We start from the raw sequence: 54826 nt of genomic DNA, 5'->3' as shown, positions 1-54826 counted from the left end.
TGCGCCAGCAGGTGGTGCCGGTGAGCAATGCGGGCTGGCTGGGCTTCACCGACAAGTACTGGATGACCACGCTGATCGCCCCCACGGGCCAGCCCTTCGACGCGGTCTTCAAGTATGTCGCCCGCCCCGACGGGGCCGAGTACCGCACCGAGATGCGCCTGCCCGTGCAGGCGGTCGCGCCCGGCGCCACCGCGGCGGTGGCGACCCAGCTGTTCGCCGGCGCCAAGGAGCTCAAGACCATCGAGGCCTACGAGGCGGCGGGAATCCCGCGCTTCGTCGACGCCATCGACTGGGGCTGGTTCTTCTTCCTGACCAAGCCCTTTGCCCAGATGCTGCTGTTCTTCGAAGGCTTGATCGGCAACATGGGCTGGTCGATCATCGCCATGACCTTCTGCGTGAAGCTCGTCCTCTTCCCGCTGGCCTACAAGTCGTATGTCAGCATGTCGAAGATGAAGAAGCTCCAGCCGGAGATGGAGAAGATCAAGGAGCGCGTGGGCGACGACCGCGTGAAGATGCAGCAGGAGATGATGGCCCTCTACAAGCGGGAGAAAGCCAATCCCGCCGCGGGCTGCCTGCCGATCGTGCTGCAGATCCCGATCTTCTTCTCGCTCTACAAGGTGCTGTTCGTGACGCTCGAGATGCGCCACGCGCCGTTCATGCTGTGGATCCACGACCTCTCGGCGCCGGATCCCACCAGTTGGATGAACCTCTTCGGGGCGCTGCCCTGGGCGGCGCCGGACCACTCGTCCATGCTGGGGATCGTCTCGATCGGCGTGTTCCCGATCCTGCTGGGCATCACCATGTGGCTGCAGCAGAAGCTGAACCCGATGCCCACGGACAAGACCCAGGCGATGATCTTCGCCTGGATGCCCTGGGTGTTCATGTTCATGCTGGGCAGCTTCGCGGCCGGCCTCGTGATCTACTGGGTGGCCAACAACATCATCACCTTCACCCAGCAGTACATCATCATGCGCACGCAGGGCGTGGACGTGGACGTGCTGGGCAATGTGAAACGGTCGTTCAAGCGGAAGAAGAAGGCCGAAGGCTGACGCGCGCGGCCCGGGCCGCGCGCCGGACGGCGAGACATGACCGCGGCCGCGCGCCCCTTCCGGCGCGCGGCCGTTTCCAATCCCGGGGGATGACGCGGGCGGCGCGGCGCGCCATGCTCGGACCCCGACCCCATCCGGGCGGCCGGACGGGACTCCGCGGCGCTGCGCGCCACGGTCGCCCGCCCTGGCCGCCCTCATCACAGGAGACGAGGCGACATGCCCCGGATCAGCGCGATCCATCGCCACCCGGTGAAGGCCCTGGGCAGCGAGGCGCTGGCGCGCGTCGCGCTGGAGGCCGGGCGGACCCTGCCGGGCGACCGTGTCTGGGCGCTCGCCCACGAGAAGTCGCGCTTCGACTTCGACGCGCCCGCCTGGGCGCGGTGCTCGACCTTCCTGCGCGGGGCGACGTTCCCCTCGCTGATGGCGGTGACGGCAGAGGGCGAGGCCGTTCTCGAGGGAGGCGGGGAGATCACCTTCCGCCACCCCGACCTCCCGCCCCTGACCGTCGACCCCGCCACGCCCGAGGGCGAGGCCGCCTTCGTCGCCTGGGCCGATGCGCTGATCCCCGCCGGCGCCCCGCGCCCGGCGAGGCTCGCCCATGCGCCGGGCCGCGGGATGACCGACCAGCCCGCGCAGTGGCTCTCGGTCCTTTCGGACGCCTCGCTTGCCGCGGTCGCCGAGGCTGCGGGCCGGCCGATGGATCGGCGGCGCTTTCGCGGAAACCTGTGGATCGAGGGGCTGGCGCCCTGGGAGGAGACCTCCTGGATCGGCCGCGAGATCCGCCTGGGCGCCTGCCTGCTGCGGGTGACCGAGCCGATCGGCCGCTGCTCGGCCACCCATGCCGATCCCGAGACCGGCAAGCGGGATCTCGACATGCTGGCGCTGCTGACCGGCCTGGGTCAGGCGGAGAACTTCGGCGTCTTTGCCGAGGTGATCGAAGGGGGAGACGTCGCGCAGGGCGACCTCGTCACGATCCCGGAGGCCGCGGCATGAGCGGCACGCCCTTTGTCGTCGACCCTGATCCCGACCCCGAACTGGCCGAGGCCGGTCGGCTGCTGTTCGCGGGACCGGTCGACTTCCTGCTCTCGGCCCCGGAACTGCACCACCTGCCGCCGGCCGACCGGATCGAGGTCTGCTTCGCCGGACGCTCGAACGTGGGCAAATCCTCTCTGATCAACGCGTTGACCGGGCGCAAGAGCATGGCGCGGGCCTCGAACACGCCCGGGCGCACGCAGGCGCTGAACTTCTTCACGATGGGCGACCGGCTGCGGCTGGTCGATCTGCCGGGCTATGGCTACGCCGATGCGCCGGTGAAGCTGGTCGAGCAGTGGCAGGCCACCTTGCGCGGGTATCTGGCCGGGCGGCCGACGCTGCGCCGCGTGTTCCTGCTGATCGACGGGCGCCACGGGGCGAAGTCGGTCGATCACGAGATCATGGACCTGCTCGACCGCTCGGCCGTGCCGTTCCAGGCTGTGCTGACCAAGGCCGACAAGCCGGCCGCGGGGGCGGTGGACAAGGTGGCCGAGGCGCTGAAGGGCGATCTCGCCCGGCACGCCGCGGCCTATCCGGAGATCCTGACGACCTCCTCCCAGAAACACACGGGGCTGGAGCGGGTGCGCGCCGCGGTGGCGGGGCTGCTGGAGCTCTAGAGACCGGAACGCGGCGATGGAATTGCGCTGCCGGACGCTTGGCAGGGGGCGCGCGGCGGCGGTCCGGGATCGGCGCGGGACGAGCGCCGCGTTCGTACCCGGCGACACGGCGGACGCACGCAAGACGCCCCGGCGCGACCGCCCGAAGGGGCGCGCCAGGGCGCAGGCGACGCGGCCGCGCCAACGGAGGGAAGACGGACCGCGCCGCGCCCGGCCCCGTTCCGCAGCGGGTCCGGGATCTTCGGGGCAGGCGCCTGAGGACCGGGCTAAAGCGCCCGGTTTTCAGGCTCCCCGGCGCTCAGGCGCCTAGGCGTCGCAGCGAAGACCGCCCGGGATCGCGAAGTGCGAATCTATCTTGCGTCGCCACTCGGGATCCGACCAGCGGCGCTCGTCGGCCAGGGAATGCGGCGCGCCCTCGATATCGTCGCGGGTCACCATCGCGCGGTATCCGTCGATCGACCGGTCGTAGGCGAGGGCGTCGAACGGCAGCGGGTGCAGCCGCTCGCCAATGCCCAGCACGCCGCCATAGGCCAGAACCACATAGGCCAGCCGGCCGGCGCGCTTGTCGATGACGACGTGGTCGACGTGCCCCAGGCTGCGCCCGTCGGCGCCCTGGACCGCCACTCCCCGCATGTTTTCGGACGGCGTCAGAACCGGCGTCTCGTCAACCTGCAGGTCTCTCTCGACAATGCGTTTCAAGACTCTCTCCCGGCGCACGGGGCGCCTGCACAGAGGGTCCCCCCAACGCCGGACAACTTAGGGGCCTGAAGCGCTTCCGTCATCGGCTGTCGGGGCGAAGGCTGGTTTGCATTCGCGTGAACCCCTGGACGAAAGAGCGCCAGAGCCGACCCGAAGCGCTCCGGGCGGGGCCGCCGGGAGCGAGGCCAACCCCTTGCGCACGAAACGGTTTTTCGCGGGACTGGCGGCGCCGGGCGAGGCGGCTGACGCATGGGCGCCAGAGGGTCTGGCGGGGGGGAGCGAATTTCATACCGCAGGACGGGCCGCCACGCTCAAGGTGCTGGAATAGATGAAACTTAATGCTGGCATTCGGGGTCGTGAGGCCGGCCGCGGGACAATCGGTCGCCGGCAATGGGCGCGGCGGCGCGAGGCGCGGGTATAGGGCAGCGACGTCAGGCCGGTCCATGACGCGCGCGTCCGAGCGCCGACCGAGCGCCGACCGAGCGCCGACCGCGGGGCCGGGCCTGGAGGAGGGCCGCGATCTCCGCCAAGGCGCGGGCCTCGACCGGCCGCGGATGCCCCCCCTCGGGCGATTTCGCGGGACGCGAGCGGCGCAGGCCCCTTCCCCCGCGGGGCGCTTGGGGTTAGGAACCTTGCCGGTCGCCCGGCAGGCCTGTCTCGCCGCGGGCGCTGCTTGGGAGACTGCCGATGAAACGCGACTGGATCGCCACCGCCCGCACCCTCTCGGACGCGCTGCCCTTCCTGCAGCGATACGACGGGGCGCGCGTGGTGGTGAAGTTCGGCGGCCATGCCATGGGCGACGCCGCGGCGCTGGAGCGGTTCGCGCGCGACATCGTGCTGATGAAGCAGTGCAACGTGCATCCGATCATCGTGCACGGCGGCGGTCCGCAGATCGAGGAGATGCTCAAGCGGCTCGCGATCCGCTCGGAATTCGTCGACGGGCTGCGCGTCACCGACGAGGCCACCGTCGAGGTGGTCGAGATGGTGCTCGCCGGCCGCATCAACAAGGCGATCGTCACCGCGCTGAACCGCCAGGGCGGCAAGGCCGTGGGCCTGTCGGGCAAGGACGCCGACCTGATGATCTGCGAAAAGACGCTCAAGAAGACCCGCGACCCGGAGTCCAACATCGAGAAGGTGCTGGACCTGGGCTTCGTCGGCACGCCGGTGGAGGTGAACCCCGGGCTGCTCGAGACCTTCATCGCCTCGGACTACATCCCCGTGATCGCGCCGGTGGGCGTGGGGCGCGCGGGCGAGACCTTCAACGTCAACGGCGACACCGCCGCGGGGGCGATCGCGGGGGCGCTGAAGGCCGAGCGGCTGCTGCTGCTGACCGACGTGGCCGGCGTGAAGGGCGAGGACGGGGAGGTGATGACCGACATCACCCAGGATCGGGCCGAATCGCTGATCGCCTCGGGCGTGATCTCGGGGGGGATGATCCCCAAGTGCCGCACGGCGCTGGATGCGATCGAGGCGGGGGTGGACGCGGTGGTGATCCTCGACGGCCGCGCGCCGCACGCCTGCCTGCTGGAGCTGTTCACCTCGCACGGCGCGGGCACGCTGATCCGCCGCGCCTGAGCCGGCCTCGGCCGGGCCGCGGCGCGACGGCCTGCGCGGGTTGCAGGCCGTCGGCTCGCCGCGGCGGGCGGAGGTGGCGCGGGTTGCGGGCGGGGCCCGGTAGCTGGCCTCGGGAGCGTCGCGGGCCGTCGTCCGTGCCGGCGGCGGGCCGGGGGCGCGCCCTTTGCATGTCGCGCCAGGTGCAAGGCGGCCGCGCCTGCCGTCTCGCGGTCCGCCCCGGCGCGTGGCCGGCCTGGGCGCCCTTGGGGGCGCCGCGGCGCCGGCGGCGAGCCTCGCGGCGCCGGTCCCGGCCGGCCGCCGCCAGTCTGCTGACAGGAGGTTGACAGCGGCGGCGTGCCAGACGTCACGTGATGAGCGTCACGCCAGCCTCCAGCCCGGAAGGGAGCCCCCGTCATGACCACCGCCCCCCGCCTCGGCGCGCGGGCCGGCCGGAGCGGTCTTGCGCCCGGCCCGGAGGCCGTGCGTCGGCGCCTGCCGCGCCCTCACGCCCCCGGACCGCGATCCGCCCATGCGCCGCGCTGACCGCCTGTTCGAGCTGGTCACCCTGCTGCGCGGCCGCCGGCTGGCGGTCACCGGGCGGGCGCTGGCCGAGGCGCTGGAGGTCAGCCTGCGCACCGTCTACCGCGACATCGCCGACCTGCAGGCCCAGGGCGTGCCGATCGCGGGCGAGGCGGGGGTGGGCTATCGCCTCTCGCCCGACTTCGACCTGCCGCCGCTGATGTTCAGCCGCGCCGAGGTCATGGCCCTGCTGGTCGGCGGCCGCCTGGCGCAGGCCTTCACCGACCCCGCGCTCGCCGCCGCCGCCCGTTCGGCCGAGGCCAAGATCCGCGCCATCCTCGACGACCGCCTGCTGGCCGAGGCCGACGCGCTGCCCTATCGCGCGCCGGTGATCCCCTCGGACGCCGCCATGCGCGCGCGTCACCAGGCGATCCGCGAGGCCTGCGAGGCCCGCCGGAAGCTGCGCCTCGACTATCGCGACGCGTCCGGCGAGCCGTCCTCGCGCACCGTCTGGCCGCTGGGCCTGATCGCCTGGACCGGGCGCTGGACGCTGATGGCCTGGTGCGAGACGCGGCAGGACTACCGCAACTTCCGCTTCGACCGGATCGAGCGGATGGAGACGCTGGCCGAGGTCTTCCCCCAGCGCCCTGACCGCAGCCTGGCGCACTACCTGGCGGGTCTTGGCGCGCCCTGAGGGCGGACCGGCGGGCGGGATCGGCGGGCGCGCCTCGCGGGCCGGCGCCGCCGGCCCGAGGGGGCCGCAGGCGCACCGGCGGCGCGGCGCGGGGGCGCCGCGTTCGCCGCTCGTGTCGCGCCGCGATACGCCCTTCATTCCGCCGCCGTTCGCGCCTATAACGCCCCACCCGACGCGGAAGAACGTCGGGGAAGGAAACCCCCGGACAGCCGCGACCAGAGACCCCGCCCATGCCCAGACCCTCGGACGAGTTCCACCGCATCAAGCGCCTTCCGCCCTACGTGTTCGCCGAGGTGAACCGGCTGAAGGCCGCCTGCCGCGCAGATGGGATGGACATCATCGACTTCGGTATGGGCAATCCCGACCAGGACACGCCCGCCCATATCGTCGACAAGCTGGTCGAGACGGTGAAGCGCCCGCGCACCCACCGCTATTCCGCCTCGAAGGGCATTCCCGGCCTGCGCCGGGCGCAGGCGGCCTACTACCAGCGCCGCTTCGGCGTGACGCTCGACCCCGAGACCGAGGTGGTGGCGACGCTCGGCTCGAAGGAGGGGCTCGCCAACCTCGCCATGGCGATCACGGCGCCGGGCGACGTGGTGCTGACGCCCTCGCCGTCCTACCCGATCCATCCCTACGGCTTCATCATCGCGGGCGGGGCGCTGCGCCACATCCCCGTGGCGGGCGGGCGCTTCAACCCCGAACAATACCTGCGCGACGTCGAGAACGCCTGCATCCACACCGTGCCCGCGCCGACCGCGCTGGTGGTGAACTTCCCCTCCAACCCCACCGCGCAGGTCTGCGACCTCGATTTCTACGTCGAGCTGGTGCGGCTGGCCAGGCGCCACGACATCTGGCTGCTGTCCGATCTCGCCTATGCCGAGATCTACTTCGACGACGCGCCGCCGCCCTCGATCCTGCAGGTCCCCGGCGCGCGCGACATCGCGGTGGAGTTCACCTCGCTGTCCAAGACCTACTCGATGCCCGGCTGGCGCATGGGTTTCGCGGTCGGCAACGCCCGGCTGATCGGCGCGCTGTCGCGGATCAAGAGCTACCTCGACTACGGCGCCTTCACCCCGGTGCAGGTGGCCGCCGCCGCGGCGCTGAACGGCCCGCAGGACTGCATCGGAGAGATCCGCGCCCTCTACAAGGGGCGCCGCGACGTGCTGGTCGACGCCATGACCCGCGCGGGGTGGGAGATCCCCTCGCCCCCCGCGACCATGTTCGCCTGGGCGCCGGTGCCCGAACCGTTCCGCGCGCTGGGCTCGATGGCCTTCTCCAAGATCCTGTTGCGGGAGGCCGCGGTCGCCGTCGCTCCGGGCATCGGCTTTGGCGAGTATGGCGAGGGCTACGTGCGGCTGGGCCTCGTCGAGAACGAGCAGCGCATCCGCCAGGCCGCGCGCGGGGTGAAGAAGCTGCTCGCCGATCCCGACGCGGCGCTGGCCCGCCACCACGAAACCCTCGCCCAGGCCGCCGAGTAGGCCACGGCCGGGCCCGGACGTCCGCCCGCCCCCTGCGCGTGCGCAGGCGGGCGGGCGCTCCGACGCCGGCAAGACCTTCCCCGACCGTCCGGACTGGTCCCGCGGCCGAGCCCGGGCCCCGCTCGTCCCGGGCTCCGAATCATCGCGGCAGAGCGCTGGTTCGCCGCCCGCAACGCCGTGTCCGGCCCGCCGAGCCGGCCCTCGGCCGATCCCGAGCGCCGCTGGTCCCGGGCCCTGACGCGGCAACGCGGCGCGGGCCTGCGGCGGGTCCCGGGCGCAACGGGGTCGCGCCGCTCCCTCCCGGGACACGGGCGGCGGCGGTCAGGCGCAGGGACGGGCCCCGTTCCGACGAACCCGGGGCGCGCGGCGACGCCCGAGGACGCTTCGAAGGCCCCCGAGGTCTTCCCAACGGCGACGGGCGCGCCGACAGGGTCGGCGCGCCACGGTCAGGTCTCGGCTCGTCCGGGGGCCGGGGGTCAGCCGGCCGGGCGCAGCAGGCTGGCCGACAAGGCGGCCTCGCCGCAGCGCAGAAGGCGCTGGCCGACCGCGTGGGCCGCGGTGCGGTCCAGGCACTGGCAGCAATCCTCCAGCGCCTCGGCCTGCAGAGCCAGCGAGGTCAGGCCGATGCGCGGCGCGATCAGCGCCAGTTCACGGGCCAGGCGTCCGAGCCGGCTCCAGGATTCTTCCTCCAGCGCGCGCTCGATGGCCACCAGGCGATCGGTCGCCTCCAGCAGGCCATCGTCCACCAGCTCGGCGCACTCATCGGGGCCGAGCGCATCCTCGAGCGCCTTCAGAGCCTCGAGGTCCAGGGCCGCATCGGTCCGACGCGGGGCCAGTCGAGTCACCATGTTCATCTTGCTGCTCCCATCATCTGGCCGGGGTTCCGATCCGGCCATGTCCACTCCACCGAGGAGGGGGATAGCCCGGCGGGAGTGAAGGCGAAGTTGACGAACGCGTCCGCCAACCCACGATGATGGTTATCAAATTCCCAACCGGCCCGCCGCGGGGCAACGCTGCGGCAAGGCGGGCTCAGCCCAGGGCGGCGGCGGGGCGCACCTCTCCGACCCGCAGGCCGCGGCGGTTGCTCTGGGGCGGATTGAGGCGCGAGGCGACCTCGGGATGGCCCGCCTCGGCGACGCCCAGGCGCACCAGGATCGCGGCCATCGCGCATTCCGAGGCCCGCGTCCCGCCGTCGTCGATCTTGAGCGCCACGCCCAGGCCGAGGCCCGGCAGGATCGCGCCGAACACGCCCTCGGCCCCGGTCTTGATCGCGGCGCGCCCGGCCATGGCGCGCATCATGCCGGTGCAGGCGCGGCCCTCGCCCGCCACCAGCTCGGGGTGGGCCATCATCGCCTCGACCAGGGCGCGGGCGGCGGCCTCGCGCGCGGGGCCCAGGCCCGCAGGCCGGGCCATGCGCGCCATCGAGGTCGCAAAGCCCCTCAGCGTGGTTGCGAAATTGGGGGCCGAGCAGCCGTCGATTCCGTAGCCCAGATCCGGGTCCCCGGTCATCTCGGCCATCGCCTCGCGGGCGGCGCGCTGCACGGGGTGGTCGACCTCGACATACTCCGCCCCGCCGCCCAGGCGACGGTTCAGGGTCAGGAACCCCGCATGCTTGCCCGAGCAGTTGTTGTGGGTCTGGTCAGGGCAGGCGCAGGCGCGAATCAGATCGTCGCGCGCGGGCAGGTCGGCGGGCTCCTGCGGGCCGCAGCGCAGGTCGGCCTCCGACAGGCCCAGCCCCTCGAGCCAGGCGGCGACGCGGGTCGAGTGGATCGCGGCCCCGTTGTGCGAGGCGCAGGCGAGCGCCAGCTGCTCGGACCGCAGGCCCGCGTCCGCCGCCGCCCCGCTCTCGACCAGCGGCAGGGCCTGGAGCATCTTGCACGAGGAGCGCGGGTAGATCACCCGCTCCGGATCGCCCCAGGCCTGCACGACCTCGCCCGAGGGCGTGCAGATCGCGATCGCGCCGCGGTGGACGCTTTCGAGAAGGTCGCCGCGGATCGCCTCGACCAGCACCTCGGAAAATCCGGGCGCGGAGGGGTCGACCAGGGGGGCCGCAGGGCCGACGGGGGCGGGATCAGTCATCGTTCAGCTCCACCGAGAAGTCCTCGCCCAGCGCCTCGCGCAGCCGCGCGAAGGCGAGGCGCAGGCGGGACTTCACCGTCCCCAGCGGCGCCCCGGTCGCCTGGGCGATCTCGGCCTGGGTGAGCCCCGCGTAGAAGGTCAGGCGCACCGCTTCAAGCTGTTCCTTGCCGAGCCCGGCCAGGGCGTCGCGCACGCGGGCGTCGCGGTCGGCGGTGGCGGCGGCGCGGGCGGGATCCTCGGGCGCGTCGGGCTGGAACAGGGGATCGTTGGGGTCGGGCGCGGGGCGGGTCTGGCGGCGGATCAGGTCGATGCGCCGGTTGCGCGCGATGGCGTAGATCCAGGTCGAGACGCCGGCCTTCGCGGGATCGTAGGTCGAAGCCCGCCGCCAGACCGAGACGAAGACGTCCTGCGTCGCCTCCTCGACCACGTCGCCATGGGCGCCCCCGCGCAGCAGGAAGGCGCGGATCCGCCCGGCGTAGCGGGCGAAAAGCTCGGCGAAGGCGGCGCGGTCGTCGGCGGCGGCCAGGCGCGCCAGCAGCTCGGCGTCGGAGGGGCCCTCGTCGCCGTCCCGGGCGAGGGGCGAGGGGTGTTCCGTAGCGGCGCCCGACGGCGCCGTCCGTCCCGCTCCGCCGGGGCGGTCGTCGGGCGGGTCTTGGCGCGGGTCGTGCGGCATGGACGTGGGCAGGGTCCCTCTGGGGCGGCCCGACGCGGGCAAGGCGCGCGGGCGGTTCGCGAAAGACCCGCGTGCGGCGACGCGGGGTCGTGATGCGGGCCCGAGCGCGGCGGGGTGGCGCCGTCGCCCGATTTGCGTCTAGATTAGGCCGCAACGCGTCGGCAGGAAAGACCGGCGCGCGAACCGACGGACGAGCCCGTCGGCGACGCCTTGGGGACGACCGCGACGCGGCCGCTCCGCGACGTCGCGACAAGGGCTCGCCGGCGGGGCAGGAAGAACGACGATTGCAGGCGAATCGAGGCGAGCATGAAGGCTGAGGCGAAACGCGCGGGCATCAAGCGCATCGGTGCGCGGCTGGCTGCGGCGGCGCTGGCCCTGGCGGCGGTCCAGGGGGCGCCTGCCCAGGCGACCGCGCAGCAATCCACCAATCGGGTCGAGGCGTTCCGCGACTGGTCGGTGTTCACCGCAGACGCCGGCGGGCCGGTGTGCTGGATCGTGACCCAGCCGCAGAGCTCGGTGGCCAAACGCGCCGGCAAGCCGGTGCAGGTCCAGCGCGGCGACATCTACCTGACCGTGGCCGTGCGGCCCCGCCAGGGCGTCGACAGCGAGATCGCGATGGTTGCGGGCTATCCGTTCCGCGACGGATCGACCGTGACCGCGGAGATCGGCTCGCGCGAGTTCGAGCTGTTCACCGAGGGCGAGAACGCCTGGACCTATCCCAACGACGACGGCGAGATCCTCTCGGCGATGAAGGCGGGGGCGGCGATCGTGATGACCGGCGTCTCGGCGCGCGGGACCACGACGATCGACCGTTTCTCGCTGCTGGGCTTCACCGATGCGATGACCTCGGCCCAGAACCGCTGCAAGTAGGGCCGGGGGGCGTCCGCCTCCGGGACCGGCGCCCCTTTGGCGAGCGCGCGATTCGCGCCCTGCGCGCGCCCCCCCTTGGAGGTGGCGCGTGGAAATGCTATGTGACGCGCGACGCGCCCTCCGCTTTTCGCGGGGGGCGCTGCCATTCGTGCAGGCCGCGCAGGCGGTCTCGCGGCAAGTGATGCAGGCCGCGCTGGCGGTCGCAGTGACCGGTGCGGACCGCGAGACCTGATCCTTGCGCCGCGCCTCGCGAAGACGCCCGACCCGAGCCCCGGAGAACGCCATGACCTCGGTTCCCACCGCTGCGGCCGCGCCGCTGACGCAGGACACGCCCGGTTTCGCGCCGAAGGCGACCGCGGGGCTGCGGCCGCTGGTCGGGCTGACCCGCCCCCAGATGATCGAGGCGCTGATCGAGGCCGGAACCCCCGAGGGCCAGGCGAAGATGCGCGCGACGCAGTTGTGGTCGTGGATCTACCAGCGCGGCGCCACCGACTTCGCCGAGATGACCAGCCTGGCCAAGGGCTACCGCGCCCAGCTGGCCGAGCACTTCCGCCTCGACCGGCCCGAGATCGTCACCCGCCAGGTCTCCAACGACGGCACCCGCAAGTACCTGCTGCGCCTCTCGGGCGGACATGAGGTCGAGGCGGTCTACATCCCCGAGGAGGACCGCGGCACGCTGTGCGTCTCCTCCCAGGTGGGCTGCACGCTGACCTGCACCTTCTGCCACACCGGCACCCAGAAGCTGGTGCGCAACCTGACGCCCGAGGAGATCGTCGCGCAGATCCTGGTCTGCCGCGACGACCTGGGCGAGTGGCCCGTCGCCGGCCAGCGCCCGCCCGAGCGGCGGATGCTCAGCAACATCGTGCTGATGGGCATGGGCGAGCCGCTCTACAACTTCGAGGGCGTGCGCGACGCGATGAAGATCGCCATGGACAACGAGGGGCTGTCGATCTCGCGTCGCCGGATCACGCTGTCGACCTCGGGCGTGGTGCCCAATATCGCGCGGGCGGGGGCCGAGATCGGCTCGCTGCTGGCGATCTCGCTCCATGCCGTGCGCGACGAGCTGCGCGACGTGCTGGTACCGATCAACAGGAAGTGGAACCTCGACGCCTTGCTGAAGGCGTGTCGGGAGTATCCGCGCCTGTCGAACGCCGAGCGGATCACCTTCGAGTATGTGATGCTCAAGGACGTCAACGACTCCGACGCCGACGCCAAGCGCCTGGTGCAGCTGATCGCCGGGATCCCCGCCAAGATCAACCTGATCCCGTTCAACCCCTGGCCCGGCTCCCCCTACGAACGTTCGGACTGGGACCGGATCGAGAGCTTCGCCGAGATCGTCAACCGCGCCGGCTACGCCAGCCCGGTGCGCACGCCGCGCGGGCAGGACATCATGGCCGCCTGCGGGCAGCTTAAGTCGGCCACCGAGCGCGGGCGGCGCAAGGCCTCCGACATTGCGGCGGAAGCCGCGGCCGGCTGATCGCCGCGCGGGCGGGCAGGTTTCCCCCGCCCCGGCACGCCTCCCGCCCGCCCACCCCGGCGCGCCGGGGCGGGGGACGGCGCCATTCGGCGCCGGCGCCCGGGCTCGGGGGATGCTCCAGGCCCCCTGATCGTCGTCTGCATCGCGAGCCGTCGCCACGGCGCCGCCGAGGTCTCGCCTGCCTGTCCCCGGGACCCCCGCGGCGTTGCGTCGGCGCGCGCGCGGGGGCAGGGTGCGCGCCGTTCCAGCCTGCCGCGGAGAGCCGCCGATGACCGCCAGCCCTTTCGACAGCCCGATGCTGCGCGAGCACCTCTCGGACCCGCAGGCGGCGCGGCTGTTCTCGGACGCCTCCGAGATCCGCGCCATGCTGCTGGCCGAGGGCGCGCTGGCCAGGGCCCAGGGCGAGCTGGGGCTGATCCCCGAGACTGCCGCCCGCGCCATCCACCGCGCCGCGCGCGAGGTCGCGATCGATCCCGCCGCGCTGGCCGCCGGCGCCGCCGCCTCGGGCGTGGTCGTGCCGGCCTTCGTCGAAGCGTTCCGCGCGGCCATGGGCGCGCCTGAGCACGCGGCCTTCGTGCACCACGGCGCGACCAGCCAGGACATCCTCGACACCGCCCTGGTGCTGCGGCTGCGGCCGTTCCTGGCGCTGTGCGACGCGCGGCTCGCCGCGATCCTGGGCCATCTCGCGGACGGGGCCGAGCGCTGGGCCGAGCTGCCGATGGCCGCGCGCACCCGCGGCCAGATCGCCACGCCGACCACGCTGGGCGCGCGGCTCGCGGCCTGGGGGGCGCCGCTGCTGCGCGCGCGCGAGCGACTGGCCCAGATGCGCCCGCGGGTTCTGGCGCTGTCGCTGGCGGGCGCCTCGGGCAACTCCGCCGCGCTGGGGCCGCGGGCCGACGAGGTGGCCCGCGCGATGGCCGCCGAGCTCGACCTCGCCTGTCCCGAGCTGCCTTGGCACGCCGGCCGCGACGGGCTGGCCGAGCTCGCCGCCGCCCTCGCCATCCAGACCGCGAGTCTCGGCAAGATCGGCCTCGATCTGGTCGTCCTGTCCCAGTCCGAGGTCGGCGAGCTGCGCGCGGGGGAGGGGGGCGGCTCCTCGACCATGCCCCACAAGGCCAACCCGGTGGCGGCCGAGGCGCTGGTCTCGCTGGCCCGCCTGACCTCGCGCCTCTCGGGCGCCGCGCAGGAGGCGATGCTGGCCGGCCATGAGCGCGACGGCGCCGCCTGGACGCTGGAGTGGCTGAGCCTGCCGCAGCTGTGCGTGGCCTCCGCCGCGGCGCTGCGCCATGCCGAGGCGCAGGTCGCCTCGCTGCGCCCGGACCCGGCGCGGATGCGGGCCAACATGGACGCCACGGGCGGGCTGATGATGGCCGAGGCCGCGAGCTTCCGCCTGGCCGAGACCCTGCCGCGTCCGCAGGCCCAGGCGCTGGTCAAGACGGCCTGCGCCGAGGCCGCGCGCAGCGGCCGGCCGCTGGTCGAGGTGCTGGCCGGAACGCAGGGCGCGCAGGACATCGACTGGCCCGCCGCGCTGGACCCCGCCGCCCACCTAGGCCAGGCGCCGGCGATCGCGCGTCGCTTCGCCGCCCTGGTGCGCGCGCAGGGCTGAAGGCCGCACGGGCTCGGCGCCCGGATATGCCGGAGGCGGGCCCCGAAAGGCGCGGCCGGGCCTTGCCTCCCCTGCCGATGTGTTCCGACATCAAAGGGGCCGGGCGTCGCCGCCCGGCCCCTCCGCTCCCACGCGCGCCCAGAGGAGTGCCGTCCCCGGGCGCCGCGTTCCGGCCCCCCGAAGGAGGCCGTCTCTGGGAGCTCCCCCCCGGCGCGGTTCGCGGCCGGAGGGGGTGGCGGGCCACGGAACCGCGTGCCGCGGTTTCCCCAACGCAGACCGCGCGCGGCCCGCCTTCATCGTCTGTATGAAGGTGCGGGCGTGACGCGTGCGTGACAGGATCCCTGATCCTGGCCCTTCGGTTTCAGGCCCCGATTTCCTCCAGAAAATCATCCACTTCTGCAAAGTGGTCAGCCCAGGCGCGCGGCTGCCAGGCGGCGAGTCGGCCCAGCTGGGCGCCGCGCCGGTCGGGTCCGTCCTCGGCGGGATGGGCGTAGGCGAGAATCGCCTCCAGCCACTCGGGCAGGTCCAGCGGGTCGATGAACTCGGGCGTCTCGCCGCCGGCGGCGCGCAGGGCGGGGATGTCGGCGGCCAGCACCGGGCAGCCCAGCGTCAGCGCCTCGGCCACCGCGAGGCCAGAGCCCTCGGCGAAGCTCGGCGCCAGCAGCGCGCAGGCGACCGAGAGGCGCCCCGCGACCTGCGCGTCCGACAGCTCGCTGCGTTCGAACACGATGCGCCCGGCCATGGGCGAGCGGTCGAGGATGTCCTGCACCATCTCCGACTCCGAGGCCCGGCGGCCGAGGATGAACAGGCGCGGCGCCGCGTCGCCCAGCTCGTCCCACAGGCGCCGCCAGATCCACAGCATGGCCAAGTGGTTCCGCCGCGGCTCGATCGCGCCCAGCATCACGAAGGCGCCCTCGGCCTCGGCCGCGTCGTCGGCGTCCGCGCCCGAGGGCGTGGGCAGGGGCGTCACCCCCGGCGGAGCCAGCCGGCCCGGAGGCGGGGATTCGAGCCCCCGGGCGGCGATCTCGGCCGTCTCGCGCGAGGCGTAGATCAGCCCGTCGCACAGGCCCGCGGCGGCGAGGAAGGCGAGCAGGCGCGTGGGCTCGGTCGGTCGGGTCAGCTCCGGCCGCTCCAGCGCCACAAGGTCGTGGGCCATCGCCACCGCCCGCCGCGCGCCGCCGGCGCGCAGCGCCTTCAGTCGGGCGGCGTCGAGCTGCGCCTGGGCCATGTTGAGATAGGTCCAGCGGCCGGGCTGGGCGGCGAGCAGGGCGGTCAGATCCTCGCCCATCCCCAGCGACAGGCGCCGCGCGAGGCTGTCGGCGCGCCGCTGACGTTCGGTCTTCCAGGGGGAGAAGGCGCCGCGGAGGTCGGCGGGAGGCAGCTCCTCGCCGCTTTCGAGCGCCGCGATCAGGGTCTGGGCGCCGGCGCCGTCCAGCAGCAGATGGCGCGGGCCCGCCGAGACCAGGAACCGCGCCTCGGGGTCGGCCGAGAGGCGCGCGGCCCAGGCGCGCTCGGTCCGGTCGATGGCGCCGGGCGTCAGCCGCCCGGCGCGGGCCACGGTGCGGGTCAGGTCCAGCAGGCGCCGGGCCATGCCGCGCTCAGGCCGAGTAGCGGCCGGTCTGCCGCCAGCCCCAGGCGTCGCCGATCATCTCGGCCATCACCGAGCGTTTCGGCTCCCAGCCCAGCACCTCGCGCGCCCGCGCGCCGTCGCAGACCAGCCGCGAGGGATCGCCGGGGCGGCGCGGGCCGACGGACAGCGGGATCTCGGTCCCCACGACCTCCTTGGCCGCGTCGATCACCTGCCAGATCGAGAAGCCCGAGCCGGTGCCGAGGTTCAGCCGCTGGCTGGGCTTGCCCGCCAGCAGCCACTCGGTCCCCAGCACATGGGCGTCGACCAGGTCCATGACGTGGACATAGTCGCGGATGCAGGTGCCGTCGGGCGTGGGATAATCGTCGCCGTTCACCGTCAGCGCCTCGCGCGCGCCGGCCGCGGCGTCGAGCACGTTGGGGATCAGGTGCGTCTCGGGCACGTGATGCTCGCCGATCTGGCGGTCGGGGTCGGCGCCGGCCACGTTGAAGTAGCGGAACGCGATCGAGCGGATGCCGTGGGCCTTCTCGAAGTCGTCGAGCAGCGCCTCGACCGCCAGCTTCGAGGCGCCGTAGGCGTTGATCGGCCGCTGGGGCGCGGTCTCGGTGATCGGGTCCTGGTCGGGCTCGCCATAGGTGGCGGCCGTCGAGGAGAACACGATCGAGCCCACGCCCGCGTCGCGCATCGCGCAGAGCAGGTTGAGCGAGCCGCCGACGTTGTTGCGCCAGTAGAGCTCGGGGTTCGCCACCGACTCGCCGACGTTCGACAGCGCCGCGAAATGCATCACCGCGTCGGGCTTCACCTGCGCGAACGCGGCCTTGAGGGCGGCCTCGTCCAGCAGGTCGCCCTCGATCATCTCGCCGAACTTCACCGCCTGTTTCCAGCCGGTGCGGAAGTTGTCGAAGACCACGGGCTCATGCCCCGCTGCGCGCAGGGCCTTGCAGCCGTGCGAGCCGATGTAGCCGGCGCCGCCGGTCACCAGAACTTTCGCCATGGTCGCGTTATTCCCCCGGAGCGGGCATGTAGTTGACGGTGTCGCGCAGGAACTCCGCGAAGTCGGGGCCCAGGTCGGGACGCGCCAGGCCGAAGGCGACGGTGGCCTTCAGGAAGCCGGACTTGGAGCCGCAGTCGAAGCGCCGCCCCTCGAACCGGTAGCCGTAGACGTCGCGGCCCTCATCGATCTCGCGGGCGATGGCGTCGGTCAGCTGGATCTCGCCCCCCGCGCCCTTCTGGCCCGCGTTGAGGGTGGTGAACACGGTGGGGGGAAGGATGTAGCGCCCGATCACCGCCAGGTTCGAGGGCGGGTTCACCTTGGGCTTCTCGACCATGCCCCGCGCCTTGACCAGCCGGCCCATGTCCTCGGCCACGTCCAGCACGCCGTAGGCCGAGACCTGCTCGCGCGGGACCTCCATGGTGGCGACCATGCAGCCGCCGGTGTCGGCGTAGGAGTCCATCATCTGCTCGAGGCAGGGCGTCTCGGCCGAGATCACGTCGTCGGGCAGCAGCACCGCGACCGGCTCGTCCGGGCCGATCAGGCGGCGGGCGCACCACACGGCGTGGCCCAGGCCCAGCGCCTCGGTCTGGCGGACATAGGCGATCTGGCCGCTGTCCATGTTGGCCTTGCGCACCTCGCCCAGCAGGTCGGTCTTGCCCTTGTCCTCGAGGGCGCGCTCAAGCTCGGGGGCGAGGTCGAAATAGTCCTCCAGCGCGGATTTCCCGCGCGAGGTGACGAAGATGAACTCCCGGATGCCGGCGGCGCGGGCCTCGTCGATCGCGTACTGGATCAGCGGACGGTCGACCAGCGGCAGGACCTCCTTGGGGATCGCCTTGGTGGCCGGCAGGAAGCGCGTGCCCAGACCCGCGACCGGAAAGATCGCCTTCGTGACCTTGTTGCTCATTCTCGTCCTCGTTGCGGCCTGCGTCCGCGGCCGGAGCCGTGGCGCGCCATTCGATCCTGTTCGCCGTCGCCTCGCGCGGGCGGACCGTCGCCGATCCGACGCCCGCGCGGCGCGGGGCACTGTGGACACGACGACGTGACGCCGTCGTGACCGGAACTCGGCGTCGCGGTCGCAATTCCCGCGGCGCGTGGGCGCAGGCACCCAGCTTCAGCTGAGGCCGGCGCGGGCCATGGCGGACTCGACCCGCGGCACGTCCTGGGGGTTGTTCACCTCCCAGAACACGCGGCCGCGGGCGTCGACCTCCACGCATTTCAGCGGGGTCCCGTTCTCGAGGAACCGCAGCTGCTCGAGTCCCTCCCACCGCTCCAGCTCCCCCTCCGGCCAGCCGGCGTAGGCGGAGAGCGCGGCGGGGCGGTAGGCGTAGCAGCCCACGTGGTGGAAGACCGGCGGGGTCTCGTCGGCCGCAAAGGCGCGCCCGGTGTAGGGGATCACCTCCTTGGAGAAGTAGAGGGCGCGGCCCGCCCGGTCGAAGACCGCGGTGGTGCCCCCGACCCGGCCCGCGGCGCGATCCTCGAGGAAGGCCGCGTGGGCCTCGGCGTCGCAGCGCAGGACCGGGGTGGCGACGTCGAACTCGGGCGCCGCGGCCATGGCGTCGCGCAGCGCCTCGACGAACCAGGGCGGGGTCAGCGGCGCGTCGCCCTGAAGGTTCACCACCAGATGCGGGATTTCCTCGAGCCCCTGGACGGCCGCGGCGCAGCGCTCGGTCCCGTTGCGGCAGGACTCGGGCGTCATGATCACCGTCGCGCCAAAGCCCGCGGCGTGTTCGGCGATGCGCTCGTCGTCGGTGGCGACCGCGACCTCGGCGAAGCCGTCGGCGGCCATCGCCGCCTCCCAGCTGCGCCGGATCAGGGTCTTGGAGACGCCGTCGGCGCCCTTCAGCGCCTGCAGCGGCTTGCCGGGGAAACGGGAGCTCTTGTAGCGAGCGGGGATGATGATGGCGGCGCGCATGGTCCGCGGCCTCGTTCGTCAGCGCCCCTCGTTCACAGGGGCTTCACGTCCACGCCCGGGGCATAGCACACGAAGAACGGGTTCGCGAAGCCCGACTTGCCGTAGCGGAGGGGCCCGCCCCCCTCCATCCGGTCGACATGGCCGCCGGCCGCGCGCAGCACGGCGTCGCCCGCGGCGGTGTCCCACTCCATCGTGCGGCCGAGGCGCGGGTAGAGGTCGGCCTCCCCCGTCGCCACCAGGCAGAACTTCAGCGAGGAGCCAGCCGAGAGGAAGTCGGCGACCGAGTACTGGCCGATGTAGTCGTCGGTGGCCTTGTCCCGGTGCGACTTGGAGGCGACGACGTTCAGGCCGGTCATGTCCGGGGTCGAGACGGAGATCGGCTCGACCGCCCTGGTCTCGACGTTCATCTCCTCGGCGCCGCCGGAGGCGGTGGTGCGGAACAGCCGTCCCAGCGCCGGGGCGTAGACCACGCCGTGGGTCGGGACGCCGTCCTCGACCAGCGCGATGTTCACGGTGAACTCGCCGCGGCGGTTCACGAATTCCTTGGTGCCGTCCAGCGGGTCGACGATCAGGAAGGTCGAGACCTCCTGGGTGTGGGTCGCGGCCTGCTCCTCGGTGACCAGCGCCAGATCGGGGAAGGCGGCGCGCAGACCGGCGGAGATATGGGCGTCGGCCTTGGTGTCGGCCTCGGTCACCGGGCTGTCGTCGGACTTCGACTTCACCTCGAAGTCGGGCGAGGCGTAGACCTCCAGGATCAGGTCGCCGGCTTCGAGCGCCAGTTTCGTGAAGGTCTCGGTGATCGCCGCGTAGTCCATGGTTTCACGCCCTCTTCTTCCGCACGGGGCGCAGCATTGCCGCGGGCGGAACGGGAAGTCGAGCGCGGCGGGGACGCAGGCGGCGCCCGACGCCGCGTCGCGTCGTCGCCCTGCGGCGGCGGTCGGGCGGGGCCGGCACGCGCCGCCTCGACCGCATTGTCGCGAAACCGAGGCTTGATCGTCACGAAAGCTTCGTCAGACTGTCACGCACGCCCGCCGACCGTTTCCCGTGTCAGGAGCCTGCGCCCGTGACCTCCGCCCGCCCCCGATCCCCCGCCCTGCGCCTCATCCTTGCCGCGGCGCTGGGCCTGGGGCTGGCCGCGCCGGCCGCCGGCAAGGCCCCGAGCGACGGGGCGAGCCTGGCCGCGGCGCCCGACGCGATCGCCGACTGCGACCGGCTGGCAGCCTGGGGCGTCGACCCCGAGCGCAAGGCCGCGCCGGTGGCGGGCCGTCGCCTGCCGGCCGAGGCCGCGCGCGCCGCCTGCCTGGCCGCTGTGGCCGAGCGTCCGGACCTCGCCCGCCTGCGCTTCCAGCTCGCCCGCGCGCTGTGGCGGCTGGGCGACCAGGAGGTGGCCTACGCGTTGCTCGAGCAGGCCGCGCAGCAGGGCTCTCCGGCCGCGTGGCTGGTGCTGGGCTCGCTGTTCGAGACCGGCGGGCATGTGCGCCAGGACGACATGGTGGCGCTGCTGCACTACCTCGAGGCCGCGAGGCGCGGCGCGCCCGAGGGAATGCGCGCGGCCGCGGGGATCTGGGGAAACCCCGAGAGCCCCTCCCACGACGCGCTGCGGGCCGCGCGGGCGCCGGTCGCGCTGGATCCGGCGGTGATCGCCGACTGGTAGCGGCTTCGCTCAGGCCGCCCGCCGGCGCACGGCGAGGGTCGCCGCGCCAAGCCCCCCCAGGATCAGCGCCGCGGCGGTCCAGAAGCGCGGCGAGGGCGCCTCGCCGAGCCAGGCCATGCCGCCCGCCAGCGCGATCAGCGGCACGGCAAGCTGCGCGACCGCGGCCATCGAGGCCTCCAGCCGCGGCAGCGCCGCATACCACACCGCATAGCCGCAGCCCGAGGCGAACGCGCCCGAGGCCACGGCGAGCGCCGCCTCGCGCCCGCCCAGGCCCGGCGCGGCGTCCAGCGCCCAGGCAATGGCCCACAGGATCGCGGCCAGCGGCGCGGCCAGCGCGAAGGCCCCCGCGGTGTCGGCCAGCGGCCGCGAGGACCCGCGCCCGCGCAGCGAATACACCCCCCAGGCCGCCCCCGCCCCCGCCATCATCAGCGAGGCCATCAGCGGCGGCGCACTCGCCCCCGGCGCCGCCAGCCAGCCGAGCCCCGCCAGCCCGCAGCCCGCCCCCACCCAGCGCATCGCCGGCGGCCGCTCGCCCATCATCAGCGCGCCCGCGAACATCGAGGTCTGCACCGCCCCGAACAGGATCAGCGCTCCGATCCCCGCGTCGAGGTCGAGATAGGCGAGCGAGAACAGCCCCGCATAGGCCAGCAGCGCCAGCGCCGAGACCGGCTGCGCGCCCCGCAGCGCCGGGCCCAGCGGCGTGCGCGTCGCCAGCAGCAGCGACAGCATCGCGGCGCCCGAGATCAGCCGCACGGCGGTGAAGGCGGCCGCGTCGGGCGGGGCGCCCTGCAACGCGCCGGCGTCCAGCGCCGCCCGGCACAGCACCGAGTTCGCAGCGAAGGCGATCAGCGCGGTCAGCGTCAGGGACAGGGTGCGGATCATGCGAGGGGGCGCAGGGTCATTGCGGCGCGGTCTCCAGCGTCTCGAGCCAGCGCAGCGACAGCGCGGCCCAGCCCTCGGGCACGGCATGGCCGCCCGAATGCAGGGCGAAAGCCATCGGCGCGCCGGCGCAGTCGGTCCAGGCGCGCAGCCAGAAGCGCTCGCCCAGGTCGTAGGCGTCGGGGTCGTCGCGCGCGCAGCCGTTGGCCGCCCGCATCAGGTCGAGCCCCGCGAAAAGGTCCCCCTGCGTGATCCGCCCCCCGGCGACCGAGCGGCCCTCGAGCGGGACCACAGGATCGCTCCAGCCATGCAGGTGCAGGAGGGGGGCGGGGCCGGCGCAGGTCTCGGGCAGGGGGCGCCAGAGGAGGCCCGCGACGGGGAGGTAGGCGCGGAACGCCTCCGGCGCGTCGCAGGCGACCCGCCAGGTCATCATGCCGCCGCCCGAGAATCCGCCCAGCAGCGCCCGCGCCGGGTCGATCGGCGCCCGGCTCGCGGCGTCGGCCAGCACCGCGCGCAGGAAGGCCACGTCGTCCCGCCGGCGGGGATCGGCGAAGGCGTTCCAGGCGCCGCCCGTCTCGCCCTCGCGCCGCGGGGCGCCCTGGGCCGCGATCACCGCGTGACCGCGCGCGAGCCACTCGCCCGCCAGCGTCTCCTGGCGCACCGCGACCGCGGCCAGGCCGCCGTAGCCGTGCAGGACCACGATGGCAGGCAGAAGCGCGCCCGGCGCCGCCCCCTCGGGCAGGGCGAGCCGATACTCGCCCTCGCCAAAGTCGCCCGAGACCGTGCAGGCGGTCTCGGGCGTGCCGCAGGCCGCGGCGGGGGCCGCGAGCCCCAGCCCCCAGGCCAGCGCCAGCAGCGCGCAGAGGCGCGGGGCGCGGCGCGCCAGGCGAAGCGGACGCGGCCCCACGGGGCGGATCCGGAACGGGCGGGGCGCGGCGCTCATGCGGGGCGCGAGGCGCGGACGGTCAGGCTCAGCGGCACGCGCACCGCGCCCTGGGGAAAGCGCCACAGCCCGTCCTCGCCCTGCTCGGTCCAGCCGGGCCACATGTCCCAGACCAGGAAGTCGTGCTCCTCGAGCCCGTCGAGGCGCAGCCCCGCCTGCATCAGCCCGGCGACGATGTCGGAGACGGGGTGGATCCACTCATGATCGGCCAGCGCGGGCAGGGGGGCCTCGTCGCCGGTGTAGGTCGTCGCCTCCTCGAAGCGCAGGGGCGCGTGGCGCGGCGTGCGCCAGTTGAAGCAGGGGACCAGTCGCCCCTCGACCGGGTCGAGCGCCTGGGCGGCGGGGTGAGAGTCGCGAAAGAATAGCCGTCCGCCGGGCTTGAGCAGCGCCGCGACCTGGGCGGCCCAGGCGAAGACGTCGGGCAGCCAGCAGATCGTGCCCCAGGTCACGAACACCATGTCGAACCGCCCGGCCCCCATCACCTGAGCCGCGCTCAGCGCGTCGCCCAGGTGGAAGCGGGCGGGCAGGCCGGTCCGGGCGGCGAGCGCCCGGGCGCCCTCGATGGCGACGGGCGAGAAATCCAGCCCCTCAACCTCCGCCCCCTTGCGCGCCAGGATCAGGCTGTCGAGGCCGAAGTGGCACTGCACATGGGCGATGCGCAGCCCCTCGACCGGACCGAGGTCGTCATCGCTGACGCCTGCGAACCCCACCTCGCCTGCCACCACGCCCGCGACGTCGTAAAAGCCGGTGCGGTCGGCGAGGTGGATTTCGGCCCGCGCGTTCCAGCGGGCGAGGTTGGCGGCGACCCCGGCCCCGGGCGCATCGAGCGAAGGCGCGTCCGGGGAGGGCGTGGGGGGGGACGGCGTGTCGGGCAAAGCCGCTTCGGGGGAGGGCGCGGTCATGGCGGGGTCCGTCGGCTGGGGCGAGGTCGGGTCCGGGCCGCATCCTCGACGAGACGCCGCCCCCGCGCCAGCCCCCATCCGCGCGTCTCGCGGTTCCGGGATCGCGCGAGAGGCGCTAGGCTGCTTCCGTTACGACAAGCGGCGCGCGGGCGCCGGCCAGAGCGGAGGGGACGCGCCATGACGTCGGGATTCATCGGGGACCTGCTGCGATACGGAAACTGGTCCGGCCCCGGCTGGACCGCCGCGCGCGAGGCCGACGACTTCGCCGCCGTGGGCAAGGCGCGGATCCTCTCGGACGCCGAGTTGCGCATCGCGGGCGTGGACGCCTATGACAACTATGTCGCCAAGGCCCATGACCTCAACGAATACCAGGCCGAGCACGCGCTGCGCGCGCGGCTGGCGGAGCTGGGCCTCGCCTCGGCCGAGCAGAGCCTGCACGAGGGCGCCCCGGCCTGGGCCAAGCCCCTGGTCTTCGGCGGCGCGGGGGGCGACGACCACCGCTTCGTCTCCTACCGCGCCTACAGGGGCGAGCTGGAGCGGCGGGGCCCCGACCTTTCGGACCGGGTGGCGCTGGGCGAGGGGTTCCTGCGCTACTACACGCATATCATGCGCTCGAACCTGCAGTTCGCGCTGGATTACAAGGACAACGGCGTGGCGCTGTTCTCGGGGGGGACGGGGGCCGCGCGGATGCTGCTGCAACTGGCCGGCGCGGCGCATGTGTTCCTGACCGAGGCGGCCAAGCTCGAGGTCGCGGTGAAGACCATCCGCAACGAGCTGGACCTGCGGGTGGCCCGGCGCCGGGACCTGTCGGCCTGGCTGGAGACGGTCTTCGTGACGCCCGACGCCGAGATCTTCGCGGCCGAGGGGCTGGACCCCTACGCGCCCACCGCTCCGCGCCAGGTGCTGATCGCCGCCCCGATCGACGACCTCCAGAACCTCGCGGCGATGAAGATCGCCTCGCGCAACGCGGTCGGGCGGGCCGAGGTCAGGCGGATCGTGGCCGAGCTTCATCAGGGCGCCGCGACGGCCTTCGCCTGACGGGCCTGTCGGGACGGGGCGCTCCGGCCGCGGCCAGCGGCGAGCCGGACTGCGAGGGGACGCGAGACCGGGCCTGAACGCGAAAGGCGCGCGCCCGGGGGGCGCGCGCCTTGGGATCGGCAGGGGCGGGGCCCCGTGCGGAAGACTTACTCGGCGCCGGGCAGGGCGCGGCCGCCGGAGTAACCCTCGCGCGGCTTGTAGTTGGTCTTCTCGGCGATGCGGGCCGATTTGCCGCGACGCGCGCGCAGGTAGTAGAGCTTCGCGCGGCGGACGCGGCCACGGCGGACCACCTCGATCGAATCGATGTTGGGCGAGTGGATGGGGAACACGCGCTCCACGCCCTCGCCGAACGAGATCTTGCGGACGGTGAACGCGCCGCCGATGCCGTTGCCGCCCTTGCGGCCGATCACGACGCCCTCGAAGGCCTGCACGCGGGTGCGGGTGCCCTCGGTCACCTTGTAGCCGACGCGCACGGTGTCGCCGGCGTTGAAGTCGGGGATGGTCTTGCCAAGTTCCTTGGCATGCTCGAGCTCGAGCGTCTGAAGGAGGTTCATGACCTCTATTCCTTTTCCTGGCCGTCTTTTTTCCCCTGTCCCGGCTGGGCGGGGGACGGACTGATGCGCGACCGAGCGCTCTGGGCTTCAATCGGGTCCGGACCGGAGCTTCGCTCCCGGTGCGCCCGCCAGAGATCGGGTCGTCGTTCCTTGGTCAGCCTTTCGGCCGCGTCGCGACGCCATTCCGCGATCCGGGCGTGATTGCCGGAGAGAAGCGTCTCCGGGATCTCGCGCCCGTCCCATACGGGGGGCCTCGTGTATTGCGGGGCTTCCAGAAGCCCGTGGGAGAAGGACTCCGTCTCCACGGACTCGGGGTTCCCGAGGACGCGCGGTATAAGCCGAACCGTGGCGTCGATCAATGCCATCGCGGCGATTTCCCCGCCGGTCATCACGAAATCCCCCAGGCTGACCTCGTGGATGCCGCGGGCCTCGAGCACGCGCTCGTCCACGCCCTCGAAGCGGCCGCAGATGAAGGTGGCGCCGGGGGCGGCGGCGAGCGACTGGGCCATGGCCTGGTCGAAGGGGCGGCCGCGCGGCGACATCATCAGCACCGGGCCGGGGCGGGGGCTGTCGTCGAGCGCGGCGGCCACCACGTCGGCGCGCAGCACCATGCCCGGGCCGCCGCCCGCAGGAGTGTCGTCCACCGCCCGGTGCTTGCCGAGGCCGAACTCGCGAAGGTTGACCTTGTCCAGCGCCCAGATCCCCTCGGCGAGCGCCCGGCCCAGCAGGCTGTCGCCCAGGGGCCCGGGGAACATGCCGGGGAACAGGGTGACGACGGTGGCGCGCCAGGCGTTCTTGACCCGCGTCTCCTCCATCAGGTCGCGGGGGCGGCGCGAGGCCGAGATCGTCAGCCGCCCGTGCGAGCGGCCGGGCGCCGGCGTCTGCGGCGCGTCCGCGGGCTTGGGCTCGTCGCTCACGCGCCGGGGTCCTTGCGCGCGACGTGATCGCCGGGGTCTTCGCCGGGATCCTCGTCCCCGTCCTCGTCAGGCTCGGGGCCCTCGTCGTCGTCGCCGGGGAACACGCCGGGCGGCGGGTCGGCGACGATGCGATGGGCGGCGAGGTCGACGATCGGCACGGCGGCCAGCGTGAAGGGCAGCATCACCGGCTGGCGATGCTCGGGCGAGACGATCTCGAGGATGTCGCCGGCCCCGAAGTCGTGCACCGCGCGCACCTTGCCCAGGCGCGCGCCGCCGCCGTCGAAGACCGGCAGGCCGACCAGGTCGGCATGGTAGAACTCGTCGCTCGGCAGGCTCGGCAGCTTCCAGCGCGGGGCGTAGAGGCGCACGCCGCGCAGCGCCTCGGCGTCCTCGCGGGTGGTCACGCCGGTCAGGCGGGCGGCGAAGCCTCCCTTCACCTGGCGGGAGATCTTCACGCCGAACTCGCGTCCGGTCTCGTCGGTCAGCGGCGCGTAGTCGCCGATGGCGCCGGGGTCGGCGCAGAAGCTTTTCAGGCGCACGTCGCCGCGCACCCCGAAGGCGCCGGCGATGGCGCCCACGCAGACCTTGCCGATCGGGTCTTCGCTCATTTCCTGCGCATCCGGAACGGGCCTCCATCCGACCGCTGATCCTGCGTTCCCCACCCGCGGTCGAGGGGCGAGGCGCCGGGGACGTCCTGTCCCTCGGCGGCGACCGCGAAGTCGAGCCCGCGGTCGTTGCGGACCTCCCAGGCGAAGCCGGGAAGGTCCATGGCTTCGGCGATGCGGGCGAAATCCTCGCGTCCGATCGCCTTGCGGTCCCGGGCCAGCGACGCGCGCCAGCGGGCGGGAGCCTTCACGAAGTCGAGCCGCGCCGCCAGGGCCTCGGCATGGACCGGCTCGGCGGGGCCGACCCAACGGGCCTGCAGGCGGCGGATCACGCCGCCGTCGCGCCCCCGGGTCCAGGCGGTGCCGGGGCCGATGACCCCGATCGCCTCGAAGCGCTCGACCAGCTCCGAGGCGTGGTCGGTGGGCCGCTTGGCAAACAGCGTCAGCCCGTCGCCGGGAAGCATCGCGGCCAGCGCCGCCTCGGTCCCGTGGGAGAGGAGGCAGAAGCTGCGCGACACCGCCTCCTCCACATGGTCGGAGGAGCCGATGCCGATCCAGAACTTCCGCTCCCGCTTGCGCGCCTTGGCCATGGTCCCTGCCTCCGGGTTCCGCCTTGGAAAGGCGGCAGCCTAGCGGTCAGGGTCTAACAGAGCCTTTCGCGCGAGCGGGCAGGCGGACGGGAATGCGGGCGGCGGGCCGGGCCCGCCGCCCAGGCCCGATCACTCGGCCGAGGCGTCCTCGGCCGGGGTCTCGGCGGGGGCCTCGGCCGGCGCCTCGGCGGCGGCCTTCGCGGCGGCGGCGGCTTCGGCGGCCTTGGCGGCCTTGTCCTCGCGCTCCTTCGCGCGCTCGGTGGCCTTCTTGCCGGGGACGGCCTTCTTCAGGTTGGCGCGCTCGGCCTTGTCGCGGACGCCGGCGGCCTCGAGGAAGCGGGCGACGCGGTCGGTCGGCTGGGCGCCCTGGGCGATCCACTCCTGGATGCGCTCGACGTTCAGCTTCACGCGGTCCTCGGAGTCCTTGGGCAGGAGGGGGTTGTAGGTGCCCAGCTTCTCGATGAAGCGGCCGTCGCGGGGCGAGCGGCTGTCGGCGGCGACGACGCGGTAGAAGGGACGCTTCTTGGAACCGCCGCGGGCGAGACGAATCTTGATGGCCATGGTCTTGGTCTCCTTGGGTTTCGATCCGGGACTTGGCGCCCGGAAGCTCGATCCGGGACGGGGCCCGGGGGGTCTGGACGGGCGCGTCGCGCCCGGGGGTCAGGTCAGCTCTTCAGCTTCTCGTGGTGGCGGATGACTTCCTGGATGATGAAGGCCAGGAAGGCCTCCGCGAACTCGGGGTCCAGCTCGGCGTCGGCCGAGAGCTGGCGCAGTCGGGCGACCTGGCGGGCCTCCCGGTCGGGGTCGGCGGGGGGCAGGTCGTGCTCGGCCTTCAGCCGGCCGACCGCCTGGGTCGCCTTGAAGCGCTGGGCCAGCGTGTAGACCAGGATCGCGTCAAGGTTGTCGATGTCCCCGCGCAGCTTGGCCAGCACCTCCCGCGCGCGGAGCACGTGCTCGGGCTCCTGCGGGCCGCCGGCGGTCTGCGTCGCCGTGTCGGTCATGGTCTCCTCCCCCCTGGTCATGCGGCGGCCGTGGCCCGGGCCGGGTGGCGCCAGACCTGGACGACATGGCCGTCGGCATAGGTGAAATCGCCCGCCTCGCGCACGCAGCCCAGTCGGCGCGCCAGCGCCAGGCTCGGCGCGTTGGCCGCGTCGATCAGGCTGATCGGCGCGTCGATCCCGTGCGCCTCGAAGGCGTGGTCGCGCGCGGCGACCGCGGCCTCGGCCGCATAGCCGCGCCCCTCGAACCCGTCGAGCAGGGACCAGGCCATCTCCGGCTCGGGCGTCTGCTCGTGCCACTGCAGGCCGGCGCGGCCGACGAGGGAACCGGTCGCGCGCTCCTCGAGGGCGAACATGCCGTAGCCGCGCAGCGCCCACATGCCCAGGAAGGACTGGAACTTGGTCCAGGCCTGCTGGCGGGTCATCGGCCCGCCGATGAAGCGGGCGCGGGGGCCGGCGTAGAAAGCGGCGAGCGGCTCGAAGTCGTCGAGGCGCAGGGCGCGCAGGATCAGCCGCTCGGTCTCCAGCGTCGGGATGACGACGGTCGTGGTCATGCCGAGAGCTCCGCGGCCGAGGGGTGGCGCCAGATCTCGGCCTCCCAGCCCTCCTCGGGGTGGACGAAACGGCCCTCGGGCGCGCAGCCCAGGCGGGTCGCGACGGCCTTGCTGGCGGCGTTCTGCGGCGCGATCAGGCTGATCGCGGTGGTCCAGCCGGCGGTGCGGTAGGCCCAGTCGCGGGCCTCGAGCGCAGCCTCGGTGGCGTAGCCGCGTCCCTCGCGCCCCTCGAACAGGGACCAGCCGATCTCGGGCTCGGGCCAGCCGTCGGGCGCCCACGGGCCGACGCGGCCGATCACGGCGCCGGTGGCCTTCTCCTCGACCATCCACATCCCGAAGCCGCGGAACGCCCACATGCCCAGCGTGCCCGCGAGCTCCCACCACGAGTCGGAGCGGTTCTTCGGGCCGCCGATATATTCGGTCCGCGGCGCGGCGAAGAAGGTCGCGAAGGTCTCGAAATCGTCCGGCCGCGGCGCGCGCAGGCGCAGCCGCTGGGTCTCGAGGGTGGGGATCTCGAGGCGGAAGGTCATTTCTTCTTCCCGAAGCCCGACAGGCCCGGAGGCATCGGGGCGCCGCCGCCCAGGCCCGGCAGGCCGCCGGGCAGGCCGCCGCCCATGCCGCCCATGCCCTGGGGCAGCTTGGGCGCCTGGCCGCCGGCGCCGGGGCCGCCCATGCCGGGCGCCATCCCCGGAGGCATGCCGCCGCCCTTGCCGCCGAGCAGCGCGCCGAGACCGCCGCGCATCAGCCCCTTGGTCCCCATCTTGCCCATCTTCTTCATCATGTCCGCCATCTGGCGGTGCATCTTGAGAAGCTTGTTCACGTCGGCCACGTCCATGCCGCAGCCGGCCGCGATGCGCTTCTTGCGGCTGGCCTTCAGCAGGTCGGGGTTCTTGCGCTCGGCCTTGGTCATCGACTGGATGATGGCGATCTGGCGCTTGAGCACCTTGTCGTCCATCCCGGCCTCGTCCATCTGCTTCTGCATCTTGCCCATGCCCGGCAGCATGCCCATCAGGCCGCCCATGCCGCCCATCTGGAGCATCTGCTCGAACTGCTTCTGCAGGTCGTTCATGTCGAAGCGGCCCTTCTGGAACCGCTTCATCATCCGCTCGGCCTCTTCGGCCTCGATGGTCTCCTGGGCCTTCTCGACGAGGCTGACGATGTCGCCCATGCCGAGAATCCGGCCGGCGATCCGCTCGGGGTGGAATTCCTCGAGCGCGTCCATCTTCTCGCCGAGGCCGACGAACTTGATCGGCTTGCCGGTGACCGCGCGCATCGACAGCGCCGCGCCGCCGCGGCCGTCGCCGTCCATGCGGGTCAGCACCACGCCGGTGACGCCGATGCGGCCGTCGAAGTTCTCGGCGACGTTCAGCGCGTCCTGGCCGGTCAGGCCGTCGACCACCAGCAGCGTCTCGCGCGGGCGGACCGCGTCGCGCACGGCGATGGCCTCGTCCATCAGCTCGTCGTCGACATGCAGACGGCCGGCTGTGTCGAGCATGTAGACGTCGAAGCCGCCCTGCTCGGCGGTCATCTTGGCGCGGCGGGCGATCTGCACCGGGCTCTCGCCCTTGACGATGGGCAGGACCTCGACGCCGGTCTGCAGGCCCAGGACCTGAAGCTGCTCCATCGCCGCCGGCCGGCGGACGTCGAGCGAGGCCATCAGGACCTTCTTCTTCTCCCGCTGGCTCAGCCGCAGGGCGAGCTTGGCGGTGGTCGTGGTCTTGCCCGAGCCCTGCAGGCCGACCATCAGGATCGGGGTGGGCGGATTGTCGACGCGCAGCTTGCCGATCTCGGCGCCGTCGCCGGCGAGCACGCGGATCAGTTCGTCGTGGACGATCTTGACGACCTGCTGGCCCGGAGTGACCGACCTGGTGACCGCCTGGCCCGTCGCCTTCTCCTGCACCGCCTTGACGAAGTCGCGGGCCACCGGCAGCGAGACGTCGGCCTCGAGCAGCGCCACCCGCACCTCGCGCAGGGCGGTGACGACGTCGGCTTCCGACAGGGCGCCCTGCTTGGTGAGTTTCTCGAAGACGCCTGAGAGGCGTTCGGAAAGGCTCTCGAACATGCCGGCGCTCCTTCTTTCTGGCCCGGGCCGCGACGGGGCGTCGGCTGGGGCGGCGCAAACGTAAAGCGCTCCGGCGGGCGCAACGCGCTGGCCGGAGGCGATCCCCGCGCACGGCGGGGACCGGAAGCGATCTGGCTCCCGGGAATTCCGGGGGCAGATACGCGCAGGACGGGGCGGAGTCAACCGCGGCGGCCTGCGGGGACGCGGCGGCGCGCCCTGCAAGGGGCGGGGAGAGCGTGCCGAGGCGGCGGCGCCAAGCTGGCTCAAGCGGATCGGCGACGCCGCGCGGAGTCGAGTGGGGCGGCGACGCCGCGAGGAGTCGAGTGGGGCGGCGGCGCCGCGCCTGGGGGCCGGGGCGCGGCCGAGGGGCGTCGAGGGCTTGACGCGACCGGGCCGGGCGGGCTCCCTGTCGCGGTCAGTCAGGGAGTCCGATAGATGATCCGTCCGCGCCGCGACCACAGCGAAACCATGCCTGCGCACGCCCGCGCCCCCCGGCGCGCCGCGCGCGCCGCCGTGGCGCTCGTCGGTCTGCTGGCGCTGGGCGCCTGCGCCGCGACCGAGCCCGGGGCGACGCTCGACGCCCCCGACGGCGTCTCGGTCGCCGAGACCACCCGCACCCGGGCCGAGGTGCTGTCGGTCGACATGGCGGCGGGCCAGGTGATGATGCGCGACCTCGCCACCGGCGAGACCTTCGTGCACCGTCCCCCGGCCGAGATGTCCGGCGCCATCGGCGTGCAGCCGGGAGACGTGGTCGAGGCCCTGCGCACCCGCGCCATCACCGCCTGGCATGCCGAAGGGACCGACGAGACCGGAAGCACCGAATCCGAGGTGGTCTCGACCCAGGCCTCGGCGGGCGGCTCTCCGGCGATGGTGGGGGGCAAGCTGACCCGCTCGGTGATGCGCTTCGTGGTGTGGAACGACAAGACCGACGTGGCGGTGTTCAGCTCGCCCGAGGGGAACGTGGTGCGCTATCACCTGACCAACGACGAGGCGCGGGCCTTCGTCGCCTCGCTGGACGAGGGCGACCCGATCGAGGTCGAGATCTCCGACACGGTGGTGGTCAAGCTGGTGGAGTGATCCCGTCCGCATCGACGCGACGGAGGGGGCCTGCGGGCCCCCTTCGGCTTTGCGGCCCGCTCAGGGCCGGGCGACGCGGGGCGCCGCCCCGGGGGGGCGGCGCGCGCCCCCGAGCGCTCCCCACCCGCCCACCCTCGCGCCCGGGGGCGCGGGCGCCTGGCCGGAAAGGTCGGCGCCCGGGATCTGCGGGCCGTCTCAGGGGGGCCTGCGCGGCGACGGAGACCCCGCAGGGCCCGCCGTCCGCACGCGGCCGGGATCGGCGGCGGGACGGCGCCGCCGGGCGCGCCCCGGCCCTGAGCCGGAGCCTCGCGCGGGCAGGACGGTGTGAGCCGGGCTGCGGCGAGCCGGGCTGGGGCGGGCCGGGCGGGGGAGGACAGGCCAGGGCGGACGGGCCGGTGCGGGCAGGTCCCGGGCGGGGTCTCAGCGGGGCAGGCGGAGGCCCACGCCGGCCTCGAGCGCCTTCTCGTGACAGAGCGCGGCGAGCGCCAGGTCGCCCAGGGCCAGCCCGCGGAAGGCGAAGGCGGTGATCTCGGAGGCGTCGCGCCGCCCGGTCGCCTCGCCGCTCGCAAGGCCTGCCAGGTCGCCCTCGATCAGCGAGCACGCCAGCAGCGGATCCTCCATCCGGCGCTCCTGCTCGAGGTCGTCGACGAAGACGCGGGCGCGGCCGGCGAGGCGGTCCACCTGCCAGGCGCGCGCAAGCTCGACCATCGACACGAACGCCCCCGGCGCCAGCCAGGCGGGGTCGAGGAAGCGCGGCAGCTCCGGCGTCGGCGTCACCGAGGAGACGACGAGGTCGGCGCCCTCGACCGCGGCCTGCGGGGACGGGCGCTCCTCGGTGGCGAGGCCGAGCGCATGGGCCTGCGCGGCCAGCTTCTCGATATTGGCGCGGCCGCGGCCGAAGATCCGCACGGTGGTCAGCGGGAACGCCTGGGTGAAGAGCGCCAGGTGGCAGGCGCCCTGCACGCCGGTCCCGATCAGCGAGAGCACCTGCGCGTCGGACCGGGCCAGGTGAAGGGCGGCCAGGGTCGAGAGGGCCGCGGTGCGCACGCCGGTGATCCAGTCGCCGTCCATCACCGCGATCGGATGGCCGGTGGCGGCGTCGTGCAGGCAGATCAGCGCCCCGATCGAGGGCAGGCCCGCGGCCGCATTGGCCGGCGACAGGCCCAGCGACTTGGTCGCGAAGCGGGGCGGATCCTCGGACGCGGCCAGCATCGCCATGCAGAGCCGCCCGTCCGCCCGGCGGATCGTCCCCTTGGGCGCGTTCGCCGAGGTCCCCGAACCCAACCCCCGCAGCAGCCGCGAGAGCATGTCGGTCATCTCGCGGGCGGTGATCCCCAGCCCCTCGACGTCCGCGCGCGTGAGATAGAGAAGGTCGGACATGGTTGGGCGCCTCGGCCTTGGGGGGAGGAAGGGACGATGCCTTTCCGGGGACGGGGGGCGCAAGGCGCCCCGCTTCCAAACCCGCGAGCGAGCAGGGACGCGCCCGGTCCCCGAACCCGTTCGTCGCCGCCTGACGCCTGAGCCCCGCCGGTGACCGGATCGAGCCCGGGCCCCCCGCGGCGGTCGGCTGCGCGGTCCCTGTCCCGGCCCCGGCACGGCTGCGATGAGCGCCCGCCACGGACGGCTGCGGGGACCAGGCGCTTCGCGGGCCGTTCGGAGCGGGCGGCCGAAGGGGCGACGCGAAAAGGGCGCCGGAGTGCGGCGCCCTTGGGAAGGTCTGTGCGGAGCCGGCCCTCAGCGAGGGCTGCGCTTGGCCAGTATACGCTGCAGCGTGCGCCGGTGCATGTTCAGCCGGCGCGCGGTCTCGGAGACGTTGCGGTCGCACAGCTCGAACACCCTCTGGATATGCTCCCAGCGGACGCGATCGGCCGACATCGGGTTCTCGGGCGGGGGCGGCTTCTGCTCGCCCTCGGAGAGCAGCGCCGCCTCGACGTCGTCGGCGTCGGCGGGCTTGGCGAGATAGTCGGTGGCGCCGATCTTCACCGCGGCGACCGCGGTGGCGATGGCGCCGTAGCCGGTCAGCACCACGATGCGGCTGTCGGGGCGCGCCTCGCGCAGGGCCTCGACCACGTCGAGCCCGTTGCCGTCCTCGAGCCGCAGGTCGATCACGGCGAAGGCGGGCGGGGCGCGGCGGACGAGGGCGAGCCCCTCGGCCACGCTCTCGGCCGGGGTCGGCTCGAAGCCGCGACGCTCCATCGCTCGGGTCAGGCGGCGGCGGAACGGCTCGTCGTCGTCAAGCACAAGGAGCGACTTGTCGGGTCCGATGTCCCTCGGGGCCCGGTCGTCTTCTTCTTGGTCGGTCATGGACAGCGTGTCTCCCGTTCGCCCGGCGAATCTGGGGGGACACTATGGAAATCGAGCGCCGTGTCAAAGGCGCGCGCGGACGGAACGTCGCAACGACGCGAAAAAACCGCCCGATTCACAACCTTTCGGCGAAACAGGCCACCCGGTCGGCCACTTCCGCGGGGGGGATGTCGCGGCGGAACACATCAAGGAAGCCCTCGCCCGGCGCCATCAGGTAGGTGAAGGTCGAGTGGTCCATCAGGTAGACCTCGGGGTCGTCGCCCTGCTTGGCGTAGTAGGCCTTGTATTCCTTCGCGATGGCGGCGGTCTGCTCTGGCGTGCCGGTCAGGCCCACCATCCGCGGGTGCAGGGCGCCCACGAAGTCCGAAAGCGCCTCGGGCGTGTCGCGGGCGGGGTCGATGGTGACGAAGACCGGGGTCAGGTCAATCCCGCGCTCCTCGAGGATCTCGGTCGTCTGGGCCATGTTGGCGGTGTCGAAGGGGCAGACGTCGGGGCAGAAGGTGTAGCCGAAGTAGACCAGCGTCAGGCCGTCGATGACCTCGGCATCGGTGACGGTGGCGCCGGTGTGGTCGGTCATCGTGAACGGGCCGCCGATGCTCGCGGCGCCGGGCGCCACGGTCGAGGAGCGGCACTGCGCGAAGCGGTCGTCGCCCCCGGTGGGGCCGAAGGCGAACCAGGCGCCGGCGCCGAGCCCGGCAACGGCGACGGCCAGGCCCGCGAAGGCGGCGGCGCGGGCGGCGTTGGGCTTGGGCATGGGGGGATCCTCCGACAGCGGGGGCGGGGGGCCCCTCCGCGGCGCATAAATGGCCGACCGCGGGCCTCGAAGAAACCCCGCGCGACGCGAGGCCGCGCCGGGTCTTCGACGGGAGGCGAGAGGGCGCCCGGGCCGGGGAGGTCCGACCTGCGCGGTCAGAGGAAGTGGGCCGCCCCGTCGAGAGTTGCCGCGTCCACGCCCGCGATCGTGCCCACGAGGTCGCCGCCGGAGGTTCGGATCTGCGTCCCGCCCTCGACGTCGGCGAAGGTCAGGTCGGGGAAGCCGACGTTGGCGCGGATCCGGTCCGTGCCGACCTCGAAGTCGGTCGCGAGGTCGGCGCCGGACTCCGAACTCAGGCGGAACTCGTCCTCGCCGGCGCCGCCGGTCAGGGCGTCGGTCCCGCCGCCGCCCTCGAGCGTGTCGTTCCCCTCGCCGCCCGACAGGACATTGCCCCGGTCGTCGCCCGCCAGCTTGTCCTGCCCACGCGTGCCGCCCAGCGCCTCGAATCTCCTGATCGTCTGCCGGTCGCCGTCGATCACGGCCTTGTGCTTCTCGAGGTCGGCGCTCACCCCCGTCTGCCGGGGCTTCACCTCGACCGCGCCGTAGTAGATCCCGTCGTCGCCCTTGCCGCCGTTGACCTTGTCCTTGCCCAGCGAGCCGAGCACGACGTCGTCGCCGCCCCTGGCCTTGATCGCGTTTTGGCCCTCGGCGCCCAGGATCCGGTCCGCGCGGCGGGCGCCCACGAAGCGGATCGGCGCCGTGTCGTAGAGGTCGGCGAGGTGATGCGGCGCCCCGTCGAGGTCGCCGTCGAGAAGATGGTCGAGGGCGCGGTCGAGGTCCTCGAAGAAGTCGTCGACATCGGCCTCGAGCCCCGTGCCCTGCGCCAGCCGGGCGCCGTCGGCGTCGGCGATATCCACCCGCTCGATGTCCCTGGGGCGGCCCTTCTTGTCGAGCGAGACGCGCAGCACGGCGGTGAAGCCGTCGCCGGTCAGGGTCAGCTCGCCGGTCTTCTTTCCGGTCTTGTCGAAGGTCTCGTCATAGTCCTCGGCGTTTCAGATGCGCATCAGCAGCTCGGCGGGCGAGGCGAACGCGTCGGCCAGCCTGGGCGTGTGCTTGAACTTCGATTTCCCGGGCATGGGTCCCCTCCCTCGCCGTCTCCGGGCCGGCTGGAGATGACCCCAGGGAATGCCATGCCGAAAGCGCCGAGGCCGCCACCCCGGCGCGCCGGCCTCGCGCGGGAGCCCCGGGGCGCCGGCCTCGCGCGGGAGCGAGGCGCGAGAGAGGCCGAATCCGCCGTGCGGCGGCGCAGGCAGGGTCGCCTCGCCGGCCGCCGCGAGGCCGGGCCCCGCGCCGGCCGCTTCCCTGCCGGGGGGCGGCGAGCTATACGGGAGGCATGGCAGACGGACTTCCCTTCGGCATTCCCGCGCGGGGGCGGGTGGACTGGGTGCGGCTGCGCACCCTGACCTCGCTGCGCTGGCTGGCTGCGCTGGGGCAGGGGGCGGCGGTGCTGTTCGCCGACCTTGTGCTGGAGATGGAGCTGCCGATCGGCGCCTGCTTCGGGGCCATCGCGGCCTCGGTCAGCCTCAATATCGTCGCCGAGGCCGTGCATGCCCCCAACAAGCGCCTCAGCGAGCGGGGGGTGGCGCTGACGCTGCTGTTCGACCTCGCCCAGCTCGGCATGCTGCTGTTCCTGACCGGGGGGCTGACCAACCCGTTCGCGCTGCTGATGCTGGCGCCGGTGATCGTCTCGGCCACCGCGCTGTCGCTGCGCTCGACCCTGGTGCTGGGGCTGTTCGCGGCGGCCGAGATCAGCCTGCTGTCGCTCGCCCATGTGCCGCTGGTCTTCGCCGACGGCTCGTCCGTGGCGCCGCCGCCGCTGATCGTGGTGGGAAGCTGGGTGGCGATGATGACCGGCCTCGCCTTCGTGGCCGGCTACGCCCGCCGGGTGACCGCCGAGATGTGGACGATGACCCAGGCGCTGGGCGCCGCGCAGGAGGCGCTGGGGCGCGAGCAGCGGCTGACCGCGATCGGCGGGCTCGCCGCCGCCGCGGCCCATGAGCTGGGCACGCCGCTCGCCACCATCAAGCTGGTCACCGGCGAACTGGCGCGGGAGCTGCGCGACCAGCCCGAGCTGCATGAGGACGTCGAGCTGATCCGCCAGCAGGCCGAGCGCTGCCGCGAGATCCTGCGCGAGCTCTCGGCCACCGGCAAGGACGACCGGCAGGTGCGCACCGCTCCGATCTATCGTCTGGTCGAGGAGGCCGCGGGCCCCCATCGCGACCGCGGCAAGCGGGTGATCCTGCGCCTGCAGGGCCGCCCCTTGACCGATCCGCCCCCGCCCCAGCCCGAGGCGATGCGCCGGCCCGAGGTGATCCACGGCCTGCGCAACCTCGTGCAGAACGCCGTCGACTTCGCCGAAGCCAGCGTCTGGATCGACATCGACTGGAACGACCGCCAGCTGCGCATCGCGGTGGGCGACGACGGGCCGGGCTTTGGCGGCGACATGCTGGGCCGGCTGGGCGATCCCTTTGTCCGCGCCCGGATGCGCCCGGCCGCGGGCGCGGGCGGACCCTCGGCGCCCGCGACGCCCTCGGCCGCCACGACGAGCGACCGCAAGCCCCGCCCCCCCGCCGGCCCCGCTGCCGATCCCGAGGCCGACGCCTCGCCCGAGGACGCGCGGGCGGGCTACGAGGGGATGGGCCTCGGCCTGTTCATCGCCAAGACCCTGCTCGAGCGCACCGGCGCCCGGGTCAGCTTCGCCAACGGCGGCGATGCCGAGGCCCGCGCCCCCGACGCCCGCGACCCCGAGATCCGCCTGTTCCCCGAGACCGCCCGCGCCCCCGGCGCCGTGGTCGAGGCGGTGTGGCCCCGCGGCGCCCTCGATCTGCCCGAGGGGCGGCCCCGCGGCCCACTGGGCGAGAACGAACCGTTCTCGTTAGGGAGTGTTTGATCTGCGGAGACTTTCGTATAGGTTGAATTGATATAGGGGGCGGCGACCGGCCGCCCGCACGCCCGGGGGATCGCCGGTGCTGGAACTTGTCGAAGTCACGTCCCTTCTGACGGCCGCCTCCGCCGTGGTGGGCAACACGCTCGGGACCGGAGGCGATATGTCCCTCGCGGTTGTCTTCGCCTGCGCGGGGGCGGCCCTCGTCACCCTGATGGCGGTCATCCGTCGCCGACCGCGCCTGCGCGCCGGGACCGAGGGCGCGGGTCTGCGCGCGGGGACCAACGGCGCGGGGCTCCGCGCGGGAACCGACGGCGCGGGTCTGCCCGCGGGGAGCGACGGCGCGAGCCTCCGCGGCGGCGCCTCGTGGCTCTCGCCGATGGCCTCCCGGGGCTCGCCTGCGACGCGGGGCGCGTCCGAGGCGTCCGGGTCCGACCCGGCCGGGGGCGAGGCGCCGCGCAGCCTGTGCTTCCGGATCGAGGGCGACCGGGTGCTGGCCCGCGACCGCGCCGCCCGCAGTTTTCTCTCGGCCGAGGCCGGCCCGCTGCACGCGTTCGTCGCCCGCCTGACCCCGGTGGAGGGGGCCGCGGACCTCGGTCTCGCCCTGCGCGCGCTCGAGGCCGACGGCCGCCCGTTCCGCGCCCTTGCCGACGACCGCGAGGGCCGCTCGTGGGAGCTGGCCGGACGCCCCGAGGCGGGCGAGGCGCGCCTCGCGCTGACCCCCGCGGGCCCCGCGCGGCGGGAGATCGCGCGCCTGCGCGGGATGCTGGCGATGCTCGCCTCCGACCGCGACCAGGCGGCCGAGGCGCTCGAGGCCGCGCCGCTGCTCGCCTGGCGCCGCTCGCCTGCGGGACGCATCGTGTGGGGCAACGCGCTCTACCGCCGGCTGGCCAGCGCGCAGGAGGCCTACGGCACCGACGCGGCCCCGCTGCCCGAGCTGCGCCACGACGGGGGCGACGGCTACGGGGCCCGCCCGCCGGAGGGCCGCCGCTCGGTCTTCGACGCCCGCACCGGGGAGCGGCGCTGGTTCGAGCTGACCGAGCTTCCGGCCGCGGACGGGGGGGCGCTGGGCTACGGCGTCGACGCCGCCTCGGCCGTGCATGCCGAGGGCGCGCTGCGCCGCTTCGTCGAGACCCTGACCGAGACCTTCGCGCATCTGGCCATCGGCCTCGCGATCTTCGACCGCGAGGCGCGGCTGGGCCTGTTCAACCCCGCCTTCGCCTCGCTGATGCGGCTCGATCCGGCGTGGCTGGCGGGGCGGCCCTCGCTGTCGGACGTGCTCGAGAAGCTGCGCGCCAACCGCCGGCTGCCCGATCACGAGAATTTCCAGCTCTGGCGCGCCGAGATGCTGGAGCTGTTCCGCGCCGAGGGCGGCCAGGACCGACCCGAGCGCACCGAGGTCTGGCACCTGCCCGGCGAGCTGCAGATCCGCGTCGTCGCCCGCCCCCATCCCCAGGGCGCAGTGGCCTTCCTGTTCGAGGACGTCTCGGAGACTGCCCGGCTGGAGCGCCGCTTCGCCACCGAGACCGAGATCCGCCGCGCGGTGATGGACCGGCTCGAGGAGGGGGTGGTGGCCTTCGGGCCCGACGGCGCGGCGCGGTTCATGAACCCCGCCTTCGCCGCGATCTGGGCCCCGCGCGACGAGACCGAGGAGGCGCTGGAGCTGCTGCGCTCGGCCGAGAGCGGCGCCGAGCCGCTGCGCCTGGCCCAGACGCTTGCGATGTTCCGCGCGCGCAGCCCCTCGGCCGCGGTCTGGGACCGGCTGGCGGCGTTCTTCGGCGCGCCGGCCGACCGCGCCGCCTGGTCGGACGAGGCGACGCTGACCGACGGTCGCCGGCTGCGGGTGCGGGTGGCCGCGCTGCCCGACGGCTCGGTGCTGGCCGCCTTCACCGACGTCACCGACGCCTCGCGCGCCGAGCGGGCGACGCTGGAGCGCACCGCCGCGCTGGAGGCGGCCGAGGAGATCCGCGGCGCGCTGCTCGAACAGGTGTCGAGCCGGGTGCGCTCGCCGCTGGCGCGGATCCTGGGGCTGGGCCTGGCGCTGCGCGACGAGGCCGAGGACGCCGGCGCCACGCCCGAGGCGCTGGCCCGGATCGACCGCGTGCTCGAGGCCGCCTCCGAGGTGCAGTCGGCGCTGAGCGGGGTGGCGGACCTCGCCTCGGCCCAGGCCGGCGTGCTGTCGCTGACCCCCGAGCGGGTGAATCTGCGCGCGGCGCTGGTCTCGGCGCTGGAGATGGCGCGGCGGCGGGCGGGCGAGCGGGGCGTGATCCTGTCGCTGGAGGCCGCCGCGCCGGCCGGCGCCGTCGAGGAGGTCAGCGGCGACGCGGCCCGGGTGCGCCAGCTGCTGTTCAACCTAGTGACCGACGCGGTGCATCGCGCGGGCCCGGGCGACGAGGTGCGCGCCGGCGCCCTGAGCAAGGGCGGCGAGGTCGAGATCTGGACCGATGCGCCCGACACCGCCGGCGAGGCCGAGGACGCCCGCCTGCGCCGCGGCCTCGCCCACGCGCTGGTCCGCCGCTTCTCGGAACTGCACGGCGGCGACGTCCGCATCGAGCGCCGCGAGGAGGCCGGCGGCCCCAGGCGCCGCGTGACCTGCACCCTCCCCGTCGAGGCCCTGCGCGTCCCCGGCCAGAGACGCGCCTCCGCCGTCGCCTGACCGCGCCGGGCGCGGGTCGAGAAGCCGGCCCAGCCCCGCCGAGGCCGGGCGCCAGGGGGCCTGGTCGACCGTGCCGCGCAAGGGGCAGGGGTCACGCGCCGGGCCGGCCACCGCTCCATCGGCCACGTCGTTTCGGCCCGCCGGGGTGGCGCTCCCCAGCTCATGCGGTCGCCGCGCGTCCGGCCGGGAAGGCGCCGCGGGCTCGACCCGGGCCCCCGCGCCGCCGGTCCCGCCGGGCGCGGCCGGCGTCCTGCCCCCGGGGGCCATTGCTCCGGGACGGCGGGCTTGCGATGATCGCGCGCGACCGCCCCCCGCGCTTCCGGAGTCGCCATGCCCGCGCCCTCGCGATCCGACGCCTCGCCCCTGCTGCGCCGCCTGCTGCCCGACGCCGAGGCGACCGACCGCGTCGGCGCCGCGCTGGGCCTGGCGCTGGCGCCGGGCGACGCGGTGCTGCTCTCGGGGGATCTCGGCGCGGGCAAGTCGGCGCTCGCCCGCGCGGCCATCGCCGCGATCCTGGCGCGCGAGGGCCGGGTCGAGGAGATCCCCTCGCCCTCCTTCACCCTGGTGCAGACCTACGAGAGCGACATCGCGGAGATCTGGCACGCCGACCTGCACCGCCTCGCCGGCCCCGCGGCGATCCCCGAACTGGGCCTCGAGGACGCCTTCGACGAGGCCGTGTGTCTGATCGAGTGGCCCGACCGCCTCGGCCCGCTCGCCCCCGCCCGGCGCCTCGAGATCGCGCTCGCCTTCCCGCCCGGCGACGCCGAGGGGCGGGAGATGCAGGCGCGCGCCACGGGTCCGGGCTGGGCGGCGGCGCTGGCCGCGCTCGACGCCTGAGCCCCCGGAACTTCCCGCCCGATCGCCAGGCTTGACGCGCCCCCGGCGTCGATCCCAGAACACCCTTCCCGCACCCCGACCCGCGAGCGCCCGTGCCCGACACCCCTGCCGCCTCCCCCGCCGTCCCCGATCGCGCGGCCCTGCGCGCGGCCTTCCTGGCCGAGGCCGGCTGGGCCTCGGCCGCGATCGCGCCGCTGGCGGGCGACGCCTCGAACCGGCGCTACGAGCGGATGCGCGCGGGGCCCGGCGGCGCCGGCGCCGTGCTGATGGACGCCCCGCCCGAGAAGGGCGAGGATCTGGTCCCGTTCCTCGGGATCACCGCCGCCCTGCGCGCCCGCGGCTTCTCGGCGCCCGAGATCCTGGCCGCCGATCCCGCCACCGGTTTCGCGGTGATCGAGGATCTGGGCGACGCGCTCTACGCCCGGGTCTGCGCCGCGGAGCCGGCGCTGGAGGCCCCCCTCTACCTCGCCGCCGCCGAACTGCTGGCCGAGCTGCAGGCCGAGCCCGCCCCCGAAGCCGCAGGCGACCATGCCGTCCCCCCCTATGACGCCGCCGCGCTCGAGCGCGAGGCGATGCTGCTGCCCGAATGGTATCTGGCGGGCCTGGGCGAGAGCTCCGCGACGCTGGCCGAGGATTTCCGCGGCCGCGTTCGCGAGGCGATGGCGCCGGTCGAGGGCGCCCGCGCGGCGCTCGCCCTGCGGGACTTCCACGCCGAGAACCTGCTGTGGCTGCCCGAGCGCAAGGGCGCGGCCCGGGTGGGGCTGATCGACTACCAGGACGCGCTGCGCGGGCACGGGGCCTATGATCTCGTCTCCCTGACCGAGGATGCGCGGCGCGACACCTCCCATGCGCTGCGGGCCGCGACCACGGCGCGATACCTGGCGGCCTCGGGGCAGGGGGCCGAGCCGTTCGGAACCGCCGCCGCCCTGCTGGCCGCCCAGCGCAACATGAAGATCGTGGGCATCTTCGCCCGCCTGCGCCTGCGCGACGGCAAGGCCGGCTACCTCGACCTGATCCCGCGGGTCTGGGCGCATCTTGCGCGCGACCTGGAGCACCCCGCGCTGGCCGGGCTGCGCGACTTCGTCTCCGCCCACGTGCCGCCGCCCGAGCCTGCGACGCTCGCCCGCCTGCGGGGAGCGCGCGCATGAGCCCCGCGCGCGCGATGATCATGGCGGCCGGCAGGGGCACGCGCATGGGCGCCCTGACCGCGGTGACGCCCAAGCCGATGCTGCCGGTCGCCGGCCGCCCCCTGATCGACCATGCGCTCGACCGCGCGGCCGAGGGGGGCGCGACCGAGGCGGTGGTCAACCTCCACCACCTTGGCGAGCAGATCCGCGCGCATCTCACGGCCCGCGAGGCCCCCCGCGTGGTGTTCTCCGACGAGACGGAGGCGCTGCTCGACACCGGCGGGGGCGTGCGCAAGGCGCGGCCGCTGCTGGGCGAGGCGCCGGTCTATGTGCTGAACTCGGACGCGATCTGGACCGGGGCGGCGCCGCTGCCGGCGCTGGCCGAGGCCTGGGACGAGGACCGGATGGACGCGCTCCTGCATTTCGTGCGCCGCGAGGACGCCGTGGCCTACACGAGGGCGGGGGATTTCTTCCTGGAGGATCTCCACGCCGGCCTCGGCCGCCCGGTGCGGCGCGGCGCGGCCGAAGGCGCGCCCTACATCTACGCCTCCGCCCAGATCATCCGGCCGGGGGCGTTCGCCGACGGGCCGCCCGGCCCGTTCTCGACCAACCTCGTCTGGGACCGGCTGCTGGCCGCGGGCCGGCTCTTCGCCGTGGTGCACGAGGGCGCCTGGGTCGACGTGGGCACGCCCGAGGGTCTGGCCGCCGCCGAAACCCTGCTGGCCGCGTCATGAGCCTGTTCGCCCCCTCGCCCTCGCCGCGGGTGTTCCATGTCCCCCCGGGGGCTGATTTCTCGGCCGCGCTCGCGCAGGGCCTGCGGGCGCGGCTCGCCGCATCGCCCGGCGGCGAGGCGCCCGAGGCGATCGCGCGGGTGCAGCTCTATCTCAACACGCGGCGCACGGGGCGGGCGGTGACCTCGGCGCTCGAGGCGGGGCGGACGGCGGCCTGGCTGCCGCGGATCTCCTATGTCGGCGAGATGGCCGAGGAGGCGCGCCTCTCGGGCATCCCCGCCGGCTCGGGCCCCCTGCGACGCACGCTCGCGCTGATGCGGCTGACCGAGGCGTTCCTCGCCGCCAATCCGGAGTTCGGCGATCCCGTCGCCGCCCCCGCGCTCGCGATGTCGCTGCGCGGCCTGCTGGATGAACTGCAAGCGGCGGGGCGCGAGGCGCAGGACCTGCAGGCGCTGGACCTCGAGCAGCACGCCCGCCACTGGGACCTGACCGCCCGGTTTCTCGCCATCGCGGCCGAGCACTGGCCCGCCTGGGTGCAGGCCAATGACGACGGCGCCCCCGATCCCGAGACCCGCCGGCGCCTTGCCGTGGCGGCGCTCGCCGCCGACTGGGCCGAGGCCCCCCCGGCCCATCCGGTGATCGCCGCGGGCTCCACCGCCTCGACCCCGGCGACGGCCGAGCTTCTGGCCGCCGTCGCCCGCCTGCCCGACGGGGCGGTGGTGCTGCCCGGCTGGGACCCCGAGATGCCCCGCGACGTGTGGGATGAGCTGGTCGGCGAGGCCCCGCGCCCCGAACATCCCCACCATTTCCAGGCCCGTTTCGTCGCCTCGCTGGGGCTCGAGCCGCAGGACGTGGCGCCGTGGGGCGAGGCGCAGCCGCCCTCGCGCCCCCGCCTGCGCCTGCTGACCCAGGCGCTGCGCCCGGCGCCGGTGACCGACCACTGGCTCGACGCGCTGGAGGAACTGGCCGCCGAGGCGCCCACGGCGACCGAGAACCTCGCGTTGCTGGAAGCCGAGACGCCCCGCGACGAGGCCGCCGCCATCGCCGGCGCCCTGATGGCCGAGGCCGCGGCGGGCGGCGTGGCCGCACTGGTCACCCCCGACCAGGTGCTCGCGCGCCGGGTGAAGGCCGAGCTTGGCCGCTGGGGGATCGAGCCCGACGACAGCGCCGGCCGTCCGCTGGGCCTGACCCCGCCGGGCATCCTCCTGGGTCTGGCTGCCGGCCGGATCGGCCGCCCGATGACCGCCGAGGCGCTGGCCGCCCTCCTGCGCCACCCGCTGACCTGCGCGCCCGCGCGCCGCGCCCACCTGCGCTGCCTGGGGTTCCTGACCCGCGAGGCGCTGCGCGGCGGCGCGCGCGAGATTGACTGGGATCGGATGACCGCGCGGCTCGACGCGCGCCGCTCCGACCCGCTCCGCCCCGCGAAGGCGCCCGAGGGCTTCGACGCCTGGCTTGCCTGGCTGCGCGCCCTGCTGGCGCCGCTCGCCGAGCCGCCCTCCGGCGCGGCCGCCTGCGTCGCCCTGCACCGCGCCGCCGCCGAGGCGCTGAGCCTGGGGCCGGAGCATTTCCCCCCCGAGGACCCGGACCGCGACCCGGCCGAGGGCCCGCCCCTGTGGCTCGACGCCGACGGCGCCGACGCCCGCCGCTTTGTCGACGAGCTGGCCGAGGCCGCCCCCGCCCATGGCGAGGCGCTGATCCCCGCCGCCTACGGCGCGCTCTGGACCGCCCTGATCCGATCCCGCCAGTCGCGCCCGCGCCCCGAGCGGGTGACCGAGCGGATCCGCATCCTCGGCGCGCTCGAGGCGCGGGCCGAGACGCTGGACCTGACCATCCTGGGCGGGTTGAACGAGGGCGCCTGGCCCGGCCACCCCGCCCCCGACCCCTGGCTGAACCGGGGCCTGCGCGAGCAGCTGGGCCTCGCCTCGCCCGAACGGCGGATCGGGCTGGCGGCGCACGACTTCCTGATGGCCGCGAACGCGCCGCGGGCGGTGCTCAGCCGGGCCAGGCGCGACGACGGGGGGCCCACGAACCCGGCGCGCTGGCTGGTGCGGTTGCAGAACCTGCTGGAGGGGGCCAGTGCGGACTCGCTGGCGGGGATGCGGGCGCGGGGCCGGGCGCTGCTGCGCGCCGCCGATGGGCTGGACGCGGGCCCCCCCGTGGCGCCCGAGCCGCGCCCGGCCCCGACCCCGCGGGTCGAGGCGCGGCCCCGCCGCCTCTCGGTCACCGCGGTCGAGACGCTGGTGCGCGATCCCTTCGCGATCTACGCCCGCCACGTCCTGCGCCTGAAGAAGCTCGAGCCGCTGGGCCGCGCCCCCGACGCCCGCGACATGGGCGTGGCCCTGCACGCGGTGATGGAGGCGTTTGCGCGCGATATCGCCCCGCTGCCCTCCACCGCGCCGGCCTCCGAGCTTCGCGCGGCCCTTCTGGCGGCCGCCGCCCGGGAGCTGCCCGACCACGTCCCCTGGCCCGCGCAGCGCCGCCTCTGGCTGAGCCGGATCGCGCGGGCCGCCGACTGGATCGCCACCGGCGAGGCCGGCCGCCGCGCCCGCGGCGAGGTCGCGGCCCTCGAGGCGCGGGGCGAGCGGTTGCTGGCGGGGCCGGCGGGGGAATTCACCCTCTCGGCCATGGCCGACCGCATCGACCGGCAGGGCGCCGGGGGGCTCGCGATCTACGACTACAAGAGCGGCATGCCCCCTTCCGAGAAGCAGATCGGCGTCTACAACGTGCAGCTCCAGCTCGAGGCCGCGATCGCCGAGGCGGGCGGGTTCGAGGGGGTCGAGGCGGCCTCGGTCACCCACCTGGAATACGTGGGGCTCTCGGGGACAGGCGCGGGGGGGACCAGCCGGGTGGTGGACCTCGTCAAGCGCTCGGCCGGGGACGCCTGGGGGGAGCTGGCCGAGCTGGTGACCCGCTACGACGACCCCGCCCAGGGCTATCGCAGCCGGGAGCGGCTGCCGCGAGAGGAGTTCGTCGGCGACTATGACCAGCTCGCCCGCCATGGCGAGTGGACCGGCTCGGAGGACGGGGAATGAGCGCGCCGCACGACGCCCCGCACGACGTCCCGCATGAGGCCCCCCATGAGGCCACGCTCGCGCAGGTGCGGGCCTCGGCGCCCGGGGCCTCGGCCTGGGTGGCGGCGAACGCGGGGTCGGGCAAGACCTCGGTGCTGACCCGGCGGGTGGCGCGGCTGCTGCTGGATGGGTGCAAGCCCGAGAAGATCCTCTGCCTGACCTACACCCGCGCCGCCGCCGCCGAGATGCAGGCTCGCCTGTTCGCCCTGCTGGGCGAGTGGTCGCTGCAGGACGACGCGCGGCTTTCCGCGACCCTGCGCGACCTCGGCTTGCCCGGAGCGCCCGAGCGCGCCGACCTCCGCCGCGCCCGAAAACTGTTCGCCGAGGCGCTGGAGACGCCGGGCGGGCTGAAGATCCAGACCATCCACGCCTTCTGCGCCTCGCTCCTGCGTCGCTTCCCGCTGGAGTCGGGCGCCCCTCCGGGGTTCAAGGAGCTCGACGACGCCGCCCGCGCCGGGATGCTCGACGAGATCCGCGACCGGCTGGCGAGCGAGGCCGAGGCGGCGGGCGCCGGCGCCCCCTTCGACGCCGCCGCCGACCGCCTCTCCGAGCAGGGGATGGAGAGCCTGACCGCCGCCATCCTCGGCGCCCGCGACCTGTTCCCCGACGACCCCGAGCCGCTGCTGCGCGCGGCCTTCGACATCTCGCCCGCCGCGAGCTGGCAGGCGGCGGCCGAGCGCGAGGTCTCGGGGATGGAGGCCGACGACCTCGGCCGGCTGCTCGAGGTGATGGCCAGGGGCAAGAGCACCGACGCGAAATTCGCCGACGAGCTGCGCCCCGCCTGGCAGGCGCTCGAGGCCGGCGACGCCCTGGCCGCCGCCCTCGGGGTCGAGACCGCGATGCACACCAAGGGGGGCGAGCCGCGCAAGCTCTCGCGCCTGCCCACCAAGGCGGTGGCCGAGGCGCACCCCTGGACGACCGAGCTGCTGGAACAGCTCTCGGACCAGGCGCAGGAGCTGCGCGCGATGCGGCTGGCCCATGCGGGCTTCGACAAGGCCATGGACCTGCACCGCTATGCCCGCGCGGTGATGACGATGTATGCGGCCGAAAAGGCCCGCGCCGGGGCCATCGACTTCGACGACCTGATCCGGGCGGCCGGCGCGCTGCTGACCACGTCCGAGACCGCGGCCTGGGCGCTGTGGAAACTGGACGGCGGCCTCGATCACATCCTGATCGACGAGGCGCAGGACACCTCGCCCCCGCAATGGGCCCTGGTGCGCGCCATCGCCGAGGAGTTCCTGGCCGGGCAGGGCGCGAAGGACCGCCCCCGCACCGTCTTCGCGGTCGGCGACGAGAAACAGTCGATCTATTCCTTCCAGGGCGCCGCGCCGCGCGAGTTCGGCCGGATGCGCGCGCACTTCCGCGAGTTTCTCGCCGCGGCCGCCGCCGCGGGGGAGGGGACGGCGCTGCAGGAGAGCTCGCTCGACTTCTCGTTCCGCTCGGCCCCCTCGATCCTGCGGCTGGTGGATGCGGCCTTCGAGAGCGCGGCCGCCGCCCTGACCGCCGAGGCCGAGACCCCGCGCCACCGCGCCTTCCATGCCGCGGCGCCCGGCCGGATCGACCTGTGGCCCCTGTTCGAGACGCCCGAGAAGGCCGAGCCCCCCGCCTGGCATCTGCCGGTCGACGCGCTGCCCGCCCGCGCCCCGGTGCTGCGGCTGGCCGATGCGGTGGCCGCCCATGTCGAGGAGCAGATCCAGACCGCCGCGATCCCCGATCCCAAGGCCGAGGGCGGCTGGCGGCGGATGCGCGCGGGCGACGTGATCGTGCTGCTGCGCCGGCGGGGCACGCTGGCCGGCGCGCTGGTCGACCGTCTGAAACAGCGCGGCGTGGCGGTGGCCGGCGCCGACCGGCTGCGCCTGACCGCCTCGCTGGCGGTGCGGGACCTGCTGTCGCTGATGCGCGTGGCGCTGGACCCCGACGACGACCTCTCGACGGCCGAGGTCCTGCGCTCGCCGCTGGGCGGGGTCTCGGCGCAGGCGCTCGAGGGGCTGGCGCTGGGGCGGGGGCGAAGCTCGCTCTATCACGCGGTGCGCGGGGCCGAGGCGGCCCATCCGCTCGCCGCGGCGCTGCTCTCGGACGTGGTCGGGGCGGCGGATTACGAGCGTCCGCACGAACTGTTGCAGCGCGCCCTCGTCGGCCATGGCGGCCGCGCCCGCATCCGCGCCCGCCTGAACCCGGAGGAGGAGGACGCGGTCGACGAACTCCTGGCTCGCGCGCTGGCCTACGAGGCGACCGAGACGCCGACCCTGCCGGGGTTCCTCGCCTTCATGGAAGCCTCCGAGGACCTGACCCTGAAGCGGGAGATGGACGGCGCAGGCGATGCGGTGCGGGTGATGACGGTGCATGCGGCCAAGGGGCTGGAGGCGCCCTTCGTGATCCTGGCCGACGCGGGACCCACGAAATCTCCGCCCGGTTCGGACGTGCTGGCCCATCCCTGCGACCCGCCGGTGGCGCTGTGGGCCTCGCCGAAGGCCGAGGAGGCGCCGGCGATGACCGCGGCCAAGGAGGCGCGGGCCGAGCGGGAGGCCGACGAGTCCCTGCGCCTGCTCTACGTGGCGCTGACCCGCGCGAGATCCCGCCTTCTGGTCTGCGGGACGCTGGGGGCGAAGGCGGATCCCGAGGGCAGCTGGCACGCCCGCGTCGCCGAGGCGCTGGAGGCCTGCGACGCGGCCGAGATCGCCGCGCCCGACTGCCTGGACGCGGAGCCCTTCGACCATGTCCTGAGCCTGTCCGAGGGCTGGACCCCGCCTGCGATGACCGGCCCCGCGGCGGCCCCGACCCCCGATGCGAGCCCCGACGCGCCCCCTGCCGGGGGGCCCTTCCGCCTCGCCCCCGACGCCTCCGAGCGCCCGCTCCCCACGCCGCGACCGCGGCGGCGGGTGGCGGCGAGCGCGCTCGATCGCGAGGGGGAGGCGGCGGCCCCGGCCGCACACGCCCCCCCGCCCCATGCCCCCACGCCTCCCGCTGCCGCGCTCCATGACCGCGAGACGGCGCGCCGGCGCGGCGACGCGATCCACATGCTGCTCGAAGTGCTGCCCCCTCTGCCTGAGGCGCTGCGGGAGACGCGGGCGCAGGCGCTGCTCGCGACCGCCCACCCCGAGCTGTCGGAGGCGGTGCGGGCGGGGTGCGTGGCCGAGGCGCTGGCCGCCCTCGCCCACCCCGACGCGGCGCCCTGGCTGACCCCTCAGGCGCTGGCCGAGGCGAGCCTGAGCGCCGAGCTGCCCGGCGGCTTGCGGCTGGTGGGACGGGTCGACCGGCTGGCGGTCTCTCCTGGGCGGGTGCGGCTGCTGGACTGGAAGACCGGCCCTAGGCCCGAGGCGACGCCCGAGGCCTACCTGCGCCAGATGGCGGCCTATCGTCATGCGCTGAGCCAGCTCCACCCCGGCGCGGAGATCGAGGCGGCGCTGTTCTGGACCGGGGCGGGGCGGCTCGACGTGCTCGCCCCCGCGGCGCTCGAGGCCGCGCTCGACCGCCTGGCCGCCGATCCCAGGGCCGATCGGCTGGCCGAGCCCGCCGATCCGCCCAACCCCGCCGCCGAGCCGGTCTGAGGGCGGGGGAGCCCTCCGGCGCCGCGCGCAGGGTGCGGGCGCGCGGCGGGCTTCCGCCACGTCCCTCCGGCGGCGCCGGCGGTCCGGTCCGGGGGCCGTGGCGCCGCAGAGACCCCATATCTGCGCCCTGGCGCCCCGGCGCACGCGCGATCTTGACCCGTCCGCCCCGCCTACCTAGCTTCTTGGCTCCCGGCGCCGGACTTCCGGACGCCGCCGAATTCAGGAGAGCGACCATGGGCACGACCCCCGTGACCGACGCCACCTTCGAGAACGACGTGATCGGGTCCGACACCCCCGTCGTGGTGGACTTCTGGGCCGAGTGGTGCGGCCCCTGCAAGCAGATCGGCCCCTCGCTGGAGGAGCTGGCCGGCGAGCTCGACGGCAAGGTCAAGATCGTCAAGCTGAACGTCGACGAGAACCCCAACGCCGCCTCGCGCTACGGCGTGCGCGGCATCCCCACGCTGCTGGTCTTCAAGGACGGGGCCGTCGCCTCGTCGAAGGTCGGCGCGGCGCCCAAGTCGGCGCTCAAGCAGTGGATCGAAGGCGCCATCTGACGCCGGCGGGAGGGCCGTCCCATGCTGGGCTTCCGGCCCTCCCTCCCCCCGCCCGAGCGGCCGCTCGACCGCCCGAGCCTCTCGGACTGGACCGAGGCCTACGACAACGGCGGCCACATCCCCGAGGCCGCCTCCTATCTCGAGCGCTGGCCCGCGGACGCGCAGGCGTTCCGCGAGGCGATGGGCCCGCGGGCGAAGCTCGACCTTCCCTATCCCGGCGGCCTGAACGACTCGGCGCGCGAGCGGCTGGACCTGTTCCTGCCCGAGGGCGAGCCGAAGGGCGTGGCCGTGTTCGTCCACGGCGGATACTGGCTGCGCTTCGGGCGCGAGACCTGGTCGCATCTGGCCGCCGGCGCCGTGGCGCGGGGTTGGGCCGTGGCCGTCCCTTCCTACACGCTGGCGCCGCGCGCGCGGATCGCCTCGATCGTGCCGCAGGTCGCGCGCGCGGTGGAGGAGGCCGCGCGGCTGGTCGCGGGCCCCGTTGCGCTGGCCGGGCATTCGGCGGGCGGGCACCTGGTCTCGCGGCTGGGGTGCGTGGGCTCTCCGCTGTCGCCCGAGGCGGCCTCGCGGGTGGCGCGCATCGTCTCGATCTCGGGGCTGCACGACCTTCGGCCGCTGCGTTTCACCGCCATGAACGAGGGGCTGCAGCTCGACGCCGAGGAGGCCGCGGCCGAGAGCGCGGCGCTCCATGAGCCGGCCCCCGGCGTGCGGCTCGCCGCGTGGGTGGGCGAGGACGAGCGGCCCGAGTTCCTGCGCCAGTCGCTGCTGATCGCGGCGATGTGGGGCGGGCTCGCCGAGACCCGGCTGGTCGTCGACCCCGGCCGGCATCACTTCGACGTGGTCGCGCCGCTGGCCGAGGCCGACAGCCCCCTGACGCGGACGCTCATCGACTGGTAAGGCGGGCGGAGCGCGCGCTCGAAACGCCCGCCCCGAAAACCCGGAGGATCCCCCGATGCAGTGCTTCTTCGTGCAGCTGAAAACGAAGCTGGGCCGCGCCTACGACGTCGCCGACGCGCTGGCGCGGCGCGAGCTCGCCTCGGAGGTCTACTCCACCTCCGGCGAATACGATCTGCTGGCCAAGTTCTACGTCGAGGACGAGGTCGACGTGGGGCATTTCGTGAACCAGAACCTGCACGACATCGACGGGATCGAGCGGACCTACACCACCCTGACCTTCAAGGCGTTCTGAGGCCGGACAGGGCCGCGCCCGTCCCTGTCCGGGCGTCGTCGCGCGGGCGGGGCGCAGGCGTCGGACAGGCCTCGGCGACGCATCGGGGCCGGGGGCGGCCTTCCCGCGGAATTCCCGGGCGCGAGGCGTTGACACCCCCCTCCGCGGGAGATAATCACCCGCCTCGTGACGGGCGCGTAGCTCAGTGGGAGAGCACTACGTTGACATCGTAGGGGTCGCTGGTTCAATCCCAGCCGCGCCCACCATCACCTCTCCGGCCCCCACGCCGGAACGCAGAAACGCCCGCCGACCGGCGGGCGTTTTCGCGTTCGGGGACGGGGCCGTCGAACCCCGCCGCCAGGGGCCTTCGCAAGCCTCGCACGGAGGAGCCGGAGCGGCGCCCTCGGGGGGGCGTCCGGTTCCCGGGGTCAGGCGAAGAGGAAGTCGCGGCCGCAGAAATCGTCCTTGTCGGCATCCTCGAGGATGATCGCGCCGCCCTCGTACTTGAACTGCACGTCGTCGCCCTTCTGGCGAATCTTGAGATCGGAGAAGCCGCTCGCGCCGCTCTGGAACACGATCTTGTCCTTGCCGCCGCCGCCCGAGATCGTGTCCCCCTTCAGGCCGCCGTCGATCTCGTCCTTACCGCCGCCGCCGTTCAGCTCGTCGAACCTGATGCTGCCAGTCAGCGAGTCCCTGCGCTTGCCGCCGAACAGCGAGACGCCGGCCGAGCTGGCCAGTCGGTCGTTCCCGCTCAGGCCCAGCAGGCCCGGCGGGGCGTCGTCGAACAACAGGTCGATCTCGTCGTCGCCGGACGCGCCGATGGCGACCAGCTCCACCGCCTCGGCGTCGTCCCGCAGCTCGCCCAGCGCCGTCTCGCCCGACGCGCCGCCGACGGACTGGCCGGGGAAGCTGAACGAGTCCTCGCCGATGCCGAACTGCGAGGGCAGGATCTCGCCGCCGAGCTTCAGGACGCCGACCCCTCCGGCGTCGCCGTCTCCGCCGTTCTGTCCGTTCCCGCCCCTTGCCGCGCCGGTGAAGCCGGATTCGAGGATCTGCAGGGTTCCCTCGACCATCAGGATGCCCGCGACGGCGTCGCCGCCCTGCTCGCCGGCCGCTTCGTCGCCCAGGCCGACGCCGTCCTGAAAGAGCACCGAGGCGATCGAGACGCGGACGCCATCCTCGACGAAGAACTGCCGCGAGTGGGCGGCGACCACGACGCCGTTCCGGTCGCTGTCGCCCGCGATGACGATGTCGGGCGCATCGTCCCCGTCGATGTCGCCGTCAAGGACGATGCGCGCGTCGCTGTCGACGACCAACTGGGACTGAAGGAACAGGGTCTGCCCGCTGAGGCTTGCGTCGAAGGTGATCGAGAGCGTGTCGTCCGCGGTCAGCGCGGCGGCCGAGTCGAGGGCGGCGCGCAGGCTGCCCTCGCCCGAATCGTCCATGGTCTCGACGGTGATTGCCAGAAACGCCATGATCTGAATGTCCCGAAGTCGGCGGAGCGGCGCGGCCGCTCCGGTCCTGAATTCCGGGGAGAGGCTCACCGTCTCCCACCCACACGCGGGCAGGGCAACAAGCTGACGCAGGGGTAAATTAATATTTGTATAATTGAATTCTATCCTGCGTTAAGGCCTCGCGGATCGCGCGCATCCGTCCTCAGGTCTTGCAGGTCCCGCACTCCCGCCAGGCGCCGTCGGGCCCGGGCTGCGGGCGCCGGCAGGTCCAGCACAGGGCGCGAGCTCGGGGCCTAGGTCGGCGCCCTCGCGCGCCTTGGTGACCGGAGGCGCCAGGAAGAAGCCGGGCGGCGGGGTCGGCCGGCAGTTGGCCGCCACGCAGGCCTCGACATGGGCGAAACGCTCGGCGTCGTGGCCTTCCTCGAGGCAGGCGCCGATGGTCCATCGGTCCATCGGGCGGCCGCGGGCGTCGTGGAAGGCATGGGCGCAGATGCCCGCCTCGAACCCCACGCCCATGATGCCGTAGCCAGACCAGCGCATCCGGCGGTGGTCGAGGGCGGTCTCGGAATAGCGGAACGGGCGGTGGCGCCGGCGCAGGCCGGGAGGCGCGTCAGAGGCTGTTCCTGAACTCGTTCACGTCGTCGTCGGGATCGTCGGGCCCGCGGGAGCGGCCGCGCCAGAAGCGCCAGATCAGCGCCAGCGCCAGGCCCGAGAACAGCATCCACGTCAGCAGCAGCGCCAGCAGCCCGCCGATCCCCGCGGGCGCGGGCAGCACCAGGCCGAGGCCGACGTTCCACACGATCAGCCCCAGCGCCATGGCGAAGGCCCCGAAGGAGAAGCTGAGCAGCACGTAGCCCGAGACCAGAAGCTCGGCCAGCAGCAGCGCCAGGCCGATCCCCAGCCAGATCCACGGGTCGCTCAGCCACAGGGCCAGCATCGGCTCAGTCCTTCGCCAGGATGGTGGCCGCGCGGGTGAAGCCGTCGGTGGCGTCGCCCGGCAGCACGATGATCTTCGAGTTCGAGGAGGCGGCGAGCTTCTGGAACGCCTCGATCTGGCGCTCGGCGATCTGGAAGCGGGCGGCGGCCTCGCCGCCCTCGGCCATGCCGTCGCGGATCAGGCGGTTGGACTCGGCCGTGGCGTTGGCGGTGACCATCAGCGCCTCGGCCTCCTTCTGCTGCTTGTAGAGGGTGGCGTCGGCGGCAAGCTCGACCGCGCGCTTCTCGCCCTCGGCGCGCAGGATCGCGGCGCGGCGCATGCGCTCGGCCTCCAGCACCTCGGCCATGGCGCGCTGGGTCTCGGGCTTGAGCTCGACGTCGGTGATCTCGGCCCGCGAGATGTTGATGCCGTAGTCGTCGGCCGCGGCCTCGAGCGCCTGGCGGATCTCGACGTTGAGGCTGTCGCGCTCCTGCTGGATGGCGTCGAGCTCGACCTTGCCGATCTCGGAGCGCACAAGGCTCTTGATCAGGCCGATCACCAGCTCGGAGACGTCCGAGACGCGGAACACGGCGTATTCGGATTTCACCACCCGGTAGACGCAGAGCAGCTCGATCGAGAACACCACGTTGTCGCGCGAGACGACGTCGAGCCGCACGTCGTTGACCACCTGGTCGGCGATCGAGATCTTGGAATGGACCTGGTCGAGATAGGGCACGATCAGGTTCACGCCCGCAGCCAGCGTGCGGTGGTACTTGCCCAGGCGCGTGACCACGTACTGTTCGGACTGGGGCACGATGCGCACCCCCAGGATCAGGGTGATCGCGAGGAACACGATCACGACGACCAGCACCACGGAGCTGGAGTCGAACATCGACAGGAAGGTCATCGGATCGTCCATCGGCGCGCGGGCCTCCGCTTTCTGGGTTCGCCCGTCCATATGGACCGCCGCGGCGGCGCGCGCAACGCAGGGGGGCGGCGCGCCCGGACCGGCGCGGCGGGGCGCCCCGGATCGGCGGCGTCCCGCGGCCCTCCCGTGCCGGGCCTCCGCGGCCCCTGCCAGGGACGTGCGTCGAGCCCGCCGGCGCGCCGCCCTCGACCCGCGCCCGCCGGCGCGCCGCCCTTGACCC

Annotated in this window: 51 protein-coding genes and 1 tRNA gene (1 of these 52 cut by a window edge); 23 read left to right on the top strand and 29 right to left on the bottom strand. The window is 74.1% G+C overall.

Going from position 1 to position 54826, the window contains the following annotated elements:
- From yidC to yihA, 3 genes are all read left to right on the top strand, one after another.
- On the top strand, positions 1-1049 hold the 3' portion of the coding sequence (yidC, locus tag AAC134_RS12055; protein ID WP_339949336.1) for a membrane protein insertase YidC. It extends 751 nt beyond the left edge of the window; 1049 of the gene's 1800 nt are visible here — the last part of the coding sequence; the start codon falls outside the window, past its left edge; it ends in the stop codon at positions 1047-1049.
- 216 nt (positions 1050-1265) lie between these two features.
- The gene (locus tag AAC134_RS12050; protein ID WP_339949335.1) at positions 1266-2042 is read left to right on the top strand and encodes an MOSC domain-containing protein; all 777 of its coding nucleotides are present in this window, start codon (positions 1266-1268) and stop codon (positions 2040-2042) included.
- Positions 2039-2698, top strand: coding sequence for a ribosome biogenesis GTP-binding protein YihA/YsxC (gene yihA, locus AAC134_RS12045; protein ID WP_339949334.1), 660 nt, complete (start codon positions 2039-2041; stop codon positions 2696-2698). Before AAC134_RS12050 ends, yihA begins: the two co-directional genes overlap by 4 nt.
- Before the next feature lie 306 nt (positions 2699-3004).
- On the opposite strand, the gene AAC134_RS12040 is transcribed toward yihA, so the two are convergent.
- On the bottom strand, positions 3005-3397 hold the full coding sequence (locus AAC134_RS12040; protein ID WP_339949333.1) for a PRC-barrel domain-containing protein: 393 nt from the start codon (positions 3395-3397) through the stop codon (positions 3005-3007).
- A gap of 687 nt (positions 3398-4084) precedes the next feature.
- Here AAC134_RS12040 and argB point away from each other — a divergent pair.
- The 3 genes from argB to AAC134_RS12025 all read left to right on the top strand — a co-directional run bounded on the left by argB (position 4085) and on the right by AAC134_RS12025 (position 7642).
- Positions 4085-4972, top strand: coding sequence for an acetylglutamate kinase (gene argB / locus AAC134_RS12035; protein ID WP_339949332.1), 888 nt, complete (start codon positions 4085-4087; stop codon positions 4970-4972).
- Positions 4973-5480: 508 nt separating this feature from the next.
- On the top strand, positions 5481-6164 hold the full coding sequence (locus AAC134_RS12030; protein WP_339949331.1) for a YafY family protein: 684 nt from the start codon (positions 5481-5483) through the stop codon (positions 6162-6164).
- A gap of 230 nt (positions 6165-6394) precedes the next feature.
- Positions 6395-7642 carry an LL-diaminopimelate aminotransferase gene (locus AAC134_RS12025; protein ID WP_339949330.1) on the top strand — a complete coding sequence of 416 codons (1248 nt, stop codon included), beginning with the start codon at positions 6395-6397 and terminating at the stop codon, positions 7640-7642.
- Between the two features lie 476 nt (positions 7643-8118).
- Here the strand turns inward: AAC134_RS12025 and AAC134_RS12020 are convergent, their stop codons facing one another.
- From AAC134_RS12020 to AAC134_RS12010, 3 genes are all read right to left on the bottom strand, one after another.
- Complete coding sequence (locus AAC134_RS12020; protein ID WP_339949329.1) at positions 8119-8496, bottom strand: hypothetical protein; 378 nt, start codon at positions 8494-8496, stop codon at positions 8119-8121.
- A 175-nt stretch (positions 8497-8671) separates the two neighbouring features.
- Entirely contained in the window at positions 8672-9721 is a 1050-nt protein-coding gene (locus AAC134_RS12015; RefSeq protein WP_339949328.1) for an asparaginase, read from the bottom strand.
- Positions 9714-10394, bottom strand: coding sequence for a sigma-70 family RNA polymerase sigma factor (locus AAC134_RS12010; protein ID WP_339949327.1), 681 nt, complete (start codon positions 10392-10394; stop codon positions 9714-9716). The genes AAC134_RS12015 and AAC134_RS12010 overlap by 8 nt, the downstream gene beginning before the upstream one ends.
- Positions 10395-10700: 306 nt before the next feature.
- On the opposite strand from AAC134_RS12010, the gene AAC134_RS12005 reads away from it, so the two are divergent.
- From AAC134_RS12005 to AAC134_RS11995, 3 genes are all read left to right on the top strand, one after another.
- The gene (locus tag AAC134_RS12005; protein ID WP_339949326.1) at positions 10701-11264 is read left to right on the top strand and encodes an invasion associated locus B family protein; all 564 of its coding nucleotides are present in this window, start codon (positions 10701-10703) and stop codon (positions 11262-11264) included.
- 283 nt (positions 11265-11547) lie between these two features.
- A complete protein-coding gene (gene rlmN, locus AAC134_RS12000; RefSeq protein ID WP_339949325.1) occupies positions 11548-12741 on the top strand; it encodes a 23S rRNA (adenine(2503)-C(2))-methyltransferase RlmN in 1194 nt (397 codons plus the stop codon).
- A gap of 268 nt (positions 12742-13009) precedes the next feature.
- Positions 13010-14347 carry a lyase family protein gene (locus AAC134_RS11995; protein ID WP_339949324.1) on the top strand — a complete coding sequence of 446 codons (1338 nt, stop codon included), beginning with the start codon at positions 13010-13012 and terminating at the stop codon, positions 14345-14347.
- A 361-nt stretch (positions 14348-14708) separates the two neighbouring features.
- Here AAC134_RS11995 and AAC134_RS11990 read toward each other — a convergent pair whose 3' ends face one another.
- The 5 genes from AAC134_RS11990 to cysQ all read right to left on the bottom strand — a co-directional run bounded on the left by AAC134_RS11990 (position 14709) and on the right by cysQ (position 19656).
- A complete protein-coding gene (locus AAC134_RS11990) occupies positions 14709-15938 on the bottom strand; it encodes a glycosyltransferase (protein ID WP_339949323.1) in 1230 nt (409 codons plus the stop codon).
- Between the two features lie 7 nt (positions 15939-15945).
- Positions 15946-16929 carry a UDP-glucose 4-epimerase GalE gene (galE, locus tag AAC134_RS11985; protein ID WP_339949322.1) on the bottom strand — a complete coding sequence of 328 codons (984 nt, stop codon included), beginning with the start codon at positions 16927-16929 and terminating at the stop codon, positions 15946-15948.
- Between the two features lie 7 nt (positions 16930-16936).
- Positions 16937-17833, bottom strand: a complete 897-nt coding sequence (locus tag AAC134_RS11980; protein WP_339949321.1) for a UTP--glucose-1-phosphate uridylyltransferase — start codon at positions 17831-17833, stop codon at positions 16937-16939.
- Positions 17834-18040: 207 nt separating this feature from the next.
- Positions 18041-18841 carry a manno-octulosonate cytidylyltransferase gene (locus AAC134_RS11975; protein WP_339949320.1) on the bottom strand — a complete coding sequence of 267 codons (801 nt, stop codon included), beginning with the start codon at positions 18839-18841 and terminating at the stop codon, positions 18041-18043.
- A gap of 32 nt (positions 18842-18873) precedes the next feature.
- On the bottom strand, positions 18874-19656 hold the full coding sequence (gene cysQ, locus AAC134_RS11970; RefSeq protein ID WP_339949319.1) for a 3'(2'),5'-bisphosphate nucleotidase CysQ: 783 nt from the start codon (positions 19654-19656) through the stop codon (positions 18874-18876).
- Positions 19657-19904: 248 nt separating this feature from the next.
- On the opposite strand from cysQ, the gene AAC134_RS11965 reads away from it, so the two are divergent.
- Positions 19905-20495 carry a hypothetical protein gene (locus tag AAC134_RS11965; protein WP_339949318.1) on the top strand — a complete coding sequence of 197 codons (591 nt, stop codon included), beginning with the start codon at positions 19905-19907 and terminating at the stop codon, positions 20493-20495.
- Positions 20496-20504: 9 nt separating this feature from the next.
- Here AAC134_RS11965 and AAC134_RS11960 read toward each other — a convergent pair whose 3' ends face one another.
- From AAC134_RS11960 to AAC134_RS11950, 3 genes are read right to left on the bottom strand one after another with little or no spacing between them, the layout of a single operon-like run.
- Positions 20505-21377 (bottom strand): DMT family transporter, encoded by an 873-nt coding sequence (locus AAC134_RS11960; protein WP_339949317.1) that lies wholly within the window; start codon positions 21375-21377, stop codon positions 20505-20507.
- A 16-nt stretch (positions 21378-21393) separates the two neighbouring features.
- Entirely contained in the window at positions 21394-22317 is a 924-nt protein-coding gene (locus tag AAC134_RS11955) for a polyhydroxybutyrate depolymerase (protein ID WP_339949316.1), read from the bottom strand.
- Positions 22314-23219, bottom strand: coding sequence for a class I SAM-dependent methyltransferase (locus AAC134_RS11950; protein ID WP_339949315.1), 906 nt, complete (start codon positions 23217-23219; stop codon positions 22314-22316). The genes AAC134_RS11955 and AAC134_RS11950 overlap by 4 nt, the downstream gene beginning before the upstream one ends.
- Positions 23220-23396: 177 nt before the next feature.
- On the opposite strand from AAC134_RS11950, the gene AAC134_RS11945 reads away from it, so the two are divergent.
- Positions 23397-24257 carry a hypothetical protein gene (locus tag AAC134_RS11945; RefSeq protein WP_339949314.1) on the top strand — a complete coding sequence of 287 codons (861 nt, stop codon included), beginning with the start codon at positions 23397-23399 and terminating at the stop codon, positions 24255-24257.
- Between the two features lie 146 nt (positions 24258-24403).
- Here AAC134_RS11945 and rplS read toward each other — a convergent pair whose 3' ends face one another.
- The 9 genes from rplS to ffh form a co-directional block, all read right to left on the bottom strand.
- A complete protein-coding gene (gene rplS / locus AAC134_RS11940) occupies positions 24404-24811 on the bottom strand; it encodes a 50S ribosomal protein L19 (RefSeq protein ID WP_339949313.1) in 408 nt (135 codons plus the stop codon).
- Positions 24812-24816: 5 nt separating this feature from the next.
- Positions 24817-25626 carry a tRNA (guanosine(37)-N1)-methyltransferase TrmD gene (gene trmD / locus AAC134_RS11935; protein ID WP_339949344.1) on the bottom strand — a complete coding sequence of 270 codons (810 nt, stop codon included), beginning with the start codon at positions 25624-25626 and terminating at the stop codon, positions 24817-24819.
- Positions 25627-25724: 98 nt separating this feature from the next.
- Positions 25725-26336, bottom strand: coding sequence for a ribosome maturation factor RimM (rimM, locus tag AAC134_RS11930; protein ID WP_339949312.1), 612 nt, complete (start codon positions 26334-26336; stop codon positions 25725-25727).
- Positions 26333-26923 carry a hypothetical protein gene (locus AAC134_RS11925; RefSeq protein ID WP_339949311.1) on the bottom strand — a complete coding sequence of 197 codons (591 nt, stop codon included), beginning with the start codon at positions 26921-26923 and terminating at the stop codon, positions 26333-26335. The genes rimM and AAC134_RS11925 overlap by 4 nt, the downstream gene beginning before the upstream one ends.
- Positions 26924-27052: 129 nt before the next feature.
- On the bottom strand, positions 27053-27484 hold the full coding sequence (gene rpsP / locus AAC134_RS11920; protein WP_339949310.1) for a 30S ribosomal protein S16: 432 nt from the start codon (positions 27482-27484) through the stop codon (positions 27053-27055).
- Positions 27485-27588: 104 nt separating this feature from the next.
- On the bottom strand, positions 27589-27924 hold the full coding sequence (locus tag AAC134_RS11915) for a chorismate mutase (RefSeq protein ID WP_339949309.1): 336 nt from the start codon (positions 27922-27924) through the stop codon (positions 27589-27591).
- Positions 27925-27941: 17 nt separating this feature from the next.
- Positions 27942-28475: a GNAT family N-acetyltransferase gene (locus AAC134_RS11910; protein ID WP_339949308.1), complete on the bottom strand. Its 534-nt coding sequence runs from the start codon at positions 28473-28475 to the stop codon at positions 27942-27944.
- Entirely contained in the window at positions 28472-29005 is a 534-nt protein-coding gene (locus tag AAC134_RS11905) for a GNAT family N-acetyltransferase (RefSeq protein ID WP_339949307.1), read from the bottom strand. Before AAC134_RS11905 ends, AAC134_RS11910 begins: the two co-directional genes overlap by 4 nt.
- Positions 29002-30537, bottom strand: a complete 1536-nt coding sequence (ffh, locus tag AAC134_RS11900; protein ID WP_339949306.1) for a signal recognition particle protein — start codon at positions 30535-30537, stop codon at positions 29002-29004. The genes AAC134_RS11905 and ffh overlap by 4 nt, the downstream gene beginning before the upstream one ends.
- A 435-nt stretch (positions 30538-30972) precedes the next feature.
- Here ffh and AAC134_RS11895 point away from each other — a divergent pair, with 435 nt between their 5' ends.
- Entirely contained in the window at positions 30973-31614 is a 642-nt protein-coding gene (locus tag AAC134_RS11895; RefSeq protein WP_339949305.1) for a hypothetical protein, read from the top strand.
- A 420-nt stretch (positions 31615-32034) separates the two neighbouring features.
- Here AAC134_RS11895 and AAC134_RS11890 read toward each other — a convergent pair whose 3' ends face one another.
- The 4 genes from AAC134_RS11890 to AAC134_RS11875 form a co-directional block, all read right to left on the bottom strand.
- A complete protein-coding gene (locus AAC134_RS11890; RefSeq protein ID WP_339949304.1) occupies positions 32035-32994 on the bottom strand; it encodes an ornithine cyclodeaminase family protein in 960 nt (319 codons plus the stop codon).
- Between the two features lie 354 nt (positions 32995-33348).
- On the bottom strand, positions 33349-33918 hold the full coding sequence (locus AAC134_RS11885) for an ActR/PrrA/RegA family redox response regulator transcription factor (protein ID WP_092858341.1): 570 nt from the start codon (positions 33916-33918) through the stop codon (positions 33349-33351).
- 115 nt (positions 33919-34033) lie between these two features.
- Positions 34034-34672: an SCO family protein gene (locus AAC134_RS11880; RefSeq protein ID WP_339949303.1), complete on the bottom strand. Its 639-nt coding sequence runs from the start codon at positions 34670-34672 to the stop codon at positions 34034-34036.
- A 155-nt stretch (positions 34673-34827) separates the two neighbouring features.
- On the bottom strand, positions 34828-35640 hold the full coding sequence (locus AAC134_RS11875; RefSeq protein ID WP_339949302.1) for a hypothetical protein: 813 nt from the start codon (positions 35638-35640) through the stop codon (positions 34828-34830).
- 425 nt (positions 35641-36065) lie between these two features.
- On the opposite strand from AAC134_RS11875, the gene AAC134_RS11870 reads away from it, so the two are divergent.
- The 11 genes from AAC134_RS11870 (at position 36066) to AAC134_RS11820 (ending at position 51574) form a co-directional block, all read left to right on the top strand.
- Positions 36066-37622: an ActS/PrrB/RegB family redox-sensitive histidine kinase gene (locus AAC134_RS11870; protein WP_339949301.1), complete on the top strand. Its 1557-nt coding sequence runs from the start codon at positions 36066-36068 to the stop codon at positions 37620-37622.
- Between the two features lie 157 nt (positions 37623-37779).
- The gene (locus tag AAC134_RS11865; RefSeq protein ID WP_339949300.1) at positions 37780-40272 is read left to right on the top strand and encodes a PAS-domain containing protein; all 2493 of its coding nucleotides are present in this window, start codon (positions 37780-37782) and stop codon (positions 40270-40272) included.
- Positions 40273-40602: 330 nt separating this feature from the next.
- Positions 40603-41109: a tRNA (adenosine(37)-N6)-threonylcarbamoyltransferase complex ATPase subunit type 1 TsaE gene (tsaE, locus tag AAC134_RS11860; RefSeq protein WP_339949299.1), complete on the top strand. Its 507-nt coding sequence runs from the start codon at positions 40603-40605 to the stop codon at positions 41107-41109.
- Positions 41110-41201: 92 nt separating this feature from the next.
- Positions 41202-42257, top strand: coding sequence for a phosphotransferase (locus tag AAC134_RS11855; protein WP_339949298.1), 1056 nt, complete (start codon positions 41202-41204; stop codon positions 42255-42257).
- Positions 42254-42970 carry a nucleotidyltransferase family protein gene (locus AAC134_RS11850; RefSeq protein WP_339949297.1) on the top strand — a complete coding sequence of 239 codons (717 nt, stop codon included), beginning with the start codon at positions 42254-42256 and terminating at the stop codon, positions 42968-42970. Before AAC134_RS11855 ends, AAC134_RS11850 begins: the two co-directional genes overlap by 4 nt.
- Positions 42967-45999 carry a double-strand break repair protein AddB gene (gene addB / locus AAC134_RS11845; protein WP_339949296.1) on the top strand — a complete coding sequence of 1011 codons (3033 nt, stop codon included), beginning with the start codon at positions 42967-42969 and terminating at the stop codon, positions 45997-45999. The genes AAC134_RS11850 and addB overlap by 4 nt, the downstream gene beginning before the upstream one ends.
- Positions 45996-49586: a double-strand break repair helicase AddA gene (gene addA / locus AAC134_RS11840; protein ID WP_339949295.1), complete on the top strand. Its 3591-nt coding sequence runs from the start codon at positions 45996-45998 to the stop codon at positions 49584-49586. The genes addB and addA overlap by 4 nt, the downstream gene beginning before the upstream one ends.
- A gap of 233 nt (positions 49587-49819) precedes the next feature.
- Positions 49820-50140 carry a thioredoxin gene (trxA, locus tag AAC134_RS11835; protein WP_339949294.1) on the top strand — a complete coding sequence of 107 codons (321 nt, stop codon included), beginning with the start codon at positions 49820-49822 and terminating at the stop codon, positions 50138-50140.
- Positions 50141-50161: 21 nt separating this feature from the next.
- A complete protein-coding gene (locus AAC134_RS11830; RefSeq protein ID WP_339949293.1) occupies positions 50162-51037 on the top strand; it encodes an alpha/beta hydrolase in 876 nt (291 codons plus the stop codon).
- A 55-nt stretch (positions 51038-51092) separates the two neighbouring features.
- Positions 51093-51329 carry an Lrp/AsnC ligand binding domain-containing protein gene (locus AAC134_RS11825; RefSeq protein ID WP_339949292.1) on the top strand — a complete coding sequence of 79 codons (237 nt, stop codon included), beginning with the start codon at positions 51093-51095 and terminating at the stop codon, positions 51327-51329.
- A gap of 170 nt (positions 51330-51499) precedes the next feature.
- Positions 51500-51574 (top strand) — tRNA-Val (locus AAC134_RS11820).
- A gap of 162 nt (positions 51575-51736) precedes the next feature.
- Here the strand turns inward: AAC134_RS11820 and AAC134_RS11815 are convergent.
- The 4 genes from AAC134_RS11815 to AAC134_RS11800 form a co-directional block, all read right to left on the bottom strand.
- Entirely contained in the window at positions 51737-52783 is a 1047-nt protein-coding gene (locus tag AAC134_RS11815) for a hypothetical protein (protein WP_339949291.1), read from the bottom strand.
- Between the two features lie 150 nt (positions 52784-52933).
- Positions 52934-53302 carry a hypothetical protein gene (locus AAC134_RS11810; RefSeq protein WP_339949290.1) on the bottom strand — a complete coding sequence of 123 codons (369 nt, stop codon included), beginning with the start codon at positions 53300-53302 and terminating at the stop codon, positions 52934-52936.
- Positions 53303-53372: 70 nt separating this feature from the next.
- Entirely contained in the window at positions 53373-53699 is a 327-nt protein-coding gene (locus AAC134_RS11805; protein ID WP_339949289.1) for a hypothetical protein, read from the bottom strand.
- A gap of 4 nt (positions 53700-53703) precedes the next feature.
- Positions 53704-54597, bottom strand: coding sequence for an SPFH domain-containing protein (locus tag AAC134_RS11800; protein ID WP_339949288.1), 894 nt, complete (start codon positions 54595-54597; stop codon positions 53704-53706).
- Between the last annotated feature and the right edge of the window lie 229 nt (positions 54598-54826).

This window comes from uncultured Albimonas sp., assembly GCF_963977235.1.
GTDB lineage: Bacteria > Pseudomonadota > Alphaproteobacteria > Rhodobacterales > Rhodobacteraceae > Albimonas.
Note: the sequence above shows the minus strand (reverse complement) of the source record. Positions and strands in the feature narration are given on the sequence as shown.

Excerpts from the sequence above, each read along its gene's own strand:
- AAC134_RS12050 (WP_339949335.1), top strand. The coding sequence starts at position 1,266 with ATGCCCCGGATCAGCGCGATCCATCGCCACCCGGTGAAGGCCCTGGGC.
- yihA (WP_339949334.1), top strand. The coding sequence starts at position 2,039 with ATGAGCGGCACGCCCTTTGTCGTCGACCCTGATCCCGACCCCGAACTG.
- argB (WP_339949332.1), top strand. The coding sequence starts at position 4,085 with ATGAAACGCGACTGGATCGCCACCGCCCGCACCCTCTCGGACGCGCTG.
- AAC134_RS12030 (WP_339949331.1), top strand. The coding sequence starts at position 5,481 with ATGCGCCGCGCTGACCGCCTGTTCGAGCTGGTCACCCTGCTGCGCGGC.
- AAC134_RS12025 (WP_339949330.1), top strand. The coding sequence starts at position 6,395 with ATGCCCAGACCCTCGGACGAGTTCCACCGCATCAAGCGCCTTCCGCCC.
- AAC134_RS12020 (WP_339949329.1), bottom strand. The coding sequence starts at position 8,496 with ATGAACATGGTGACTCGACTGGCCCCGCGTCGGACCGATGCGGCCCTG.
- AAC134_RS12015 (WP_339949328.1), bottom strand. The coding sequence starts at position 9,721 with ATGACTGATCCCGCCCCCGTCGGCCCTGCGGCCCCCCTGGTCGACCCC.
- AAC134_RS12010 (WP_339949327.1), bottom strand. The coding sequence starts at position 10,394 with ATGCCGCACGACCCGCGCCAAGACCCGCCCGACGACCGCCCCGGCGGA.
- AAC134_RS12005 (WP_339949326.1), top strand. The coding sequence starts at position 10,701 with ATGAAGGCTGAGGCGAAACGCGCGGGCATCAAGCGCATCGGTGCGCGG.
- rlmN (WP_339949325.1), top strand. The coding sequence starts at position 11,548 with ATGACCTCGGTTCCCACCGCTGCGGCCGCGCCGCTGACGCAGGACACG.
- AAC134_RS11995 (WP_339949324.1), top strand. The coding sequence starts at position 13,010 with ATGACCGCCAGCCCTTTCGACAGCCCGATGCTGCGCGAGCACCTCTCG.
- AAC134_RS11990 (WP_339949323.1), bottom strand. The coding sequence starts at position 15,938 with ATGGCCCGGCGCCTGCTGGACCTGACCCGCACCGTGGCCCGCGCCGGG.
- galE (WP_339949322.1), bottom strand. The coding sequence starts at position 16,929 with ATGGCGAAAGTTCTGGTGACCGGCGGCGCCGGCTACATCGGCTCGCAC.
- AAC134_RS11980 (WP_339949321.1), bottom strand. The coding sequence starts at position 17,833 with ATGAGCAACAAGGTCACGAAGGCGATCTTTCCGGTCGCGGGTCTGGGC.
- AAC134_RS11975 (WP_339949320.1), bottom strand. The coding sequence starts at position 18,841 with ATGCGCGCCGCCATCATCATCCCCGCTCGCTACAAGAGCTCCCGTTTC.
- cysQ (WP_339949319.1), bottom strand. The coding sequence starts at position 19,656 with ATGGACTACGCGGCGATCACCGAGACCTTCACGAAACTGGCGCTCGAA.
- AAC134_RS11960 (WP_339949317.1), bottom strand. The coding sequence starts at position 21,377 with ATGATCCGCACCCTGTCCCTGACGCTGACCGCGCTGATCGCCTTCGCT.
- AAC134_RS11955 (WP_339949316.1), bottom strand. The coding sequence starts at position 22,317 with ATGAGCGCCGCGCCCCGCCCGTTCCGGATCCGCCCCGTGGGGCCGCGT.
- AAC134_RS11950 (WP_339949315.1), bottom strand. The coding sequence starts at position 23,219 with ATGACCGCGCCCTCCCCCGAAGCGGCTTTGCCCGACACGCCGTCCCCC.
- AAC134_RS11945 (WP_339949314.1), top strand. The coding sequence starts at position 23,397 with ATGACGTCGGGATTCATCGGGGACCTGCTGCGATACGGAAACTGGTCC.
- rplS (WP_339949313.1), bottom strand. The coding sequence starts at position 24,811 with ATGAACCTCCTTCAGACGCTCGAGCTCGAGCATGCCAAGGAACTTGGC.
- trmD (WP_339949344.1), bottom strand. The coding sequence starts at position 25,626 with ATGGAGGAGACGCGGGTCAAGAACGCCTGGCGCGCCACCGTCGTCACC.
- rimM (WP_339949312.1), bottom strand. The coding sequence starts at position 26,336 with ATGAGCGAAGACCCGATCGGCAAGGTCTGCGTGGGCGCCATCGCCGGC.
- AAC134_RS11925 (WP_339949311.1), bottom strand. The coding sequence starts at position 26,923 with ATGGCCAAGGCGCGCAAGCGGGAGCGGAAGTTCTGGATCGGCATCGGC.
- rpsP (WP_339949310.1), bottom strand. The coding sequence starts at position 27,484 with ATGGCCATCAAGATTCGTCTCGCCCGCGGCGGTTCCAAGAAGCGTCCC.
- AAC134_RS11915 (WP_339949309.1), bottom strand. The coding sequence starts at position 27,924 with ATGACCGACACGGCGACGCAGACCGCCGGCGGCCCGCAGGAGCCCGAG.
- AAC134_RS11910 (WP_339949308.1), bottom strand. The coding sequence starts at position 28,475 with ATGACCACGACCGTCGTCATCCCGACGCTGGAGACCGAGCGGCTGATC.
- AAC134_RS11905 (WP_339949307.1), bottom strand. The coding sequence starts at position 29,005 with ATGACCTTCCGCCTCGAGATCCCCACCCTCGAGACCCAGCGGCTGCGC.
- ffh (WP_339949306.1), bottom strand. The coding sequence starts at position 30,537 with ATGTTCGAGAGCCTTTCCGAACGCCTCTCAGGCGTCTTCGAGAAACTC.
- AAC134_RS11895 (WP_339949305.1), top strand. The coding sequence starts at position 30,973 with ATGATCCGTCCGCGCCGCGACCACAGCGAAACCATGCCTGCGCACGCC.
- AAC134_RS11890 (WP_339949304.1), bottom strand. The coding sequence starts at position 32,994 with ATGTCCGACCTTCTCTATCTCACGCGCGCGGACGTCGAGGGGCTGGGG.
- AAC134_RS11885 (WP_092858341.1), bottom strand. The coding sequence starts at position 33,918 with ATGACCGACCAAGAAGAAGACGACCGGGCCCCGAGGGACATCGGACCC.
- AAC134_RS11880 (WP_339949303.1), bottom strand. The coding sequence starts at position 34,672 with ATGCCCAAGCCCAACGCCGCCCGCGCCGCCGCCTTCGCGGGCCTGGCC.
- AAC134_RS11870 (WP_339949301.1), top strand. The coding sequence starts at position 36,066 with ATGGCAGACGGACTTCCCTTCGGCATTCCCGCGCGGGGGCGGGTGGAC.
- AAC134_RS11865 (WP_339949300.1), top strand. The coding sequence starts at position 37,780 with ATGTCCCTCGCGGTTGTCTTCGCCTGCGCGGGGGCGGCCCTCGTCACC.
- tsaE (WP_339949299.1), top strand. The coding sequence starts at position 40,603 with ATGCCCGCGCCCTCGCGATCCGACGCCTCGCCCCTGCTGCGCCGCCTG.
- AAC134_RS11850 (WP_339949297.1), top strand. The coding sequence starts at position 42,254 with ATGAGCCCCGCGCGCGCGATGATCATGGCGGCCGGCAGGGGCACGCGC.
- addB (WP_339949296.1), top strand. The coding sequence starts at position 42,967 with ATGAGCCTGTTCGCCCCCTCGCCCTCGCCGCGGGTGTTCCATGTCCCC.
- addA (WP_339949295.1), top strand. The coding sequence starts at position 45,996 with ATGAGCGCGCCGCACGACGCCCCGCACGACGTCCCGCATGAGGCCCCC.
- trxA (WP_339949294.1), top strand. The coding sequence starts at position 49,820 with ATGGGCACGACCCCCGTGACCGACGCCACCTTCGAGAACGACGTGATC.
- AAC134_RS11830 (WP_339949293.1), top strand. The coding sequence starts at position 50,162 with ATGCTGGGCTTCCGGCCCTCCCTCCCCCCGCCCGAGCGGCCGCTCGAC.
- AAC134_RS11825 (WP_339949292.1), top strand. The coding sequence starts at position 51,093 with ATGCAGTGCTTCTTCGTGCAGCTGAAAACGAAGCTGGGCCGCGCCTAC.
- AAC134_RS11815 (WP_339949291.1), bottom strand. The coding sequence starts at position 52,783 with ATGGCGTTTCTGGCAATCACCGTCGAGACCATGGACGATTCGGGCGAG.
- AAC134_RS11810 (WP_339949290.1), bottom strand. The coding sequence starts at position 53,302 with ATGCGCTGGTCTGGCTACGGCATCATGGGCGTGGGGTTCGAGGCGGGC.
- AAC134_RS11805 (WP_339949289.1), bottom strand. The coding sequence starts at position 53,699 with ATGCTGGCCCTGTGGCTGAGCGACCCGTGGATCTGGCTGGGGATCGGC.
- AAC134_RS11800 (WP_339949288.1), bottom strand. The coding sequence starts at position 54,597 with ATGGACGATCCGATGACCTTCCTGTCGATGTTCGACTCCAGCTCCGTG.